Origin of the sequence: Aeromonas sp. sia0103 (assembly GCF_963895295.1) — a bacterium.
Classification (GTDB): Bacteria; Pseudomonadota; Gammaproteobacteria; order Enterobacterales; family Aeromonadaceae; genus Aeromonas; species Aeromonas encheleia.
Genome location: NZ_CAWQKG010000033.1, coordinates 518794 through 576464, shown reverse-complemented (window position 1 = coordinate 576464; position 57671 = coordinate 518794). Strand labels below are relative to the sequence as shown.

Below are 57671 nucleotides of genomic sequence, written 5' to 3'. Positions count from 1 at the left end.
CGGATCATCATGGGAGCGTGCGCCGGGGCGCCGCTCCCGCCGCCTTATTTTGTCACCGTGGTGACGGTGGTGGCATCCACCCCGCTTGGCAGGGCCAGGGCGCCCGCCGTGGTGTTGCTCACCACTATCTCCTTGCTCAGCTTGAAGGTGACGGGGGTGGTGGCGGAGACGTCCGATGAGGGGCTGATGTAGGCGCTGTAGCTGCCCGGCTCCAGGATCCACTGGTTGCTGGCCTCATCGAAGCTGGCGAGTATGCTGGCCGGAATGGTGAAGCTCAGCTGCTCGGTGGCGCCAGGGGCCAGTTGTTTGGTCTTGGCGAAGGCCTTGAGCTCTATGGTCGGTTTTTTCAGTTTGACCTCGGGGGCGGTGATGTAGACCTGGGCCGCCTCCTTGCCCGCCACGCCGCCGGTGTTGGTGATGGTCGCCGTCAGCACTATGCTGCCGGCCGCACCATCGGCCAGGGTATTGCTGGCGATGGCCGGGCTGGTGTAGCCGAAGCTGGTGTAGGAGAGGCCAAAGCCGAAGGGGTAGGAGACGGCCTTGTCGAAGGTGCTGTAGTAGCGATAGCCGACGTAGATCCCCTCGTTGTAATAGAGATCGTCCGGCTCGCCGTCGCCGTCGGTGTCCTCACCGGGGAAGCTGGTCGAGGAGGGGACGCTGGCGTAGCTTTGCGGGAAGCTCTGGGCCAGCTTGCCGCTCGGGTTGACCGCGCCTGAGAGCACATCCGCCACCGCGTGGCCGGTCTCCTGACCCGCCATGTAGGCCAGCAGGATCCCGTCCACCTTGTGACTCCACTGGGTGGTGTCGATCACCCCGTTGACGTTAAGCACCACCACCACCTTTTTACCCTGGGCGTGGAAGGCGTTGCTCACCGCATCGATGAGGGCGGTCTCGTCATCGCCGAGCAGGTAGTCGCCCTTGCTGTTGCTGCGATCCGCCCCCTCACCGGCCTGGCGGCCCAGGCTGATCACCGCCACGTCCTGCTCGCTGGCGGCCGTGGCGATCAAGCCGGTCAGCTCGGGGCTGACGGCGGCCTCTGCGCAGCTATAGAAGCCCTTGGAGCCGAATTGGCCCTCGTGATAGACCTTGTTGGCCTCATAAAAATCGCCGTAGTAACTCTGCAGCGCCCCGTTGACCGGGAAGCGGCTGGCCAGCCCCTGGGCTATGGTGGTGGTGCCGGTTGCGTTCACGTCCCCGCTGCCGGTGCCACCCTTGTAGGTGTTGATCTGGTTGATGCCAAAGCTGGCGACCTTGCTGGTCGCGGCAATCGGCAGGGCGGCGGCTTCGTTGCGCAGCAGCACCATGCTCTCGGCCCCGGCCTGCCGAGCCAGTTTGGCATGGGCGGTCAGATCCGGGCGGTTGCTGACGGCCAGCTGGCTGTAGGAGGGGCTCTTCATCACCTGGGTCAGGATATGGATGGCGGCCTCGGTCACCTTGGCCTCGCTCAGATCGCCGTGGTCGATGGATTGCTGCAGCTGCTCCTTGACGTTGCCAGGCTCGATCAGATCTTGCCCCGCCAGCACCTGCTTGTAGGCGTTGTTGGCCACGTCGCCGGCGAACCAGTCGGACATCACCAGGCCGTCAAACTGCCACTCGTCGCGCAGCACCTCGGTCACCGCATCCCTGCGCTCGTTCACATAGGTGCCATTGACCTTGTTGTAGGAGGTCATGATTGCCCAGGGCTGGGCCTCGTCCACGGCGATCTGGAAGCCGCGCAGATAGATCTCGCGGAAGGTTCTCGGCTCGCCGATGTCGTTGATCTGGTTGCGGTTGGTCTCGGAGTTGTTGCCAAAGAAGTGCTTGATGGTGGTACCCACCCCGTTACTCTCCACCCCGTTTACCATGGCGGCGCCCATCTTGCCGGTCAGCAGCGGATCTTCCGAGTAGTACTCGAAGTTGCGGCCATTGAGCGGGTTGCGCTGAATGTTCATGCCCGGCGCCAGCAGTATGTCCACCCCGTACTGCCTGACCTCATCCCCCATGGCTTCCCCCACGGACTCGACCAGCTCGACGTCCCAGCTGGAGGCCAGCAGCGAGCCGATGGGCCAGGCGGTGGCATGGTAGGTGGCGCTGTCGTCGTCGCGGTTGGCGCTGATCCTAAGGCCCGCCGGGCCGTCGGCCAGCTTCAGGGCCGGGATGTCGATGCCGTCGGCGCTGCGGCTCACCCCGTTGATGTAACCCGCCACCCCGGCGACATCCTGCTTGACGTTGACGGCGCCGTTGGCGCTGCCATAACCGGGGCCGGAGAGCAGATCCAGCTTCTCGGCCAGGGTCAGCCTGGCCACCATGGTTTCGGCCTGAGCACGGTAATAGGCGTCATCCTTGACGATGGGGGCGTCGGAGTCGTTCTGGTTGCAACCCACCAGGATCCCGGCCAGGGCCAGGCTGACGGAAAGTGAAACCGCTTTCATTCTTGTGGTGGTGATAGGCATGGAGGCCTCCTCGTAACTGTCTGAATAAAAAGGTAAGTGTGATACCGACTCCGGGAGCTGACCGGGCCGCTCTGCTGGCGGCTTGCCATGGATATCGATGAAGGCGTCGGGTGGGCCGTGCGTGGCCATGAGCCCGGGCCGCAGGCAGGTTAGCAAGTCGGCGTCGGCCCGCCTTGCCTCGGCGGGGCGCGAAATGTGCAGTTGGGGGCAAGGGTGCGAAGTTGTGACCGCGGTCGCATCGGGGCCTGGGTGGGCGGGCCGGTTTGTCTCCATCGGGGATGTGCAGGAGGAGAAAAGGGGCCTATGGCCCCCTCGATGGCATGAGTGTTCGGCTCGGGGAGCAGACAGATCACCTGGGCTGTTGCTCGGCGCCGGCCAGCTCGATCTGCACCTTCCCCCGCCGGGTAGCGATATTAGAGTTCGGTGACGTTATGTAAAGCACACAACGGACGAGCGTTATTTGCGCAATTATCAACATGCCAATGGATGCTCTGTATGCGCGTTCACACCCTATCGTCAAACTATCCTCACTGATAAAGCCATTGCTTAATCCAATGGCTTCCCGACTATCAAGTATTTCATCGGTCTGGCCGCCGCTATGGCCGTCATTGTTTTGTTATTTTATCGAGTCAAAGCTCTACCATTTCATTTAACAAAGGTAATAATTTTAGGTTTTAATATCGCAATGATATGATTGGCTGGTGATTTACTCCGACTCAATGGGGTCTTTGTTGGTGATTGATGCTACCTATGTAGTTGTTATTAATCATTTTTTATTTATTGTGAATAAATTATTTTATTATCATTAATTCACCTGTTAATTCTGTGAGAATAACGTTGTTCAGCCTGAAAATGGTAATTGGGTTGGTAATGACGGAACTCATCGAAGATGCAGAGTCGTCAGTTACTGGTTAACACGGAGGCTGGTCATGCTTGAACTGGAAGTAATAAGAAGGCACACAATGATAACGTATCTTGTCAATAAGGATGGTAGCGTTGTTATTGATTTAACTCATGGCACATTTACATTCCTTAATTTTGCTGGCACTGAACAGTTGCAAGTTATAAAGATGGGGACAAGGGAGGCCAGTGTTTTAAGATATTTGGTCCGCAATAGTGGCTATCTGGTGTCTAAAGATGAAATTCTTAATAGCGTTTGGAGTGGTCGAGTTGTCTGTGAAAACACAGTGTCGGTCGCATTGTCCAATATCAGGAAACTGCTAAGGAGGGTTGATCAAGATTGCCGCTGTCTGGTTACAGTAGCTCGCGCCGGATACATTTTTTATCCTTATCGTTCAGGATTGACTATCGAGAATAGCCATGACGATCAAGACATATGACAAAAATTCTAAATATATCAAGCATACGTTGGAACCTATTGTTGAGCTCAACACTGGAAATATAGTGTCATTTGAAGTGGTTTCACTGAGTGCCAACAAGACGGTATTGAGTGAACATTATCCAGGCGATGTAAGACAGCATACCCTGGTCTCTCTTTTTATGCGGCAACTGGAGTTTTTTCAGAAGCTGAACAGGCATGATGAACATCTTTACCACACTGTGTTCATCAATATCAATCCCATCATATTTAGCAAGATGGTCTCTTGGGAAGATTTCCTGCCTTTCGTATTCCAGTTTGGGATCAACATCGAGTTTGATAATTCAAGTGTTCTTGATGGCATCTCTGATGCAACACTGAAAAATATTCTTCAGCTTAGAAAACTCGGTGTGAAATTCTGGATAAACAATGCCGATGAAGCCGTCCATACTATTGCAGATGAGTTGCTGCAGGCTTTTGATGGTATCAAGATAAACAAGCACTTCTTTTGGCAATGTTTTAACAGAAATGATGCCAGCTTCATCGAAAATACATCTGCAATATGGGGAAGTGAGCGAGTCCTCGTCGAGGGAGTTGAAAACAGACATCATCTCTCTTTTGTGACGGCACAGGGTCTCGTCCAAGGGCAGGGGTTTCATTGGCGAGCGAGAGCGGCACGACATACGACCTGGCATTAATAGCATGAGCGGATCCTGGCTACCCGACATCAAGCTCCCTCACCTTTGCGATAGGCACCTATCAAGGATCGAGCTGGTTGAAGGTGGGGGTCATCTAATTTAGCCAATACGGCTAAAGACAAGGGGGCCAATGGCCCCCTTGATGGCATGAGGTGTTCGGCTCGGGGAGCAGATCACCTGGGTTGCTGCTCGGCGCCGGCCAGTTCGACCTGCACCTTCACTCCTTCCTGCTTGAGCCGGGTGGCGACGGCGTTCAGATCGGTGCCGGACTGTGCCTCCAGCAGGGCGATGCCGCCGCTGCTCTGCTTGAAGCGCAGGCCGTGGCGCGTGGCCAGTGCCCTGGCCTGATTGTCGTCGGCCTCCACCAGCAGGGTGCCGCTGACGGTGAGCTCGGGGCTGGCCGCTCCTTGCAGCAGGATGTCGCCGCTGCGCAGGCTGGGTTGGGTTGCCTGGCCGTCCAGGCTGCGGGCAACCCGCTTCTTGCTGCCGTTGTCCGGCGTCAGGTAGGTCTGGCCGTTCACCTCTATGGTGCTGTACTGCTTGCCGTCGATCAGCACCGATTCCCCGGCCATGGCCTGAGTGGAGAGCGAGGCCAGCAGGCCTGCCAGGGCAAGGCTGAGTAAGCTGTGTTTCATGTTGTGACTCCTGTGCAATTAGAGAGGGGCGGCGTCATGGCCGAGCACCCGCAGGGACCAGTTGAGCAACTGGCCAGGCTGGCTGTTGTTGCGCTCGGTCAGGGTGCTGCGGGCGTTGGTGCTGAGGTTGCGCAGTGCAACCTGGCGGTTGCCGCTGGCGACGTCGGTCACCTCCAGTCGCCACTCGCCCTGGGCCTGCTCGCCGTAGAACTTGTGGGAGAGCATGCGCATGTCGCGCAGTCCCCGGGTGCGCACATAACCCAGCTGCTGCCGGTCGAGGGATTGGCCCACCAGGCTGTTGTTGGGGTTGAGCAGCACGCTGCGGGTGCCGGAGGGGGAGACCAGCTCGATCAGCAGATCGGGTAGGCGCTGGTGATCCAGGCTGACCAGCACCTGCACCGCCTCCACGGTCAGGGGTTGATCGACCCGGGCGCCGGAGCGGGTCGGGGCGCTGCCGAGATCCGGGATGGCCCCGGCGGCGCGATCGCGCACCGTCACCTGCTGCCACGGCAGCTGCACCAGCGGCGGCAGGGGCTCATGGGTGGCGGCATCGACCAGGGCCCGGTTCACATCCACCAACCCGAAACCATAGGTCGGGCTGTACCAGATGCCGGCGGCGTTGCGCTCCCAGCCTTCCAGCCCCGTCACCTGACGGCGCTGGCCATCGGCGGCGGTGTAGCTCAGCTGCACCGGCGCCTGCTCGGCATCGAGGCGGGTGGCGCTGCGGGCCAGCAGATCGCGCAGATCCCGCACCGACAGGTCCGGATAGGCGGACATCAGCAGCGCCATGGCCCCGGCGGTATTGGGGGTGGCCGAGGAGGTGCCGTTCATCACGCCGTTGTAGTCGCAGCTGGCATCCAGTTGCGGATTGCCGTGCAGCCGGTTGGTGCTGGGATCGTCCAGCCGGTTGTAACCCATGTCGCAGCCGGGCAGATCCGTGGTCACCATGGCTGGCGCGTCCGTGCCGTATTCCCCGCCGGGGGCCGTCAGGAATACGTTGCTGCCGACGCTGGAGTAGGACGATCGCACCCCGTTCGCGTTGCTGGCGCTGACCACCAGGTTCCAGAAGTTGCTGTTGGAGGGATCTATGTTGCTGTTTTCAAACGGCAACCTGAGGTCGCCGCCGCTGCGGTTGAGGGCATAGTTGCCGGCGGCAATCCGGCTGAAGCCGTTGCCTGCCGCCTTGATGTAGGCCGCCCCTTGCGCCTGCTGGGTCATCCGCTCGAACAGGCGATCCAGCTGTAGCTGGTCCAGCCCGTCGGCTCTTTGCGGATCGACCAGGCTCATGCCGTAGCTCTGATTGAAGACCCGGTTATCGCCGCTGGCCGGGCTGTCGCCGAGGGCATAGAGCCAATCCTGCTGCAACTGCTGGCTGTCGTTGTCGAGCAGGTTGAACCCCTGCAGCTGGGCGCGGGGCGCCACGCCTCTGGTGCCGATGGCGTTATCCACCGCGGCTATGATGCCGGACACCGAGGTGCCGTGGGCACTGTCCGGATCGGTTGGCGTCGGGTCGTCGCCGCCGGTCACCACGTTGCGTGAGCCGGGGCGGACGTTGTCGACCAGATCCGGGTGGGCGATGGCCAGGCCATCGTCCACCACGGCCACGTTGATGCCCTGACCGAGCACCTCGGTGCGGTGGGCCCACCAGAGGTTGAGGTCATTGCCTGCCACGCCGGCGCGGGGGCTGAAGGCATCCTGGCCACTGTTGAGCAGGTGCCACTGTTGATCCTGTAGAGGGTTGATGCCGGGCAGGCAACGCGCTGCGCTGCCGCGACCGGTATCCATGCCTGCCTCTCTGCCGGTGAGGGGGGTACAACTCTCATTGGCCTGAACCGAGACGGCAGGCAGGGCCGAGAGCAGGGCCGTGATTGCCAACGCTAACGATGTCTTTCTCATTGATAAACTCCATCTTAAGGGCGCACCGTCCGAGGTGCGCTGGCATCTATACATGAGAAGACACGATTCAAAAGACTCTCAATTCAGAGTTGTGAAGGGGTTCATATAAACCCCATTTGAGCCCATATGGGGGTATCAATGTGACGACGCTCGTGTTTTATTGAGAGCTATTCGCATCTGTCATTAGTGATCTTTTTGTCTATAGATCGTTCTGTTGTTAGGTGTGCCTCTGCTCGCCCGCTGGGGGGAATCGCCATGGCTGTGGTCTGATGTGAACCCTGTTAAGGTAACGGCAGACAGACAATCAGGATGGATCCATGACCCTATTGCAGTGGCACTCGGCCAGGCTGGCCCTTCGCGGTGACCGTACCCTCTTCATCCCCGAACTCACTCTTGCCCAGGGAGAGTGCTGGGCCTTCGTCGGCAGCAACGGCAGCGGCAAGACGGCGCTGGCCTCGGCCCTGTGCGGCGAGCTGAGCCTGCGCTCGGGGCAGGCCCTGGGCCAGCTGAATGCCGTGCGCCTCTCCTTCGAGTCGCAGCAGCAGCTGGGGGAGCAGGACTGGCAGCGGCGCAACACCGACATGCTGGGGGAAGAAGAGGAGGCGGGGTATCGGGTATCGACCCTGATGTTGGAGGTGGGGGAGGCGCCGCAGGCACGGGCGCTGCTGGCGCGCTTTGGCATAGCGGCGCTGTGGGATCGTCCCTACCGTCATCTCTCGAGCGGTGAGGGACGCAAGCTGCTGCTGGCCCGCGCCCTGCTGGCGAGGCCCGAGCTGCTGGTGCTGGACGAGCCGTTCGATGGCCTGGATCAGGGCTCGCGCCTCGAGCTGATGGCGCTGCTGGCTGATCTGGTGGCGCAGGGGCAGCGCCTGGTGATCATCGTCAATCGATTCGACGAGATCCCCCCCTTCGCCAGCCACCTCGGCCTGCTCGGGGAGCTGTGTCTGCTGCTGGCGGGGCAGCGCGATGCCGTGCTGGGGAGCCAGGAGGTGGCCCAGCTGGCGCGGGTCGAGGGGCAGAGTCCGCGGCTGCCGCCGCCGCTCACGGCGCCCGCGCCCTTGCCCGCCGGCCCCCGGGTGCAGATGCGCAACCTGCGGGTCGCCTATGGCGAGCAGCTTGTGATCGACGGGCTCGACTGGACCATTGGGGAGAGGGAGCACTGGCAGCTGGTTGGCCCGAACGGCGCCGGCAAGTCGACCCTGCTCGCCCTCATCACCGGCGATCATCCGCAAGGCTACAGCAACGATCTCGTGCTGTTCGGGGTACGCCGTGGCAGCGGCGAGAGCATCTGGGAGATCAAGCGTCACATCGGTCTGGTCAGCCCGGCGCTGCACCTCGACTACAGAGTCAATGGCTCTGTGCTGACGGTGATCCTGTCGGGGTTTTATGACTCCATCGGCCTCTACAGCCGCCCCGGCGATCGCCAGCTGGCGCTGGCTAACCAGTGGCTGAGCCTGCTCGGGCTCGGTGCGCAGGGGGCCTTGCCATTTCACTCCCTCTCCTTCGGCCAGCAGCGGCTGGTGCTGATCGCCAGGGCGCTGGTCAAGCATCCGCCGCTGCTGATCCTGGACGAGCCGCTGCAGGGGCTGGATCCCCTCAACCGCCACCTGGTGCGAGAGATGGTGGTGCGTCTCATAGGCGAGGGCACCCAGCTGCTGTTCGTCTCCCACCACCCCGAGGATGCGCCCCCCGGCCTCACCCACAGGCTGAGCTTCGTGCCCGATGGCGCCGGCGGTTATCGTTATCTGCAGGAGAAGCTGGGGGAGGCAGTATCATCGTGATGGACCCGGGCCTCGGTGCTCTTTATTGGGATGGCGTTGGCCACCCCTCGGGAAGGAGTGGGGGGTAGCCCAGGAGCAGCCACCAGAGTGCGTAAAAGAGCATGGCACCAATCCATATCCAACCCAGATAGAGACGGGTTGCCGCCATGCCGATCATGGTCACTGCAAGTGCGACTTGGAAAGCGACCAGACCAAACATAAAGGGCGCCATGTTATCCATCATGGCGCTTATCTCACCAGGGCCAGGATCTGGCGAAATGCCGGATGGCGGCAATCCCCCAGCAGCTCATAGAGGCACATCTCCACCGAGCTGAGCCGTGCCCCCAGTGCCGCCAATTGATCGACGGCCACCGTCTTGTTGGCGGCGGTGCGCGATGACACCGCATCCACCACCAATGACACCTGGGCGCCCCCGTCCAACAGCCCCTGCACCGTCTGATAGACACAGATATGGGCCTCGATGCCGCATACCAGCCAGTGGCGGACGCCGCTCTGCCGGATCGCCGCCGCCACCTGCGGCTCCCCCAGGGCGCCGAAGCTGAACTTGGGCAGCACCTGTGCCCCGGCTTGCAGCTGCTGCAGCTCGGGCACCGTGGCCCCGAGCTTGTCCGGATTTTGCTCCAGCCAGATCACCGGCAAGCCCAGCGCCTGGGCGCCTTGCACCAGCCGGGCGGTATTGGCGATGAGGGGATCGCTCTTCTCGACGAGGCGGGCCAGCTTGCCCTGAATATCGACGACCAGCAGGCCTGTGGTGGAGGTGATCAACATGGTGACTCCTTAGCAAGGGATCGCGTGCTAGGCGGCCCGCGAACGGCATGGGGAGCGGCGAGCAGGCTCGGCGCGATACCCCTTTTTATATAGAGAGAAACAAATTGTTACCAGAGCGCCAGTGACGCACCGGGCGGACGGCGCTAGAGTCGGGCCATGAAAAAGCACCTGACAGTGCTAAGACCAGTGTCGCCAAATTTGGCAACGAGTCCGGCCGAACGAGTGGGAAGATCTTGTTATTAAAGCAGTTCCAGCCCTTGTTCAAGAGTGCGCCGCGATTAACTTAACGATGGGAATCACCATGAAGAAAATCATTCTGCTTATGTCCGTCGCTGGTCTGATGGCCGGTTGTTCCAGCCCTGCCCAGCGCATGGCGGACTGCCAGGCGCAGGGGATCAGCAAGGATACCTGCTACCTGGCAGAGCAAAATCGCCAGACTGCCATCCTCGGCGCCGCCGAGAAGCAGGCGATGGAGAATGCCAGCAAGGCGGTCAAGTAAGGCGTTGTCGGTTTAAACCGTCGGTGTATTCCCAAAGCCCTGGTGTCGATGACGCCGGGGCTTTTTGCTATGGAGGGCATGGCGCCCGCGCCGTTTGGGCTGGGCAACTCGTCACCCAGACGGAAGGGCACCGAATGACCATCCTATGCCGGATGAGGCCGGGATGGCGAGATCCTGCTCATCATTATTGTGTGGCTTATCAAAGATTTTCGCGCGAGGAGCGGTGACGGGCCGCGCCTCGGCATCGGCACTGGTGCTCGCCATCTTTGCGCAAGCTCAGCCTATTTTGTCGCTTGGCGAAGGGCGGAGGCTCTGTTATGGTGAGATTAATTAGCCATTTGGATGGCTAGATGGTTGTGGTGGTTCTGCTCGCAGGGCAGAAGTCGCAACCTGGCCACCGTTTCGACGATCATTTTGACAAGGAGTCCCCATGCAGCGCCGTTCCCTCTTCAAGCTATCCGCCCTCGCTCTGCTCGCCAGCAGCCTGCCATTGTCAGCCTTTGCCATTGATGAGGCGAAGAAAGAGATAGTGATCGGCACCACAGTGGGGGATTTTGCCGACATGGTGACCGACTCCATCAAGCCGCAGCTTGAGGCCAAGGGCTACCAGGTGAAGCTGGTGGAGTTCACCGACTATGTGACCCCCAATATCGCCCTGGCCGATGGCTCGCTCGATGTGAACTGCTTCCAGCACAAGCCCTATCTGGAGAGCTTCGCCAAGGATAGAGGGCTGTCACTGGCCCCCATCACCCAGGTGCCGACCGGTCCCATGGGGCTCTACTCGGGCAAGCTGAGCGATCTGAAGGCGCTGAAAGAGGGGAGTACGGTGGCCATCCCCAATGATCCCACCAACCAGGCGCGGGCGCTGCTGATGCTGCAGGATCTGGGCTGGCTGACCCTGAAGGAGGGCATCAACCCGCTCAAGGCTAGCGAGTTCGACGTGGTGAAGAATCCGCACGACATCAAGCTGGTGCTGTTGGAGGCGGCGCAACTGCCGCGCTCACGGGAGGACGTGGACTTCTCGGTCATCAATGGCAACTTCGCCGCCTCCAGCGGCATCCCGTTCAGCGAGGGGCTCTTCCTCGAGCGCAGCTACGACTTCATCAACTGGGTGGTGGTGAAGAGCGCCGATGCCGACAAGCCGTTCGCCAAGGATGTGATCGCCGCCTACAACTCCCCCGAGTTCAAGGCCTATGCCGCCAAGCGCTTCGCTGGCTACAAGTACCCGCAGGGCTGGCTGGGGCAGAGCAAGGGCTGAGGGCAGCACCTGCGATGAAAAAACGGGCACCTTGGTGCCCGTTTTTTCATCTCGGAGATCAGTAGTGGTGCAGCCACCCGCAGACGGTGCGGAAAACAGCACGATCAGGCTGCTGAGCAGGGCATGCGCCGCGCCCTGGTGCAGTATCTGGAGAGGGAGCTGTAGTGGTGCAGCCACCCGCAGACGGTGCGGCAAACAGCGCGATCAGGCTGCCGAGCAGAGTGCTCGTCAACCCATGCAGGGTGAGGTCTGTGACAGGGCATGCGCCGCGTATCTTGCTGACAAGTCAGTAGCGGTGCAGCCACCAGCGGGCGGCGAACAGCGCGGTCAGGCTGCCGAGCAGGGCGCTCGCCAGCACATCCAGCGGCCAGTGCATGCCGATCAGGGTGCGTGACAGGGCGATGCCGATGGCCCAGAGCGGCAGCAGCCAGACGCCGCGGGGGGCGCGGGCCAGCCAGATCAGGCCGAAGAACTGGGCGAGGCTCATGGCGGCGATGCTGTGGCCGGAGGGGAAGGCGTAGTTTACCTCCGCCTGCCAGTGGTTGCCGAGCCACCGGGGCAGCGCCAGCAGCTGGCTGGCCGCATGCACCTGCTCGCTGCGCTCCGCCACGCCGGCGGCGTAGAACTGCGGGATGGCGGGGATCAGATTCTGGCTCTCCAGCCAGATCAGATAGGGACGCGGCTCCTGGGTCAGCTGCTTGATGAGGCTCTTGATGGCCCAGTCCCCCGCCAGCACCGCCAACAGGGCGCCACCGAGGGCCAGCAGGGCGGGTTGACTCAGCGTCAGCTTGTGTCGGGTCAGCAGCAACAGGGCGGCGATGGTGACGGCGAGGCCGGGCAAGTCCACCATGCGGGTGAGGGCGTAGGGCCCCCACAGCCAGCCCGATTGCAGGGCGTTCGTCAGGAAGGGTTGCCAGGGCAGGCAGGTCAGCAGCAGCAGCGGCAGGATCAGGGCGGCGCTGAAACCCAGCACCTGGCGGCGCGGCAAGGAAGAAACATGAGTCGACATAACAGGGCTGGTCACGGGGGCGGTTCGGTGGCGGTGATGGAAGAGGCGCCATTGTGCCAGCCCAGGGTCGCCGGTCAAGCCGCGGGGCCGGGGGGCAACAGCTTGTTACATATCCGCCTCTGGGCTCGATGGCATGGGGCACCATTGCCTGAGCGCGGAGGGCGGCCCGGGCAGCGGCGGCTGAAAACGCCCGTCGTCTGGGCTGGGGCGGGGCGTCGGTGGCAACTGCCGGCCCGAGAAGATGCCTCTGAAAACTTGCGCCATATGGGCTAGAATGGCGCGCCTGTGGCCGGTTGCGCGCATTCAGTTACCAAGAAGAGAGCCCGATGAAGATCGTCGTTGATGAAAACATGCCCCACGCCTGCGAGTTGTTTGCCGAGTTTGGCGAGGTGGTACCCCTGCCGGGGCGGCAGATAGCGGCGGCGGATCTGCAGGATGCCGAGGTGCTGCTGGTGCGCTCGGTGACCCGGGTCGATGCCAGACTGCTCGCCAGCTGTCCGCGGCTGGCCTTCGTGGGCACCGCCACCATAGGCACGGATCACATCGACAAGGCGCTCTTGGCCGAGCGGGGCATCCCCTTCTTCAGCGCCCCCGGTTGTAACAAATATTCGGTGGGGGACTATGTGCTCTCCGCCCTGCTGGTGCTGGCGGAGCGCCACGAGCTCAACCTGAGCGAGATGAGCCTCGCCGTCATCGGCGCCGGCAACACCGGCGAATGTGTGGCGGGTAAGGCCGAGGCGCTCGGCATGAGGGTGCTGCGCTGCGATCCGCCGCGGGCCCGCCGCGAGGCGAATGCCATCACGAGTGCAAACAAGGGTGCCGAGGGGGCCGCGGGCTTCGTCGATTACCAGACGGCGCTCTCGGCCGATATCGTCAGCTTCCACGTGCCCCTCACCCGCGAAGGCGTCGATGCCACCTTCCACCTGCTGGGGGAGCGCGAGATAGCGGCAATGCCAAAGGGGCAGTTCCTCATCAATGCCTCCCGTGGCGAGGTGTGGGACAACCAGGCGCTGCTCGCCCGTCAGTTGGGTGGCGAGCCATTGCGGCTGGTGATGGACGTGTGGGAAGGGGAGCCGGAACCCCTGCGCGCCCTGGTACCCCATACCGAGCTGGCGACCCCGCACATCGCCGGCTACAGCCTGGAGGGCAAGGCGCGTGGCACCTGGATGCTCTATCAGGCGCTCTGCCAGCAGCAGGGGCGCGCCCCGCGTCAGGATCTGCAAGCGCTCTTGCCAGCCCCCGAGGTACGCGAGCTGACGCCGGGCCAGGCCACGGATCAGGCGTTGATAAAGCAGCTGGTCCACCTTATCTATGACGTGCGCCGGGACGATGCCCGTTTTCGCAATCGCATCGATCTGCCAGGCAGTTTCGACGAGCAGCGCAAGCACTACCCGGAGCGGCGGGAGCTCTCATCCTTGCAGGTCAGTGGCCCCTTCGCCAGCGACCTGCTGGCCCGACTGGGCTTTGTCATCCGCCCGATCTGAATCGGGTTCAATATCAACGAGGGGGCGGACTCAGGTCCGCCCCCTGTGTGGTTTGGCACCGCCAAACCCGCTATCAGGCAGGTTCGCCTGCCAGCGGTGATGCCCTAGGGCGTCATCGGCATCCATAAAGGAGAGAACATCAGTGAGTCAGCAATTCAACGTAGCGGTATTGGGCGCGAGCGGCGCCGTGGGTCAGGCCATGATCGAGATCCTGGAGGAGCGTGCCTTCCCGGTCGCCACCCTCTATCCGCTGGCCTCCAGCCGCAGCGCCGGTGATACCGTGCGCTTTGGTGGCAAGAACCGCGAGATCCTGGACGTGGAAGATTTTGACTGGAGCCAGGTGCAGATCGCGCTCTTCTCCGCCGGGGCCGAGATCTCTGCCAAGTGGGCACCGATCGCCGCCGAGCATGGCTGCATCGTCATCGACAACACCTCCTGCTTCCGTTACGACGAAGACATCCCCCTGGTGATCCCGGAAGTGAACCCGGACGCGTTGGCGGATTTTCGCAACCGCAACATCATCGCCAACCCGAATTGCTCCACCATCCAGATGCTGGTGGCGCTCAAGCCCCTGCACGACGAGGTGGGCATCGCCCGCATCAACGTGGCGACCTATCAGTCCGTCTCGGGCTCCGGCAAGGAAGGGGTGAGCGAGCTGGCCGGCCAGACCGCACACCTGCTCAATGGCCGTCCGGTGGAGCCGACCCTCTACTCGCAGCAGATCGCCTTCAACCTGATCCCGCAGATCGACGCCTTCACCGACAACGGTTACACCCGTGAGGAGATGAAGATGGTGTGGGAAACCCAGAAGATCCTGGGGGATGCCAACATCGCCGTGAACCCGACCTGCGTGCGGGTGCCGGTGTTCTACGGTCACGCCGAGGCGGTGCATGTCGAGCTGCATCAGCCGCTGGACGCGGATCAGGTCAAGGAGCTACTGCGTAACGCCCCGGGCGTCACTCTGTTCGATGACGACGCCGACTACCCGACCCCGGTGCGCGACGCCACCGGCAAGGACGAGGTGCTGGTCGGCCGGGTGCGCCAGGATATTTCTCACCCGAGCGGTATCAATATGTGGATCGTGGCCGATAACGTTCGTAAGGGCGCGGCGACCAACAGCGTGCAGATCGCCGAACTGCTGGTGCGTGACTACCTCTGAGGCTGATACCGGCCCTGGCGGGGAGGGAACCCCGCCCCTTGGCCGGTGCTGGTGGCGGTGCCCGGATGTGACCGGCACCGCACTCTCCGGTTTTAAAAATTTTGCGTGATATCAGTCGATTAAGTTTTTTCCTACACTCTTGCCAGCATTCTGGCAGGAGTGGGGTGCTAAATGTGTCGGATTGCTGGCTTGAGACGCTAGCCTGATTTATATTGAGCCGATTGTTTTGGGGTAACTATCCAGATTTTTCAATGTGATAGGGCCGTCATACGAAGGAACGAATATGGGACATTCCCGCATAACGCTGGCAACGCTACTCGCATTGGGTCTTCTGGGCACGGTTCAGGCCGATGAGTCGGGGAAAGAACCTTTCTTTGTCGAGCTGAAGGGGCCGGATGACGCCGCGCCGCCGCTGGTTCAACCTCAGCCACAGGCCCAGCCGGTGGCACAACCCAGCCTGCCCAAGGCGCAGCCCATAGTGCGTCAGACCGCCAGCACCCAGGCGGGCAGCTATGGCCCGGTCCGTCCCACCGATACCTTGTGGAGCCTGGCGAGCAAGCATCGCCCCTCCAGTCGGGTGAGCGTCTACCAGACCATGGTGGCGATCTACGACAAGAATCCCCGCAGTTTTGCCGATGGCAACATCAACCACATCCTGGTGGGCTCCCGCATTCTGCTGCCGACGGCCGCCGAGGCGAGCCGCATCACCGATGCGCAGGCGCGTCAGCGTTTCAACAGCGACAACGCCAGCTGGAAGGGGCTGAGCCCCAAATACCTGGCCAGCAAGCAGGCCCAGCCCGTCAGCCCGGCGGAGACCAAGGCCGCCGCCGTGCCGGCCAAGGCCGCCGCCGTGCCGGCCAAGGCCCCGGTTGCCAAGGCGGCGCCCATCCCGGCGGCAGCGCCCAAGGTGAGCCCGCCGCAAGCCGCCACCGAGGTGGCCGTCGCCAAGGCGGCAACGGCCAGCGCCGCCTTGGCGAGCGCCCCGGCACCCTTGCCGGCGGATCTGGGTACCCCGGTCGGCAAGCCCTCCACCGAGATGGCGCTGGCGCTGGAAGACGCCAATGCCCAGCTCGGTCAGGTCACCGAGATGAACCACAGGCTCAAGCTGCGCCTGCAGGCCCTGACCGAAGAGGTGGAGACCCTCAAGGCCCAGCTGCAGGATCAGACCGCGCTGCAAAAAGAGGTGGCCGAGCTCAAGGCCCAGCCGGTGCCGCCGGTGGTGGCCCCTGCGCCCAAGCAGAACTGGCTGATGGAGCTGCTCGCCTCACCGCTCAACCTCGCCATGATCATACTGCTGCCCGTGCTGCTGGTGCTGGCGCTGGTGACGCTTTGGCTGCGGGCTCGTGCCCGTCGTGAGCTGGAAGAGCAGGAGAAGAGCCTCTCCGAATCGACCTCCATGGTGATGGGTGAAGAGAGCAGCGAGTTCGATCAGCTGATGACGGTCGGCATCGCCGACGACGAACCCATGCACCCCATGCCAGATCTCAATGGGCCGGACGGTTATGTGGCGGTGGCCGAGCCCAAAGACTCGACGGATGTCATCTTCAGCGATGACGGCGATCTGGCCCTGTCGGCGTTCGACGAAGAACCCGCCGCAGTGCATCCCGGCCGGGATCCGGATCTGGTGCCCGAGCTCGATCTGGCCCACGAGGACGCCTTCGAGCTGCCCTCCGAGCCGGATCTCGATCTGGCAGGGGAGTTCAATCCCTCCACCCGCACCCGCGACGAGATCATGAGTGAGGAGGAGCTGCAGGCGGCGCTGTTTGCCGAGCTGGATGCCGATCTGGCGCGGGATCACGATCAGCAGGCGACTCGCTCCCGCCGCGACGAGGAGCTCGCCGACTTCGACCTGAGCGATTTCGAATCCGGCTTCGACGAGCCGGCGGCCGATCAGGCGGCGCGCAGCGATGCCAGCGGTTATGGCAAGGACGACATTGACGACATGCTGGCGGAGCTGGGACTCGAGCCCACCCAGGCCAAGGCGGCAACCGCGGCGCCGGCCTGGGATCCCAACGAGCTGGCGCTTGCCGATTTCGAGGATGCCTTCACCGAGGTGGACTCCCATCCGAGCGATCTGAAGCCACGGGCGCAGGCGCAGGCGAACGACTATGTCGAGATCGACAAGTTGCTGGCCGAGGCCAATGCCAGCAGTGCCGAGCAGGAACCCTATCAGGGCTTCTCCCTGGACGTGGGGCTGGATGGCTTCCCCGAGGTGTTGCCCCAGTCCACCGGTTTCGATGTGGATGCCGACGATGGCGGGGTGGGGGCCAAGCTGGATCTGGCCCGCGCCTACCTCGAGATCGACGACAAGGAGAGCGCTCGCGAGCTGCTGAGCGAGGCGGCGGCGCAGGGCAGCGAACACCAGCGTGCCGAGGCCGAGAAGCTGCTCAGACGGTTGGGGTAACGCCAAGCCGATCCCGATGATGACAAGGGCAGCCCGCGGGCTGCCCTTGCTGTTGATGGCTCTCGCCATGCCGGCCGCGCTGTGGTTTGGGACTTTTGGCTCTGAGCGCGTATAATCCGCCCCGTTTCTTTCATCGTTTCCTTATAAGACAAAAGTTATCCATGCGAATTGCCCTAGGTATTGAATATGACGGCAGCCGGTATTTCGGTTGGCAGCGTCAGCGCGAAGTGATCAGCGTGCAGGCCGAGCTGGAAAAGGCCATCAGCCGCATCGCCAACCATCCGGTGGCCATCCAGTGCGCCGGTCGCACCGATGCCGGGGTGCATGCCACCGGCCAGGTGATCCACTTCGATACCCACGCGGTGCGCGCGGAGTCCGCCTGGACCCTGGGCCTCAACTCCAACCTGCCGCCTGACATCGCCGTGCGCTGGGTCAAGGAGGTGGGGGAGGAGTTCCACGCCCGCTTCAGCGCCACCGCCCGTCGCTACCGTTATGTCATCTACAACCACAACTATCGCCCCGCCATCCTCGGCAGCGGTGTCAGCCACTACCACGAGACCATAGACGCGGCGCTGATGCACCAGGCGGGTCAGAGCCTGCTGGGGGAGCACGATTTCAGCACCTTCAGGGCCATCGCCTGCCAGTCCAACACCCCCTGGCGCAACGTGACCCACCTCTGTGTCAGCCGGGAGGGGCCCTATATAGTGCTGGATATCCGCGCCAACGCCTTCTTGCACCACATGGTGCGCAACATCACCGGCTCCCTGCTGCTGGTGGGGCAGGGGCTCAAACCGGTGGAATGGATCGCCGAGGTGCTGGCCGCCAGGGATCGCAATCTGGCCGGCCCGACCGCCAAGGCGGGGGGCCTCTATCTGGTGGACGTGGATTACCCGGCGGAGTTTGCCCTGCCGCAGTTGCCGCTCGGCCCGCTCTGGCTGCCTGACTCGGCACCGGGTACGACCAGTTTTTAGTAACTGGGCCCGAAAATTTGTGGTTTAATGACCCGTTATTTATTGCCATCGAGCCGTTAAGTCATTGAACAATCTAGGCCCGATGCGTTTTGTCAGGCACAAAAGCATTAAGGAATTCCATGAGCTGGCTTGAGAAGATCCTTCCCAAGAGCAAGATCACTACACCGCGTCGTCACAACATCCCGGAAGGGGTCTGGACCAAGTGCAGTGCTTGCGAACAGGTGCTCTACCGGGCAGAACTGGAGCGCAACCTCGAAGTGTGCCCCAAGTGTGATCATCATATGCGGATCAGCGCCCGCGCCCGCCTCGAGAGCTTCCTCGACGAGCCGGGCCGCACCGAGATCGGTGCCGAGCTGGAACCGCAAGATATCTTGAAATTCAAGGATTCCAAGCGCTACAAGGATCGTTTGTCTGCCGCTCAGAAAGAGACGGGAGAGAAAGATGCGCTGGTGGTGTTGAAGGGGACCCTCAAGGGGGTGCCGGTCGTCGCCTGTTCATTCGAGTTCTCCTTCATCGGGGGCTCCATGTCCTCCGTGGTCGGTGCCCGCTTCGTGCGCGCCGTCGAGGAGTGCATGAAGGAAGGCCGCGGCCTGGTCTGCTTCTCCACCTCCGGTGGGGCGCGGATGCAGGAGGCGCTGTTCTCCCTGATGCAGATGGCCAAGACCAGTGCGGCGCTGGATCGCCTCACCAAGGCGGGTCTGCCCTTCATCTCGGTGCTGACCGACCCCACCATGGGTGGCGTCTCCGCCAGCCTGGCCATGCTGGGTGACATCAACGTGGGCGAGCCCAAGGCGCTGATCGGCTTCGCCGGCCCGCGCGTCATCGAGCAGACGGTGCGCGAGAAGTTGCCGGAAGGCTTCCAGCGCTCCGAGTTCCTGCTGGAGAAGGGCGCCATCGATCTCATCATCGACAGGCGCGAGATGCGCAATCGCCTGGCCAGCCTGCTGGCCAAGCTGATGAACCAGCAAGTCATCGAAGACTGAACATGAGTTCGCACATGCAACAATCCCAAAGCCGGTCGCTGGTCGACTGGCTTTCTTATTTGGAGCAGATCCACCCGGTCAACATCGACATGGGGCTGGACAGGGTCGGGGCCGTCGCCCGTCGCATGGGTCTCACCCGGTTGCCGTTCAAGGTGATCACGGTGGCGGGCACCAACGGCAAGGGTTCCTCCTGCGTCATGGCCGCCAGCATACTGATGGCCGCCGGCTACCGGGTCGGGGTCTACTCCTCGCCCCATCTGCTGCGTTTCACCGAGCGGGTGCGCATCGACGGCGCCGAGCTGGCCGATAGCGAGCACTGCGCCGCCTTCGCCGCGGTGGAAGCCGCCCGCGCCGAGATAGCGCTCACCTTCTTCGAGTTTGCGACCCTGGCGGGTCTGTGGCTGTTCTGCCGCGCCGCGCCCGATGTGCTGCTGCTGGAAGTGGGGCTGGGGGGACGGCTCGACGCCACCAATGTGGTGGAATCCGATGTCGCCATGATCACCTCCATCGCGCTGGATCACTGCGACTGGCTCGGGGATACCCGTGAGGCGGTGGCGGTGGAGAAGGCCGGTGTTTATCGGGCCGGCAAGCCTGCCATCAGCGGCGAGCCCAACCCGCCGGCGACCATCGCCAGCGAGGCACAGCGTCTCGGCGCCTGCCTGCGTCAGGTCGGCCGCGACTTCCACGGCGATGAGCACGACACCAGCTGGGATTATCACGGCCTGCACCACTGGCTCGATCTGCCCAAGCCCGCGCTGCCGCTGATGAACGCGGTGACAGTGCTGGCGGCGCTGGAGTCCCTCGGGCTGCCATTGCCGGAGGCGGCCATCCGGCAGGGGCTGGCAGAGGCTCGTCTGGCGGGCCGGATGCAGCGACTGCAGACCAGCCCGCTGGTGATCGTCGATGTGGCCCACAATCCCCACTCGGCGGCCTACCTCGCCAGCCAGCTGCGGCAGATCCCCTGTCAGGGGCGGCGCCGCGCCGTGGTCGGCATGCTCAAGGACAAGGACATGACGGGGTCGCTGGCCGAGCTCAAGGGCCTCGTCGACGAGTGGTTCCTGGCCAGCCTCGACGGCCCCCGCGCCGCCTCGGCGGCCCAGCTGGCGACGGCGCTCGGGGAGCAGGGCCCGGCGGCGACCTTCGAATCGGTCAGCACGGCCTATAACGCCGCACTGGCTGCCTCGGAGCCGGAGGACATGGTCATCGTGTTCGGCTCGTTTTACACTGTCGCAGCCGTGCTGGCAGAGCCGACGGCTCAGGCCTAGGCCGGCAGGAATCGGTCAGACCAGGGTTGCACCGCTGGGGCTTGCCAGCCCGACTCCTGGTCTGGCCGTATCGAGTCCTGCTGATATGGTCATTGTGTGTTGTTCGCTTTACACTGTCGCCGACATTCCGGCGGGTACGACGGCCTGATCGGCGCCGATGCCGCCCCGACCGCGGGCGATGTCCCTGCTCGGCGCCATCGACCCGGCAATAATGGCTAAGCAATATGGGTAGGAGTTAACTTGGCTTCGAAGTTTCAAAACAGATTAGTGGGGACCGTCATCCTGGTCGCCCTGGTTGTCATTTTTCTGCCGGATCTGATGGACGGCCACAAGCTGGAGCAGAAGGACGAGGCGTTTGCCAAGATCCCGCTGCGCCCGGAACTGGAGCCGGCCAAGCCGGCGCTGCAGGTCTCGGCGGCCACTACCCTGCCGGCCGAGCACGTGGCCAGCCAGCAGCAGGCCGCCGCGGCCGAGCAGTGGCAGGTGGAGGAGATCGGGGGGGCTGTGACCCTGGCCGCCAATCAGCCGTCAGCCGCCCAGGCGCAGCAGCCGGTGACTCAGCCCAAGCCGCAGCCCAAACCCGAGGTGATCGCCAAGAAACCGGTCGAGCCGCCCAAGCCCAAGCCGGTACCGCCCAAGCCGGTCGAGGTGAAGAAGCCGGTGGAGACCAAGCAGCAGGCTGGCCAGATCAAGTCGATGGATGATCTCATCGCGAGCAAGATGGTGCAGCAGCCCACGACCCCGGCGCCCGCCGCGGCCGCGCCTGCCCAGGGCAGCTGGATCCTGCAACTCGGCGCCTTCAAGAACGTGGACAGCGTCAATGCGCTGGTGAGCAAGCTGCGGGCGGCGGGCTATTCGGCCCACACCTCGCCGAGAACGCCGGTACAGGGGCAGCTCAACCGGGTCTTCATCGGGCCGGATGTCTCCAAGGCCAAGCTGCAGGGCATGCAGAGCAAGATAGGTCAGATGACCGGGCTCAGCGGCTCTGTGGTGGCGTACAACCCCTGATGCGGGTTTGACGCACGCCGAACAAAAAAATACCGCGCCTCGGCGCGGTATTTTTTTAGAACCTGTTTATGGTCTCACAGCGAGAGACCGGGCCGGTTTTTAGATACATTTCACCGGCTTGGGCAGACCGGCTATCTTGGTGGCCTGCTTGGCGGGTCCCTCCGGGAACAGCTTGTAGAGGTAGCGGCTGTTGCCCTTCTCGGGGCCGTATTGCTTCTCCATCGCCTTGACCAGGGCGCGGATGGCGGGGGAGGTGTTGAACTCCAGATAAAACGCCCGCACGAAGCGCACCACTTCCCAGTGCGGCTCCTCCAGCACTATGCCTTCCTGCTCGGCCAGCACCAGTGCCAGCGCCTCGCTCCAGTCCTCGATATGACGCAGATAGCCCTTGGCATCGGTCTCTATGATGTGGCCATTGAATTCCAGCACGTGCGTTTCGGGCTGCTGCTCAGACATAAGGGGCTCCTCGGGGGCTATCAGGATTGGGCGGGCATGGTAGCGTCTTGATCCCAACTGAGCAACCGGCGGCGGTCATTCAGCCGCCGGCGCTGTAGGTCATTGTCCTTGCTGGGTGAGCAGCTGGCCATCGTTGGCCAGCATCAGCAGTTCATCCGCCAGCTGGCTGATGAGATTGAGCTGCTGGGTCAGCATCAGCTGCTCCTCGCTGCTGTCCGGGGCGATGAGCGGACACTGTCCCTCGAGCTGGGCCGGCATCTCCCCGGCCAGATGACCAGCGGCCCGCTCCAGGGTATGGCTGATGTGGCGGCTGATCTCGTCGAGCTCGGGGATGGGCTCTAGCTTGTCGCGATGCGCCCCCAGCGCCGAGATGTAGGAGAGCAGGGCGTGGTTGCGCCAGGTGAGGGTGAAACAGAGTTCGAGGAAGCGGCGACGCTTGCTCGGCTCCACCAGCATGCTCTGCCAGGCCATGGCCAGCTCGCTGTCGGCGAGGTGGGCGCACTTGCGGGCCACCCGGTAGTCGAGGGACTCATCCCGCTGGCGGTGCAGGCTGGCGAGCACCGCCGAGAGATAGCGGGCGTTGGCCGAGAGGGAGTTGGCGATCAGCGTCGGCAGCCGCTTGTATTGCCAGTCCGGCCACAGCCAGGCCACCAGCGCGTAGGAGAGCAGGCAGCCGAGGAAGGTGTCGAGCAGTCGCGGGCCCAGGATGGCGAAGCCGATGCCATCGAGCAGGTTGAACGCCATCAGCACATAGAGGGTGATGAAGCAGACCGCGGCGCTGTAGTTGCTGCGCACCTGGGTGAAGAACAGGAAGGCGGCCAGCCCCATGATCCCCAGTTGCAGGTGCAGTTGGGGGAAGAGCCAGAGCACGGGCACGCCGATCAGCAGGCCGGCGAAGGTGCCGAGCATGCGTTGCACCAGCCGGCGACGAGTGGCGCTGTAGCTGGGCTGGCAGACGAACAGCACGGTCAGCAGGATCCAGTAACCCTTGTCCAGGCTGAATGCCTGCAGTATGCCGTAGCCTACCACCAGCCCGAGGGAGAGGCGCAGGGCGTGGCGAAACACCATGGAGTTCGGGGTGAGGTGCTGCTTGAGCAGGGTCAGCAGCGGCAGCGGCGTCGGCCTTGCCAGGGTGGGCAGGTTGGCTGAGGGCAGCGCCGGGTTCTGCAGCTCCTCGGCGCTGGCCAGCAGCTGGTTGATACTGGCCAGGTTGCGGCGCAGGAACTTCATCGGCGTCAGCAGGGTCTTGGGATAGTGCTGCTTGAGGTGGGTGAACTCCAGCTGATCGCCGAGCGCCTCCAGGGTCCAGTGGATGCGCTTGTGGTGGGCATAGGGCTTGTGCACCAGGATGGCGTAGCCGAGCCGCTGGCAGGCCTCGGAGAGCTGCAGGAACACCTCCTGGAAGCCGTCAAGTACGATGCCTTGCTTGAGCTCGGCCTCCAGCTTGCTGTAGGGGTAGTGGCTGGAGGTGGCGCGCTCCTGGATCTCCAGCGCCAGTAGATAGAGCCGCAGCAGGCTCGCGAGCTCGGGCGCCGCCTGATGGCGGGTGCTGAGGCGGGCGTTGAGCGCCGTCTTGGTCAGGTTGAGGGCATTGACCAGGTTGATGTTGAGCTGGGCAAGGTTGTGGCGAATGGCTTGGGCGCCGTGCTCGTCGGCCGGGAAGAAACGGGATTTTTCCAGCAGGTAGCGGCCGAGGGCGAAGTAGCTCTGGGCGAGCTGCTCGTGCAGCGTCTTGTAGGGCAGCAGCCAGAGCCAGATGAGGGAGACCAGCCCGTACCAGAGCGCGCCGGCGCCGAGCGCCAGCGGTTGGTAGAAGAGATCCGGCGCCTTGGCGGCCCCCAGCATGGTGTAGATGGCGATGAGCAGGGAGCCGAAGCTGATGGTGGCGTAACGCTGGCCCAGCGCCCCCACCATCACGAAGATGAAGGTCGAGCCCGCGAGCCCAAGGGCGAACAGCCAGGGGGTAGGGAAGAGGTACTGCACGCAGAGGGAGGCAAACAGGAAGCAGACCAGCGTCATGGCGAGGTTCTTGACCCGGCCCCACAGGCTGTCATCGGTCTCGGCGATGGCACCCGCCACCACTCCGAGGGAGAGCAGCACGGTCAGCGAGATGTCGCCACTGATCAGCGCGAAGGCGAGCAGACCCACTATGGCCAGCAGCACCTTGAGGGCGAAGTAGATATGGCTGTCGGTCAGCAGACGGCGCAACAAACTGGAGAAGTCCATGGGCATGCTAGGCACCACCCTTGAGCGAAGTGAAATCGATGTGGCTGTCGGTCAGCAGACGGCGCAACAAAATGGAGAAGTCCATGGGCATGCCAGGCTCACCCTTGAGCGAAGTGGAAACGATGTGGCTGTCGGCTAGCAAACGGCGCAGCAGGCCGGAGAAATCCATGGGCATGGGATAGACGCAACCCTTGAGCGAAACGAAAGCGAAAGCATAACCCGTCGGCAACGAAGTGGCCCTGATTTGGATCAGGGCCACTTAGCTTCATATCCTTGATTTACAACTTATCCTGACAAAAAAAGGTGCCAATAAAAACCCCGCCGAAGCGGGGTTTTTCATCAGTTGCGGTTGCCGCCAAGCAGGCTGAGCAGGCTCAGGAAGATGTTGTAGATGGACACATAGAGCGTCACTGTGGCGGAGATGTAGTTGGTCTCGCCGCCGCGGATGATCTGCTGGGTGGTCAGCAGGATGGCGCCGGAGGAGAACAGCATGAACATGGCGGACAGGGCCAGGCTCAGGGCGCTCATCTGCAGGAAGATGTTGGCGACCATGGCCACCAGCAGCACCCAGAAACCGACGAACAGCATGCCGCCGATGAAGGAGAGGTCACGCTTGGTGGTCAGGGCATAGGCCGACAGCCCGAAGAAGGTCAGCGCGGTGCCGCCGAGTGCGGTCATCACTATCTCGCCACCACCATTATTCATATACATGTTGATGATGGGGCCCAGGCTATAGCCGAGCAGGCCGGTCAGGGCGAAGGTGAACACCAGCCCCATGCCGTTTTCGCGGTTCTTCTGGGTCAGGAACATCAGACCATAGACACCTATCAGGAACACGGCCCAGTGCAGGGGCGGCATGTTCATCACGGTGGCAACCCCGGCCACCACGGCAGAGAAGCCAAGAGTGAGGGAGAGCAGCATATAGGTGTTGCGCAGCACCTTGTTGGTGTCACGCGCGGCACTCTGGGTGCCAGTGTAGATAGAACGGGTATCCATCTTGGTGTCCTCTTGATTTCCGGGTTGAGGCGGCAGATTCCGCTTCGTTAACGCATTGTATGCACTGAATGTGTGGATGACGAGCGCTGATTTCAAGCGGCCCCCCAGCCTGTTGCGCCCTACTATCCCAGAGTAAATATGTATTGCATATGAACGAGGGCCTGACGTAGTATGCACGCCGTTCGGAGGGGTGGCAGAGCGGCTGAATGCACCGGTCTTGAAAACCGGCGATGGGCGACCATCCGTGGGTTCAAATCCCACCTCCTCCGCCATCTTCAGAGAAAGCCCAAGCGATTCATCGCTTGGGCTTTTTTGTGTATATGCATGCTTGGCATGCCACTGATGTATGCCAGTTGGTGTTGGCTGGCAGACTACCCTGCAGCACAGCTTTGGACTAAGGGCTATCCTGCCATTGGTTATCCAAATCGGGGAGCACGTCATCGCCATACACCACGCGATAGTCAGTCTCGATCAGCCAGCCCGGTGCATATTATTCCAACAAAGCATCAGTTATTATCTATTTCCCCTTCTCCTGTGGACAGCCAACAGATCCATGAGTCTGCCATCGCCAGGCCGTTCTATGCTGCACGCAATATGGTTAATTGATGATGGTGAGACTATATGGCCCCGGCTCAATCCAGCTGAGGGGAGGGGGCCGTAAAAAATAACGGCCACCTCCGACATGTACATTTCATGATGGGTCGTACAGCTGTGTGATAATAAATGAGAGCATCCCCACGTTATGGAAATAGTGAATGTGATAGCGAGATATTTTTCAGGTATCTGAATATTGAGAAATATTTATTATTGAGGTGCCTGTCACACCCGCCAATTCTATTTTACAGAGACCACTGATAACCTCCTCATCCCAATTTAAAGAAATAACGATCTGGTGTGATTGGGCCGTAATCCGTGCTGTAAAAGGGGTGTTTTATATGTCGACAATATTGATCCTGGTGGTGGTGGGGCTGGTTGCCTACGCCATGCTCAAGCGATTCAACCCGCAGGCAACTTTGCTGACGGCGGGCCTGGTGCTGCTGGCCTATGCCCAGTGGGCGGGGATCAGCAATATTCTGCCTGCCGAGAACAGCCAGGGATTCTGGTTCTTCGATCTGTGGGAGAAGTTTGCCATGGTGACCAACTCCCGTCTGGCCTCCACCGGTCTGACCTTGGTGGCGATCGCCGGTGTGGCAACTTACCTCAATCAGATTGGTGCCTCTGCCGCCCTGGTCAAGGCCACGTCCAAGCCGATCATGGCACTCAAGAACCCCTATGTGTTGCTGGCCATAATCCTGCTACTGGTCTCCATCCTCTATGTCTTCATCACGGGGGCGACGTCGCTCTCCCTGCTGTTGATGGGCACCCTCTATCCATTGCTGCGTAACGCCGGGATCAGCGCCAAGACGGCGGTGGCGACCATCGTCATTCCCACCGCCTGGGAGTTTGGCCCCGGCCAGATCAATGCGGTGATCGGTGCCAAGGCGATCCATATCGAGGTGATGCCATTTGTGGTGGATCACCAGTTGCTGTTCCAGATTGCGCTGCTGGTGACCATACCGTTCGTCAACATCATGTGGCAGCGTCACTGTGACCGCAAAGAGGGGCACGATGCTGCCGCCGAGCGGGGCAAGTATCTGCACGAGCTGGAGGCAAAACACGAGAACACACCTGGCTACTACGCCCTGCTGCCAGTGATCCCTTTCGTGTTTCTGTTCGGCTTCTCCGAGCTGTTTGTCAGCGCCATCAAGATGACCATCCCGGTGGCCATGATGTCGACCATGACCCTCTGCATCATCATTGAGGCGCTGCGTTACCGCTCTCTCAACAAGGCATTTGCCAACTTTGAAGCCTGGCTGACCGGTACCGGCATGATATTCGGCAGCGTCTTGACCCTGATGCTGGCGGCCGAGTTCTTCTCTGCCGGTCTCACCAATATCGGTGCCATCACCCAGCTGATCGATCTGGCCAAGTCCTTCGACCTCAACCCCCTCGGGCTATCGCTGGTATTCTCCCTCTTCATCCTGTTGACCGCTTTCATCACCGGCTCGGGCAATGCCCCCGTGATGGCGTTTATTCCCATAGTGCCGCTGGTATCGGGCCAGTTCGACATCAACCCGCTGCTGCTGCTGCTGCCCATCCTGTTTGCCGCTGGGATTGGCCGCACCATCTCGCCGGTCGCCGGGGTGATCATTACCGTCGCCGGCATCGCCAACCTGAGCCCGGTGGATGTGGTGAAACGCACCTTCGTGCCCATGATGGCGAGCATGGCTGTGGTGATGGTGCTGACAGCGATCCGCTATATCTGATTGATAAAATAAATACGCGAGCGCCTGCTTTTAGCAGGCGTTTTTCAGGGACAGTCCGAATTACATGTTAAAAGGCCAGACTTGGCGTAGGTCAGTTGCTCTCCATCATATCTAAGACGCTCGTTACAAACGGCCACCATGAGACGACCTCCTGCCTGTATCACCACACAGTATCTCTCATCGGCCCCCTCTGTAGAGGTGTGTGCTAATCGGATTTTTCCCTTCGGACAGGTATCATCATTTCATAAACCGTCTAGGGAAGCATAAAGATAGGTGATCGCCCTCTTTAGGTGGACCAGTGCCCTTATCTCACCCCACAGCTCGAGGTACCTGCTCGGTCACGCAGTCGCACCTTTCGGCAGTGTCATGCCTTCCTGTAATGGCATCTCCTGTTACTGCTTGAACATGAACCATGGGGTATCGACCCACCTGGTATACGAGGTAGTTCCTCGACAAGCTGTTGGCTGTTGGCTGTTGGCCGAGGTGCTGATGACATGAAAAAAACCGGTATGGCAACAAGGGCAAGTGAGATTTCGGCACGTCTAACAAAGGGCATTTCTTTATTTTTCTTCATACTAAAGTCTCAAATGTTACCGGTGTTTTTGGTGAGATATCTCGTGCATTAAGCTGCGCCTTTAGCATGAATTAATCAAAAAACTGGCCATTATAATTATAGGGTGGCGTCTGAACATCTTAATTTCGGCGGCATTAAGGTGGCATTCAGCTTTCCCTATAAAAAACGAGCAATGACCGAGCGGAAAAAAATTTTATACTATCAAACTACGATCGAATATGTCGAGGGAACGTTCCCGTAAATGAATGTTCCACTGTCGAAGGCCGCCATTGCAGGGTAAAGTCCTGTTTTTTATGTTATAGTAGTCGTTGATGTTGTAAAAATCATGATTAATAGTTTTTGTTTTGCTATTATTATGTTCAACAGGAATTCGCTCCTATGTGAGTTCCGGTTGACGTAGTTTTGCTTCAATTGAGTCGATTCATATTGTTACTTAATTGATGGTGACCAAGTTTCTATCGGCGAATATTTTAAGTTGTGCCCTCTGGGTTCAATTTTGGCGGAGCCTACCCGATAATTATCCATTTCCAGTGTGCGTCTGCAATCTACATGGGAATCAATCAATATGGGGCGATGGTACCTTGGCTGTCACAAGACAGGAAAACACAATGCATTCAAAGTTCAGATGTTCCTGACTCGTCTGAATGTGGAAGTATTTATCCCCGAGATCTGTTGTCGTCAGCCAAGATCGGATCGTCCTGGCCATTTCAGATCGGTTTTGGAGCCATTGTTTCCAGGCTATCTATTTATTTATTTTGATCCTGAAGTGCACCACACCTCAAAAATTGCTGCCTGCCCTGGCATGAGCCACCTTGTTCGGTTTGGCGGGATGATAAGTCCTCTGCATGAAGTAGTGGTCGATGAAATAATGCAACTGATGATGACTGTAAATCCTGATGTGGCTCTGCCAATGAGTACTGAAATGAGTCGAGAGAATCAGGCTAAAAAAAATAATATTCTCACCGAATCACAGCGTCAGCAAATACAGCGGGTCGTTGAGGAAAAGGATGGGATGGCACGCAGTGCCCTGCTCTATGCATTGGCAGAGGCAATTAAAAGCTGATTTCAAACTTACTTGTGGCCTATTTTAGATGCCTTCTATTATGACTGTTTAAGCTTTAATTAATAAAACTGTAATAAATGAAGAGTAGAATCAGGTGTGAGGTATGTCATGAAAAAAGCCGACATGAAAAAAGAGCGTGTATACCAGGCGTTATTGTCACTCTGTCCGACGATGGCGGGGAGTCTACCAGATTATAATGACTGGCCCAAGACACGAGAAATTGCAGACGCATGCGACAAGACCATTTATTCTGCACGCTTGTACTTGTTGGCACTTGCAGATGAAGGCAAAATCTTTTGTTCGTATCAAAATGTTAACAACTCCTTGCGCTGGTATCCACGCCTGCGTGAGGTTCATGGAGCAATCATACCCACTGACATTGACAAGTATGGGCTATCGATAACGGCAGGTTGAGTTATAAATCCATTAGTCTTTAATATTGGTATGTCTACCTTGCATCGGTAAAGCGCTGGGCGTCGCTAGCAATTTACAAAATATATTAATGAGTAGACTTGTAATTAAATTAAGTTTAATGGCATTAAAATTCATTGGCTTTAGTTATTTTATTATAATAATGTAAACCATCAGGGACGTGAACTATCAGGGCAGCCCGTGTCAGGGGTATATAATATCGGAATTATACATTGGCAATGCTTGCATTCTAATGTGCGCTTGTTTATTTGAAATGACCTTTATTTTCTTGTCATACATTAAGATTCAGAACGCAAAGTTCGTTCAGAAACCCTGGAGTAGATAAGTTTTATATTTATTGTTTACACATTCATTTGAGGTTTAAAAGTTTTTATGAAAAAGCCCCTGTTAGCCGTAGCTGTTGTTCTGTCCTCTGGTATGAGCCTGAATGCGTTCGCTATCGAAGCGCCGACTGTTGTTACCGGTGGCACCGTTTATTTCAACGGTGAAGTCGTGAATGCGGCATGTGCGGTGAGCTCTGACTCCATGGATCAAACCGTCTATCTGGATCAGGTACGTACTGCAGCGTTCAACTCAACGGCGGATGCACCTGCGAACCAACCGGAAAGCTTCGAAATCAAACTGGTTGACTGTGATTCTACCGTGCAGGCCACTGCCGCGGTGTCGTTCAGCGGTACGACCGTGGGCAGCAAGACCTCGGTGCTGGCCAACACGGCGGGCGCAGGCGCTGCCCAGGGTGTGGGCTTGATGCTGATGGGACCGGATGGTGCAGTACTGGAGCTCAACACCGGGCTCCCATCAAGCAGCGTGTCGGTCATGGATGGCACTACCATCATCCCCTTGACGGTCGATTATATCTCCACCAGCACAGTGGTGACGCCGGGTCCCGTCAGCAGCGTGGCCAACTTCAACGTGCATTACGAATAAATAGGGCGGCAGGTAACTTAGAGTGAAAGGGTGACTCGCCAAGCGAGTCACCCTTTATGACAATGTTCCAAATTTATATGGCATGGGGCCCTGATGTCCCGTGTCAGCAGTGTATGAATTTTATTCCCCGTTATCACTTCCGCCTCCAACCTCGATATTTCTCGTCAGTCAGGGCGCGCCCCAGCGGCGCAGTCTGACCAGATGCGCCTGTCTGAGATGATACAGCCTTGCTGCAAAGGCAACGTGAAAGATCATTGCCACCCACAGTGGAGTGAGCACGAGGTGAGCCGGTACCGGGGACTCGCGTGAGCGAGGCAAAAATCCCTTTTGATGGTCTGGGTCCAATACCTCATAGGGACATCATCCTGTTATCGGTCATTGCGAAGAGGTCAGTCGGTGCGAAGAGTATTGCAGGGGACGTTGTCGTCCATTCTGGGAGTGACGATGTCGCTCGGTGCCGCAGCAGATGAGGGCAGGAAAGTACGTACTGCCGGTGATATCAACCTTGAAGGTCGCGTCGTTTATTCATCCTGCGCCGTTGGTGCCCCTGAAGTTGCCCAACCGATATCGTGGCAGGAGGGGCGAGCCATGTCAGCAGAGTGGACGGATGCGAAGCTGTTTGATATTCGGCTGAGTGAATGTATCTCCTCGGTCAGTCAGCATGTGACGGCCAGTTTTATTAGCGTCGAGGAGAATGAGGGTTCGCGTTTCGTTGTCAGCCCGAGCGAGGACGAAGACGAAGCCTGGGATTGGTCCGATGGTCGTGTGGTCATCCGGGTTGCCAATGCACCGACACTCTTTCATTCAGTGAATGGCCCCGTCTTCCGCTTCCAATCCAAATTCAAGTTTTTGGTGCCCATGTCCAGTGAGTCACCCATCAGTGTTCCTATTTATTTTTTAGTCGCCTATCCCTGAGAGGTATTTATGATAGCGCACAAAAGCATCTATTCACTATTTGTAGGGGCTGCCCTTTTCTTTATTACTACAACCGTGCATGCGGGCGGGGTAGTGCTGGGTGCCACGCGCGTGATTTATCCTCAGGGTAATAAACAGGTGTCACTAGCGGTGACCAACACCGATGAGAAGGCCATCTTTTTGATCCAATCCTGGGTCGCGGATAGTGAGGGGAAGAAAATCAATGATTTTGTGATAACGCCACCTCTTTTCAAATTGATGCCAAAGAAAGAGAATACCCTCAGAATTATTTATGTGGGGACTGATGCTCTGCCACATGATCGTGAAAGAGTGTATTACCTCAACACCAAAGCCATTCCATCTGTGCCTGAAGAGGCTCAAAGCAGCAACACCCTGCAGATTGCTACTCAGAGTGTCATCAAATTATTCATGCGCCCTCAGGGATTATCAATGTCTGCGGCAGAAGCACCCACGGCCCTGCGTTGCAACATTGAAGGTGGCATGCTAAAGGTTCGCAATCTGTCGCCCTATTTTGTCACCATGGTTAATTTGAAGATAGGCGAGAGCAAAGTAGCTAACATGATGGTGCCACCACAAGAAACGAAGAGCGTCAATGTCGGTAACCTGACTGGTAATGTGGTGTTTCAATCAATCAATGATTACGGTGCTCAAACCAAACCGTCCATTTGCCCTAAATAACGATGGATGGAACTCATGTCGTATTCGAAGTCACTGGCCGTATTGTTGGTGGGGTGGGGCGTAATCTCTGATGTTCAGGCTGACGTCCAGTTTAACCCCGCATTTTTATCCGGTGATCCATCCTCTGTGGCGGATCTGGCAGCATTTGAAAATAATGATCAGTTACCGGGGAGCTATCGGGTCGATATATTTCTTAATGGCCAGTTTGTTGATACCAGGGACGTGGTCTTCGTCGCCAGCACATCCGAGAAGGATGGTGATGGTCTGAGCCCCATGCTCTCTGTCGCTGAACTGATTGCCCTGGGGATCGATGCACAGGCACTGGCTGAATCTCAGCCAGTCATGGCAGAGGGCTCTGCCGAGCCCGTCGATATTCGGACCCTGATCCCGGGGGCCGATTTTGTATTCTATTTTGAGCGTTTGCGGCTCGATCTGAGTATTCCACAGGCTGCCATGACGCGGCGCGTGCAGGGCGAGGTCTCAGAAGATCTTTGGGATGAGGGTATCAACGCGCTGATGTTGAACTATATGTTCAGTGGCAGCAACAGTGTCGGCAAGGAGGATATCGGCGACGATTATTTCATCTCGCTGAATACCGGTCTCAATATGGGGGCATGGCGTTTCAGGAATTATTCTACCTGGAACAAGGGGGATGAGACCAACGAGTTGCAGAGTGTGAGCAATTATCTCGCTCGGGCAATTATTCCATTGAAGAGTGATCTTGTGATTGGTGACAGCAGCACCGGCTCAGATATATTTGACAGTGTTGCTTTTCGTGGTGTCCAGTTGGCCTCCGATGAACAAATGTACCCCAGCAGCTTGCAGGGCTATGCACCAACGGTGCGCGGTATTGCCAAGAGCAATGCCAGCGTGACCGTCAAGCAAAATGGTTTCGTCATTTATCAGACCCATGTCCCACCGGGTCCATTTCTGATTGAGGATCTATTTGCTACCTCGACCAACGGTGACCTCGATGTTGAAGTAAAGGAGAACGATGGCAGCATCAGCCATTATGTAGTGCCTTTTGCATCCATCCCGAATTTACTCCGCGAAGGTCGAGTGAAATATGATGTTACCGTAGGGAAATACCGTTCTGGCAGCGATGCGCAGGAAGAGCCTGAATTCATTCAGGGTTCGCTTGCCATGGGTGTCCAGGAAACGGTGACGCTCTTTGGTGGCACACAACTGTCTTCAGACTATCAATCCTTTGCGGTAGGCATTGGTAAAAACATGGGAGACTATGGCGCTATCTCGGCCGAGTTATCTTATGCAAAAACGGTATTGCCGGATGACAGTGAGACAGACGGGCAATCAGTTAGCCTGCTCTATGCAAAGTCATTGGTAAATTTTGGCACAGACCTGCAGTTATTGGGTGCCCACTATTCGACACAGGGATATTACACCTTCGCCGATAGTACCTATAAATCCATGTCTGGCTCTCTTGAAGAAGACGACAACGGCTCGGATGGTTCTGACCTTGATGATGAGCCAGCAGGTCGCTACGACCTTCATTATGCAAAGCGCGGCAGAGTGGAAGGCAGCATATCCCAGCAAATTGGTGATGCTGAATCGCTCTATCTGAGCGCGCGAGTGCAGAACTATTGGGAAACCGATGAAGCGGATAAATATCTGCAACTTGGCTACTCCGGTGTCTGGAGTGACGTCACATATTCGATCGCATACAGCCATAACCAGAGTGCCTTTGAGGTGGAGGAGGACAAGGTCATCTCGCTGAACCTCTCCTTCCCCATAGGGAGATGGTTGTCGACGGCTGATGATTACTCCTCTGCCTATGCGGACTACGGTGTCAGTTACGATGCCAATGGCCAGGTCACGAATAGGGTGGGGCTGAGCGGGACCGCATTGGAAAATAAGAATCTGAATTACAGTGTGCAGCAGGGGTACACCAACCAGGGTGTGGGTGCCAATGGCACTGCGAATATTCAGTACCAAGGCTCCAAGGGCAATATTGAGCTCGGTTATAACTATAGTGAAGATAATCAACAAATTACCTATGGAGGGGGGGGAGGCTTGGTGGTGCACGCGGACGGCGTGACATTTAGCCAACCCTTGGGTAACACCAATATTCTGGTGGCAGCCCCAGGAGCCGAGGGTGCCGAGATTGAAAACACCATAGGCACGCTCACCGACTCTGATGGCTATGCCGTCATCCCTTATGCGACCAGCTACCGTTTGAACCGTGTCGCGCTGGATGTGAATTCATTGCAAGCAGATGTGGAGGTGGATGAGGCTGTGGCGCTCGTGGTGCCGACCAATGGTGCACTGGTGCGCGCCGAACTCGAAACCAAGACGGGGGGGAGAGGGCTGTTCACGCTGACATTCAATGGCAAGTTTGTTCCCTTTGGGGCCAGTGTGGTCAGTGAGACTGAAGGCGTATCGGGCATTGTGAGCGAGGATGGCCTCGTCTACCTGTCCGGACTGGCCAATGAAGGCGCGTTGGCTATCCAGTGGGGTGAAGGCCAGGATCAGCGTTGTGCGGCCAATTACCAACTGCCAGAGCCAGCGACGCAGGAGCCCATCACCCGCTTAGCCATCGAGTGCCGTTAGGATAAATATATTATTATCAGCAATTCATTTGGTTGCTGGTTATCTGTTCCTGTCTTTTAAATGCAAAGGTGTGGGTGATGAATGCTGTGCTTTATTTTTCAGCCGACCGGAATATTCTAATTGATATTGATGGTAAGTATGCTTTCACTAGAGTAATTCGGGTGGCAATCACTGGCAGTTTATGGTGCTCTCTTGTTTTGAGCGTGTTTCATTCGTCAGATATTGTGGCCAAGACTTATTTAGGGCCACCAGGCAGCCAGATAAATATCTCTGTGCCTGAAGGAAATAATGAGCCTTATTTGGTGGCGAATGCGGGATTGACGGCCTCCAATGTTTGCCACCCCAGTGATTCTACTATCAAAGATAGTGAGGGCAGTTTTTTCAGCTATACCGCGGCCACGGCGCATACCGTCGTATTTAATGGCAAAGTGCATACGCTCATGTCAACTGGTAATCCCTATTTTGGGGTCATAGTCCCGACCAGGGATACCTCAGCCCCAGACAGTGATGCCGTCCCCCTTGCCTGGACGTTCACGACTTGGTATCCGACTCCCAACGCCACGCGGGCACCTGGCACAGATGCGATTGATGCAAGATTTCGTTATGTCTTGTATGCCATGCCCGGTGAGCTGCCAGCAGGCAGTTATGTGATTCCGCAAATGGAGGCGTTTTTGGGTGTTGATTGCCGAGATAGTGAAGGGAAGACATATCAAGATCGCGTCGGGCAGCGGGCCTTCACTGTCAATGTCGCCGCCCGGGGGTGCGATGTGACTTCTCCGGCGAATACCTACATCGACTTTGGCGAGTTGAGTACCAGCGATTTTTCGGCGGTGGGCAGCACCACCAGTACCATTTCCAGCATGATCAACTTGCAGTGTGATCCCAATGTCGAGATTAACGTCACCCTCTCGGACCAGACCGACCCGAGCAATAGAACCGATATAGTCGGTTTGACTGCTGCCAGTACCGCCCGTGGGCTGGGCGTTCAAGTCGTGAACCCAGGGGCAGGCAAGTCTTATTGGTTGGGGCCCGATGACGCCAGCAATCATGGTATCAATCAAGTTTTATTGGGCTTGAGTGGCGCCAATGGTGGCGCATTCAACTTCCCCCTCGGTTTTCGGTTTGTCCGGACCGGGGAGATGACGGCCGGTACAGCGACTGCCCTCGTGGGTGTCACTATGTCCTATCAGTGAGGCGGGGATGATGAAAAGCAGAATAGCCACGACTGTCGGTCTCGTCCTTTGCGGTGCCGCCTTCTTCGCAGAAGCGGCAGATGTCACTGTGGAGGTGCGTGCCACCCTTGTTCAACCAGGCTGCGTCATCAACAACAACGCGGCAGAAATAGTGGACTTCGGGACCTTCCCGTCCAACAGCATCCGGCTGGGCGCACCGCCCTCCCAGCCCGGATTGATCCAGACGGTCTCTATGCCCATCGCCTGTGTGGACATGGGCACGCCGGTGACGCTGCGGGTGAACGCGGTGGCCTCGGCGGATAACCCTTTACTCATCGAGACGGGCAAGCCTGGCCTGGGGGTGGCGCTGTCGACCCAGAGCGACGTGGCCGACAGCGCCTACTGGATCCTGCCCAATACCGGCACCTTGTCGGTGACCTTGCAAGACGGGTATGGAACAGTGCTCTTCTATGCGGCACCCATCGGCACCGGACAGTTGCCTGAGCCCGGCACCTTCACCGCCCAGGCCGTCTTGAATGTGGAATACCCATAAGCCGCTCGGTGGCTGCCACGATCCGGCCAGAGACTCTGGTCATGCCGCGCCCTCTGCGGCATCTGTTTGACCCCATGCCTGCTCTGGCGCCCACAGCTCACCCTGCTCGATGCTTCGGTGAATTCGGTTCTCTCGTTTTCATTTGCATCCTGTGATGGCGGACCATGACGACCAGGTCCCTATGTGCACCTGACGGGCATCTGTTGCGTCGGAATGGGTGCTTGCCACCTGCTCTGTCGCACAGACGACCGGGCAAGGATAGCCAGAAGCACAAGATGAACAGCTTATTAGGATTTACGATGAAAAAATTATGCAGGTGGGTATGCGCGTCGATGGCGCTCTTGTTGTTGGCCGCATGCGGTGGCAGCGATGGCGACGATTCGTCATCTACGGACTCCGGGAGCGGTGCGACTACCATGGTCTCCTTGCAGATCACCCCGCCCCAGGGGCGTATCCCGGTGACGCTGACGCAGCAATATGTGGCGCAGGCGGTGCTGAGCGACGGCAAGGTGCAGGATGTGACGGCCCTCGGCGACGTCCAGTGGCGCAGCAGTGACAGCGCCATCGCGACCATCACGAGCGCGGGCCTGGCGACCGGGGTCGCACCGGGCCGCGTCACCATCACGGCGTCGGGGATGGGGGCCAATGGTGCCCCCGTCGAGGCGAAGGCACAGCTGGAGGTCAGCAATGCCCAGGCCACCGGGCTGCAGGTGACGCCGCCCCACGCCAGGGTGGCAGCCGGCCTGAACAAGCAGTTCACCGCCATCCTGCAGCTATCCGATGGCACCACCCTGGACGTGACCCACGACCTGAACTGGAGCAGCGATGATGCGGGCACCGCCACCGTCGCGCAAGGGTTGGCGAGCGGGGTAGGGGCGGGCATGGCCAGCCTGAGCGCGAGCGGCCTCTTCCAGGGCAAAACGGTCAGCGGCGCGGCAGAGCTCACCGTGAGCGATGCCACCGTCACCGCCTTGCAGGTGACCCCCGCCATGACCACGACGGCAATCGGGCTGGCGCAGCCCTTTGCCGCGACCGCGGTGCTGTCCGATGGCAGCAGCCAGGTGGTCACTGAGTTCGTCAGCTGGAGCAGCACCGACACCGCCATCGCGACCGTCAGCAATGAGCAGGACAGATGGGGGCAAGCCAGGGGACTGAGTGTTGGCAGCGTGGCCATCATGGCCTCGGGTTACTTCAATGGTCAGGATCTCTCCGGCACTGCGCAGCTGAAGGTGAGCAGCGCCACAGTGACCGGCCTGCAGCTGACCCCGCCCCGGCTCAGGGCGCCGGTCGGCTTGCCGCAACAGTACAGCGCGACCGCCATGCTGTCCGATGGCAGCAGCCAGCCGGTGCTGGATGCCAGCTGGCACAGCAGCGAGCCAGGTATGGCCACCATCAGTGCCGCCGGCCTGGCCACGGGGGCCCATGCCGGCACCGCCACCCTCAACGCCAGCACCAGCGTCAACGGCCAGCCCTTCAGCGGCAGCGCGCAGCTGACAGTGACAGACGCGACCGTGACCGCCTTGCAGGTGACTCCGGCCAGGGGCTCGGTCCCCATCGGCCTGGCCCAGCAATACGACGCCACCGCGCTGATGTCGGACGGCACCAGCTTGCCGATGACCGACAGTGCCAGTTGGGTGAGCGACCCGCTCGTTGCCACCGTGGATAAAGGGCTGGCCAGCGGGGTGGGGGTGGGCACCACCGACATCACTGCCACCGCCGTCGTCAATGGCGTGCAGGTCAGCAACCAGGCACCCCTGACGGTGACCGGCGCCGAGGTGACCAACCTGGAGGTGAGCCCGGGCATCGAGGCGGTGCCCGTTGGCCTTAGCAAGGCGTTCACGGTGCGCGCCTGGATGTCGGACGGCACCAGCCAGGAGGTGACCGGCAACAGCAATATCAGCTGGAGCAGTGACGACAGCGGCATCGCCACCGTCGATGGCAGCAGCGGGGTGGCGACCGGGGTGAATATTGGCCCGACCTACATCAGCGCGGCGGGCAGCATCAATGGCCTGTTTCTGAGCGACAGCGCCTCACTGGCGGTGGGTGATGCCGTCGTGATGGGGGTGGAGGTCACGCCGGATCCGGCCACGGTGCCGGTTGGGCTGAGTGTGCAGCTGACCGCCACCACCCAGCTGTCCGACAACAGCACCCAGGACATCACCAGCACCGCCAGCTGGGGCAGCGACGACATCGGGGTGGCCACCGTCATCGGCGGGCTGACGACCGGGGTGAGCGTGGGCGGCGCCAACATCACCGCCACCGATAGCGCCAGCGGCCAGTCCGGCAGCGCGACCCTGAATGTGACCGGCGCCGTCATGACAGAGCTGGCCGTGACCCCCAAGACAGCGACAGTCTCGGTGGGGCAAGATCAGCAGTTTGGCGCCACGGCGACCCTGTCCGATGGCAGCAGCCAGGATATGACCAGCTCGGTCAGCTGGAGCAGCGGCGATCTCGCCGTCGCCTCCATCGGCAGCAACACCGGGCTGGCGACCGGGGTGGCGCCGGGCAGCAGCACCATCACGGCGATGACGTTGGATGGCTCGGGGCTGAGCGACACGGCCGAGTTGACGGTTACGGCCGGTTGTAGCACCGAGACCCTGACCGATGGGGCAGGCAAGACCTGGAGCTGTCCGCTGACCCAATCGAAGGCCGATGCCGATGGTATCGCGTATGACGGCACGTTTACCGAGAATGGCATCAGCTATGCCCTGCTGACTTGGCCGCAGGCGAGTGCCTACTGCACCGGCCTGGGGGAGGGCTATTACCTGCCGCTTGTGGCGGAGATGGAGGCTTTGTATGACGAATTCGGTAACCTGGAAGATTACGCTGGCTGGCCGACCAACCAATCCTACTGGTCGGCCACCGAGGGGGTGAATGCGGGGACTCACCACCTCATCAATATGAGTCAAGGCAGCGATAAAGGTCCCTACGGTGACACCTACGTTCAGCATGTGACTTGTGCCAAGCTGCCTCCGCCCAGCGTGGTCTCCCTGGCCCTGACGCCAGCCACCGCCTCGATAATGGAGTGGACGAGCCAGCAGTATGTCGCCACCGCGACCCTGTCCAACGGGGAGACTCAGGTTCTGAGCAGCGGCGTCGCCTGGAGCAGCAGCAACACCGCCGTGGCCACCGTCAACAGCGGCGGTTTGGCCACGGGGGTTGCCATAGGGAACGCCGTCATCACCGCGACGATGCAAGATGATTCCTCTATCAGCGCCACGGCGCAGCTGGAAGTGGTCTGGGATGGCTTGCCGGATTGGACCGGTTGTGTGAAAGGCATGATCAATGCGGGAGGGCTGACGTTTACCTGCCCTATGACCAAGGAAGAGGCGGAGGCTCTTGGCATTCGGTGGTATTCGACCTATACCGAGCCCAATGCCATGGGGGAGAATGTGACCTATATCCTTTTGACTATTGAAAACCAAATGGCAAGTGGCTACTGCGCTAGCTTGGGGGAGGGTTTCTACCTGCCCTCCATAGATGAAGTGGAAAGCCTCTATGATACATATGGAAACATGGAAGTTTATGCTGACTGGCCGAGTTCAAAGCTGTACTGGTCGTCGACGCTGCAAAACGACAGCTCTACTGGCATAGACTCGTATAAGAGTACTGACATTGCATATACCGGGCAGACTTATACGAATTACGCAACCACCCCTCTACTTGTGACCTGTGCTCGACCCGCGCGTTGACTCTGGGCTGGCGGGGTCATGCCCCACCAGCCATTAATCACTGTCCTGTGCCGGCAGGCAGCAGAGTGATTTTGGCTGGTGACCAACGCTCACCCTCAAGCGCAGGGGCGCATGGCGAGGAGGGATAGCGAGTCTGGCGGCAGCCGGCGTGCGGACAGCCGGGGTATATGGGCTGTCCGCCTCGATGCCATAACGGTGTCAGCCGCAGATCCTGACAGGATGTGACAGGTAGCATCCTGCTTGTCTGCCTTTATGACGTAATGGAGTACAAAGCCCAAGTGACCCTATCACTTGGGCTTTTTTGTGTCTGGATCCGTCGGTGCGTCGCCGGGGGAGGCTATCGGTCGGCGGTGATCGGTGACTACACTGGCTGGGTTGCAAGGACGGAGGGCATGTGCGCGGATTGGCGCAGTAGCAGGATCACACAGAGGGAATGGCCGATGGTTGTCATATGGAAGAAAGCATTGCTGTCAGGGGGGCTGTTGCTGGTGGGCCTGGTGTCGGGTTGCGCCAACTTCGCCCCGACCCATATCGAGTATCTGAGCCAGGATCCCCCGCCAGGCACCATCCCCTATGGGAGGGTCGTCTATGTCGACGACGGCCAATGCCCGGATGGCCAGGTGAAGCGGCTGATCGGCGGCGATGCGAGCAAGAATATCCCTCGCCACGTGGAGTGCGTGCCGCGCCCCCAATAGCTGGCGGATAAGCAGGGGCCCTTGCCAGCGGGCAGGGGGATGTCAGGCCCCGATAGGATCATCACCATAAAAAGGCCCAAGCGATTGCTTGGGCCTTTTCATTTCGATGGCGGAAGGACTTGCCGGGGCTAGAAGGCATCCCCCGGCACCCGCACCCAGCCTTCCATCAGGATGCGGGCGGAGCGCGACATGATGGCCTTGGTCACCGTCCACTCTCCCTGCACCCGCAGCGCCTGTGCGCCGACCTTCAGGGTGCCTGAGGGGTGGCCGAAGCGCACGGCCTCGCGCTCGCCGCCACCGGCGGCCAGGTTCACCAGGGTGCCGGGAATGGCCGCCGCGGTGCCTATGGCCACGGCGCAGGTGCCCATCATGGCGTGGTGCAGCTTGCCCATGGAGAGGGCCCGTACCAGCAGATCGATCTCGCCAGCAATAATCTCTTTGCCGCTGGCGGCGCGATAGTCTTTGGGTGATGAAACGAAGGCAATCTTGGGGGTGTGCTGGCGGGTCGCCGCCTCGGCGGCCGTCTTGATGAGACCCATGCGCAGGGCGCCGGCAACCCGGATGGCCTCGAAGCGGGCCAGCGCCTCGGGGTCGCCGTTGATCGTCTCGCGCAGCTCGGTGCCGCTATAGCCGATCTCCTCCGCATTGACGAACACGGTGGGAATACCGGCGCTGATCATGGTCGCCTTGAGGGTACCGATGCCGGGCACCTCCAGCTCGTCGACCAGATTGCCGGTGGGGAAGAGGGCGCCGCCGTCCTCGCCATCGTCGGACGGGTCGAGAAACTCCAGCACGATTTCGGCGGCGGGGAAGGTGACCCCGTCCAGCTCGAAGTCACCGGTCTCCTGCACCTGACCGTTGCTGATCGGCACATGGGCGATGATGGTCTTGTGGATGTTGGCCTGCCAGATCCGCACCACGCAGGTGCCGTCGTGGGGAATGCGGGCCGGATCCACCAGCCCGGCATGGATGGCGAAGGTGCCGGCCGCGGTGGAGAGGTTGCCGCAGTTGCCGCTCCAGTCGACGAAGGGCTTGTCGATGGCGATCTGGCCGTAGAGGTAGTCCACGTCGTGATCCGGCTGGCTGCTCTTGGCCAGGATCACACACTTGGAGGTGGAGGAGGTGGCGCCGCCCATGCCGTCCATGTGGGCAGAGTAGGGGTCAGGGCTGCCGATCACGCGCATGAAGAGCGCATCGCGGGCCGGGCCCGGCACCTGGCAGCGCTCGGGCAGATCACCTAAGCGGAAGAACACCCCCTTGCTGGTGCCGCCGCGAATATAGGTGGCCGGGATTTTCACTTGGCCTGGGTGAGCCACAGATGGATGGGCCATAAGGATCGTCCTGAATGAATCGGGTTAGAAGGGTCGATTCCCCCGCCCCGCAAGGGGAGGGGGAATACCATATATCAACTGGCGGCCTTGTGGGTGGTCGCCTCCAGGAAGTCCTGGGCGAAGCGCTGCAGCACGCCGCCGGCCTCGTAGACCGAGACCTCCTCGGCGGTGTCGAGGCGGCAGGTCATGGGCACCTCGAGCGTCTCGCCGTTGCGCCGGTGAATGACTAGCACGAGATCGGTGCGCGGGGTGCGTGCACCCTTGACGTCATAGGTCTCGGTGCCGTCCAGCCCCAGGGTCAAGCGGGTGGTGCCCGGCTTGAACTCCAGCGGCAGCACCCCCATGCCGATCAGGTTGGTGCGGTGAATGCGCTCGAAGCCTTCCGCCGCAATCACCTCTACCCCCGCCAGCCGTACGCCCTTGGCCGCCCAGTCACGGGACGAGCCCTGGCCGTAGTCGGCGCCCGCCACTATGATCAGCGGCTGCTTGCGGGCCATGTAGGTTTCGATGGCTTCCCACATCCGCGTCACCTTGCCTTCCGGCTCGATGCGGGCGAGGGAACCTTTCTTCACCTGGCCATCGACCACCGCCATCTCGTTCACCAGCTGAGGGTTGGCGAAGGTGGCGCGCTGGGCGGTCAGGTGATCGCCGCGGTGGGTGGCGTAGGAGTTAAAGTCCTCCTCCGGCAGGCCCATCTTGTGCAGGTATTCACCGGCCGCGCTGTTCATCATGATGGCGTTGGACGGGGAGAGGTGATCGGTGGTGATGTTGTCCGGCAACACCGCCAGCGGCCTCATGCCCTTCATGGTACGTTCACCCGCCAGCGCCCCTTCCCAATAGGGCGGGCGACGGATGTAGGTGCTCATCTCGCGCCACTCATAGAGCGGGGCGACCTTGGGGCCATGGTCTTCCTCTATGGTGAACATGGGGATATAGACCTGACGGAACTGCTCCGGCTTCACCGACGCCTTGACCACGGCATCGATCTCATCATCCGACGGCCAGATGTCTTTCAGGCGGATCTCGCGCCCGTCCACCACCCCCAGCACATCCTTCTCGATGTCGAAGCGGATGGTGCCCGCGATGGCATAGGCCACCACCAGCGGCGGCGAGGCGAGGAAGGCCTGCTTGGCGTAGGGGTGGATGCGACCGTCGAAGTTGCGGTTGCCCGACAACACGGCGGTGGCGTAGAGATCGCGATCGATGATCTCCTGCTGGATGGCCGGATCCAGTGCGCCGGACATGCCGTTGCAGGTGGTGCAGGCGAAGGCCACTATGCCGAACCCGAGCTGCTCCAGCTCGTGGTCAAGCCCCGCCTCCTTCAGGTAGAGCGCTACCGTCTTGGAGCCCGGCGCCAGCGATGACTTGACCCAGGGTTTGCGGATCAGTCCAAGCTGGTTGGCGTTGCGCGCCAGCAGCCCGGCGGCAATCACGTTGCGCGGGTTGCTGGTGTTGGTGCAGCTGGTTATGGCGGCGATGATCACGGCGCCGTCCGGCAGCAGGCCGTCGGCCTCCTGGGCGCGGGCCTTGTCCAGATCCACCGCTATGCCGCGGGCGGCCAGGTCGGAAACCGGCAGGCGGCGGTGCGGGTTGGAGGGGCCCGCCAGGGTGCGCACCACGCTGGACAGATCGAAGTGCAGCACGCGCTCGTACTGGGCATTCGCCAGGCAGTCGGCCCAGAGGCCCGCCTCCTTGGCATAGGTCTCCACCAGCTTGACCTGCTCGCTGTCACGGCCGGTGAGGCGCAGGTAGTCGATGGTTTGGCTGTCGATGAAGAACATGGCCGCGGTGGCGCCGTATTCCGGTGCCATGTTGGAGATGGTGGCGCGATCCCCCAGGGTCAGGGCGCCTGCGCCCTCACCACGGAACTCCAGGTAGGCGCCGACCACTTTCTCCTTGCGGAGGAACTCGGTCAGGGAGAGCACCACGTCGGTGGCGGTGATGCCGGGTTGCGGCTTGCCACTGAGCTCGACGCCGACGATCTCCGGCAGGCGCATCCAGGAGGCACGCCCCAGCATCACGTTCTCGGCTTCCAGACCGCCCACGCCCACCGCGATCACCCCGAGAGCGTCGACGTGGGGGGTGTGGCTGTCGGTGCCGACACAGGTGTCCGGGTAGGCGATGCCCCTGTCGTTGTGAATGACCGGCGACATCTTCTCCAGGTTGATCTGGTGCATGATGCCGTTGCCCGGCTGGATCACCTCGATGTTGCGAAACGCCTGCTTGGTCCAGTTGATGAAGTGGAAGCGATCCTCGTTGCGGCGATCCTCGATGGCGCGGTTCTTGGCAAACGCATCGGGATCGAAGCCGCCACATTCCACGGCCAGCGAGTGATCGACGATGAGCTGCACCGGCACCACGGGGTTGACCTGGGCGGGGTCGCCGCCCTGATCGGCGATGGCATCGCGCAGACCGGCCAAGTCCACCAGAGCGGTCTGGCCCAGGATGTCGTGGCACACCACCCGGGCCGGGAACCAGGGGAAGTCGCGATCGCGTTTATTCAAGGCGATCTGGCCGAGGCACTCGCCGAGGATGGCCGGGTCGCACTTGCGCACCAGGTTCTCGGCATGGACGCGGGCGGTATAAGAGAGTTTGTCCCAGGCGCCGGCCTGGATGGCTTCGACCGCCGCACGGGCGTCGAAGTAGTCCAGCACCGTGCCGGGCAGGGGCTTGCGATAGTGGCTGTTCATCACTTGCGATCCTTGAGCGGGACGAACACCAGATCCTCCGGGCCCACGTAGTTGGCGCTCGGGCGGATGATCTTGCCGTCGATGCGCTGCTCGATGACGTGAGCCGACCAGCCTGAGGTGCGGGCGATCACGAACAGCGGGGTGAACATGGCGGTGGGCACGCCCATCATGTGGTAGCTGACGGCGCTGAACCAGTCGAGGTTCGGGAACATCTTCTTGGCGTCCCACATGGTCGACTCCAGACGCTCGGCAATGTCGAACATCTTGGAGTTGCGCTGCTCCTTGCTGAGCTCGCGGGCCACCTCCTTGATCACCTTGTTGCGCGGATCCGAGACGGTGTAGACAGGGTGGCCGAAGCCGATGACCACCTCCTTCTTCTCGATTCGGGCACGGATGTCGGCCTCCGCCTCGTCGGGATTGTCGTAACGCTTCTGGATCTCGAAGGCCACCTCGTTGGCGCCGCCGTGCTTGGGCCCGCGCAGGGCACCGATGGCGCCGGTGATGCAGGAGAACATGTCGGAGCCGGTGCCGGCGATCACCCGACCGGTGAAGGTGGAGGCGTTGAACTCGTGCTCGGCGTAGAGGATGAGGGAGGTGTGCATGGCGCGCACCCAGGAGTCACGCGGCGTCTGTCCGTGCAGCAGGTGCAGGAAGTGGCCGCCGATGGAGTCATCGTCTGTCTCCACCTCGATGCGCTTGCCGTTGTGGCTGAAGTGGTACCAGTAGAGCAGCACCGAGCCGAGGCAGGCCATCAGCTTGTCGGCGATGTCGCGGGCACCGGGGTGGTTGTGGTCGTCCTTCTCCGGCGACACGCAGCCCAGCACCGAGACGGCGCTGCGCATCACGTCCATCGGATGGGCGGAGGGGGGCAGTTGCTCCAGCGCGGTCTTGACACCGGAGGGCAGGCCGCGCAGGGCCTTGAGTTTGGCCTTGTAGGCGGCCAGCTCGGCGACATTGGGCAGATGGCCATGCACCAGCAGGTGGGCGATCTCCTCGAATTCACAGCTGGTGGCGACATCGAGGATGTCATAGCCACGGTAGTGCAGATCGTTGCCGCTGAGGCCCACGGTACAGAGGGCGGTGTTGCCGGCGGCGGTGCCGCTCAGGGCCACGGATTTCTTGGCCTTGAAGACGGGGGGGGTGGTCTCGGTGATTGCGCTCATTGCTTGTCTCTCCTTATACATTTGAGCCTGCCGGCCGCCAGCTACCTGTCACAGACAGGGAGCGGCCGGCGGGTCTGTCATTCCTTGGTGAACAGGCGATCCAGTGTCTGCTCGTAGTGGTGGTAACCGAGGAAGTCGTAGAGCGCTTCCCGGGTCTGCATGCTGTCGACCACGGCGCGCTGGTGGCCATCCTGGCGCAGTTGCTGATAGACGTTGAGGGCGGCCTGGTTGGCGGCGCGGGCGGCGCTCAGGGGGTAGAGCACCATGTCGACGCCGTGATCGGCGAGGTGGCCCTTGTCAAACAGCTCGGTCTGGCCGAATTCGGTCATGTTGGCGAGGATGGGGACCCCGGCCGCCTGCTTGAAGCGGTCGTACTGGTCGAGTTTGGTCACCGCCTCGGCGAAGATCATGTCGGCCCCGGCGGCCACGTAGGCGGCGGCGCGCTCCAGCGCGGATTCAATGCCTTCCACTGCCAGTGCGTCGGTGCGGGCCATGATGACGAAGTTCTCGTCGGTGCGGGCATCCACCGCCGCCTTGATGCGATCCACCATCTCGGCCATGCTCACCACCGCCTTGTTGGGTCTGTGGCCGCAGCGCTTCTGGGCGACCTGATCTTCCATGTGGACGGCGGCGACACCGCCCCGCTCGAAGGCGCGGATGGTGCGGGCTATGTTGAAGGCGCCGCCCCAGCCGGTGTCGATATCCACCAGCAACGGCACCTGGGTGGCGGCGGTGATCCGCTCGGCATCGATCAGCACGTCGTTCATGGAGGTCATGCCCAGATCCGGCAGGCCGAAGGAGGCGTTGGCCACCCCGGCACCGGACAGATAGAGCGCCTTGAAGCCGCTACGCTCGGCCATCAGCGCCATGTAGGCGTTGATGGTGCCGACGATTTGCAGGGGTTTCTCGTTGGCCAGCGCGGTGCGAAAACGCGCCCCGGCCGAATGGGATAAGTTAGACATAGTGACTCCTTTCATGCTGCGGATATACCCATCTCACACTACGTTGACGTTAACGTCAATTATGCTTAAGTCAAAGGCCCGCCAATCGGCAGGCTCAGGCGGCTGCCTCTTGGATAATTCCATTTAATTCAATCAAGTATCTCTCATTGCCAACAACATGGGCGGTCGCCGTCGCGGCGCCGTCATGGTGGGTCAGGGCCGATTCTGGCGCCTTCCCCGAGGGGGGGCAACGAATTCGAGCGGGGTTGTCATGAGATGAAAAGTGGCTGTCGCCCGATGAAAAGCGGCCGTTTACGTAACCCCCTAGATTCAATCCGGACGAAGAGTTTCACTCACGAACGGATTGGAGAACTGAGATGGCCAACGCCATACGCTTTTATGAAACCGGGGGCCCGGAAGTGCTGCGCTACGAAGAGGTGGCGGTCGGTGAACCCGGTCCGGGCCAGGTCCGCCTGCGCCATGCCGCGGTCGGCCTGAACTATGCCGACACCTATTTTCGCAACGGCACCTACCCCATCCCCATGCCCAACGGCATGGGCGTCGAGGGGGCCGGCGTGGTGGAGGCCATCGGCGAGGGCGTCACTCATGTGGCGGTGGGCGATCGCGTCACCTACACCGGTTTCCTCAACACCCTCGGCGCTTACTCGACCGAGCGCCTGATCCCCGCCGCCCCGCTCATCAAGCTGCCGGACAACATAGCGTTCGAGACGGCGGCCGCCATGACCATGCGGGGCCTGACGTCCGCCTACCTGATGCGCCGCATCCACGACTTCAAACCCGGTGACAGCATCTTGCTGCACGCCGCCGCGGGCGGGGTGGGGCTGATCGTCGCCCAGTGGGCCAAGCTGCTCGGCCTGACCGTGATTGGCACCGTCTCCAGCGAGGCCAAGGCCGAGGTGGCCAGGGCTCACGGTTGCGACTTCACCATCGACTACAGCCATGAAGACGTGGCCAAGCGGGTGCGTGCACTGACCGACGGCGCCGGCGTCGACGTGGTGTTCGACAGCGTCGGCAAGAGCACCTTCCTGGGCTCGCTCGATTCCCTCAAACGCCGCGGCCTCATGGTCTGCGTCGGCACCGCCTCCGGCCCGATCGAGGGGTTCAACCCGCAACTGCTGGCGATGAAGGGCTCCCTCTATCTGACCCGTCCGGCCCTGGCCGACTACATCGCCGACCCGGCCGAGAAGACGGCCCTGGCGAATGAGCTGTTCGACCACGTGGGCAGCGGCCGGATCAAGATCGAGATCAACCAGAAGTACGCACTGCAGGATGCTGTGCAGGCCCACCGCGACCTCGAGTCGCGCAAGACCACGGGCTCATCGGTTTTCGTTATCTAGCAAGCGCGCGAGGCGGCCCCTCATGGGAGGGGCCGGCCTGCGAGGCGCATGGCGCAACAGACTTGTCATCGAGGGAGTGCATGACATGCGTGTAGAACAACTGACCTGCCATATCGGAGCGGAACTGAGTGGCGTCAACCTGGCGGATGCCGTTCATGATGAAGGGCTGTTCGCCGAGATCCGCTCCCTGCTGCTCAAGCACAGGGTACTGTTCTTGCGGCAGCAGGATATCAGCCGCAGCGATCACGTGGCCTTCGCCCGCCGCTTCGGCGAGCTGGAGGATCACCCGGTGGCGGGCAGCGATCCCGAGCATCCCGGGCTGGTGCGCATCTACAAGTCGCCGGAGGTGCCCAACGATCGCTACGAGAACGCCTGGCACACCGACGCCACCTGGCGCGACAAGCCGCCCTTCGGTTGCGTGCTGCGCTGCGTGGAGTGCCCGCCGGTGGGCGGCGACACCCTCTGGGCCAACATGGTGGTGGCCTATGAGAAGCTGCCGGAGGAGATCAAGCAGAAGATCGCCGGCCTGCGCGCCCGCCACAGCATAGAGGCGAGCTTCGGGGCGGCCATGCCCATCGAGAAGCGGCTGGCGCTCAAGGCCCAGTTCCCGGATGCCGAGCACCCCGTGGTGCGCACCCATCCGGACACCGACGAGAAGATCCTGTTCGTCAACGCCTTCGCCACCCACTTCACCAACTACCACACCCCGGAGCACGTGCGCTACGGGCAGGACTACAGCATGGGCGGCAGCGATCTGCTGCGCTATCTGATAAGCCAGGCCTATGTCCCCGAGTATCAGGTGCGCTGGCGCTGGCAGCCCAACAGCATCGCCATCTGGGACAACCGCAGCACCCAGCATTATGCCGCCATGGACTATCCGCCCTGCCACCGCAAGATGGAGCGGGCCGGGATCATGGGCGACCAACCCTTCTGATATCACGCCGGGCAGGGTTGCCCGGCACACAGCCAGTCTTCATTCAAGGAGAGAACAGATGCAATTCTTTGACGATTCCCTGCACCCGGAAAACATGGAAAAAGTGGTGATCACCGTGGCCCCGTACGGTCCCGAGTGGGCGCCTGGTGACTTCCCGGAAGACATCCCGGTGACCATGGAGGAGCAAATCCAGAAGGCGGTCGACTGCTACGAGGCCGGCGCTACCGTGCTGCACCTGCATGTGCGCGAGCTGGATGGCTCAGGCTCCAAGCGCCTGTCCAAGTTCAATGAGCTGATCGCCGGAGTCCGCAAGGCGGTGCCTGACATGATCATCCAGGTCGGCGGCTCCATCTCCTTCGCGCCGGAAGGCGAGGGGGAGGCGGCCAAGTGGCTGTCGGACGACACCCGCCACATGCTGGCCGAGCTGACGCCGAAGCCGGATCAGGTCACGGTCGCCATCAACACCACCCAGATGAACATCATGGAGCTGCTCTACCCGGAATACCTGGCGGGCACCTCCCTGGAGCACCCGGCCCTGAAGGCGGCCTACAGCGAGATGACGGTCCCGGCCGGTCCGGCATGGGTGGCCGAGCACCTCAAGCGACTGATGGCCAACGGCATCCAGCCCCACTTCCAGCTGACCGGCATGCACGCCATGGAGACCCTGGAGCGGCTGGTGCGCAGGGGCGTCTACATGGGGCCGCTCAACCTGACCTGGATCGGCATCGGCGGCGGCTTCGACGGCCCGAACCCGTTCAACTTCATGAACTTCGTCCACCGCGCACCGGATGGCTGCACCCTGACCGCCGAATCCCTGCTCAAGAACGTGTTGCCCTTCAACATGATGGCCATGTCCATTGGGCTGCACCCGCGCTGCGGCATCGAGGACACCATCATAGGCCAGCACGGCCAGCGCATGAGCTCGGTCGAGCAGATCCGCCAGTGCGTACGGGTCGCCCATGAGCTGGGGCGTGAGGTGGCCAACGGCAAGGAGGCCCGCGCCATCTATCGCATCGGTGTCCAGTACGACAGCATCGAAGAGACGCTGCAGGCCAACGGCATGGCGCCCAATCGCCGTGCCGGGGAAAAAGGCGTGCCACGGGGCGTCTGAGCCAGATGGGTCGCAGCTCGACTAAAGAGAGGCTGCGACCCCTATAACTCTGTTTGCCAAATGACGTTTGCCCTTGCAACATGCGGGGGGCGGGCAATTGAGTCATCTATCACCAAAGGAAGGCGGTGGGTGACTCGCAGGCTCGCTGCTTGAGTACCCCACCCAATTTGTCGTAGCACGAGGGACTGTATGGCTACCTATCATATCAATGACGATGTCGACGCTGGCAAGGCTGCCGTACCGCGTCGCTATGCCTGGATTGTGTTTGCGCTGACCTTTGGTCTGCTCATCTCCGACTACATGTCGCGCCAGGTGCTCAACGCCGTCTTCCCCATGCTCAAGGGGGAGTGGACCCTCTCCGATACCCAGCTTGGCCTGCTCAGCGGCATAGTGGCGCTGATGGTCGGGCTGCTGACCTTCCCGCTCTCCCTGCTGGCGGACCGTTTCGGTCGGGTGAAGAGCCTGGCCATCATGGCCATGCTGTGGAGCCTGGCGACCCTGGGCTGCGCCCTGGCCCAGAGTTACGAGCAGATGTTCATCGCCCGCTTCCTGGTGGGCGTGGGGGAGGCCGCCTATGGCAGCGTCGGCATCGCCGTGGTGGTGTCGGTGTTCCCGCGGGAGATGCGGGCCACCCTGTCCGGCGCCTTCATCTCGGGCGGCATGTTCGGCTCGGTGCTGGGCATGGCCACCGGCGGCGTGCTGGCCCATCTGCTGGGCTGGCGCTGGGCCTTCGCCGGCATGGCGCTGTTCGGCCTGCTGCTGGCGGCCATCTACCCCCTCATCGTCAAGGAGAAGCGGATCGCCCCGGCGGGAGCCCGGGCGGCGGGCAAGGCGCACGGCAAGCCGCTGCGCACCCTCTACTCCACGCGCTCCGTGCTCTCGGCCTACGTCGGCAGCGGCTTGCAGCTGTTCGTCGGCGGCACCGTGATCGTCTGGATGCCGAGCTACCTGAACCGTTTCTACGGGATGGACACGGACAGGGCGGGGGTGGTGGCCGCCATCATAGTGCTGTGCAGCGGCGCCGGCATGATCCTGTGCGGCATGCTCAGTGACAAGCTGTGCCGGGATCGACCGGATCGCAAGATCAGCCTGGCCATTGGCTATTGCCTCGGGAGCTGCGCCCTGCTGTCGCTGGCCTTCGCCCTGCCATTCGGGTTGCCCCAGCTGGCCCTCATCTGCCTTGGCATGTTCATCGCCACCGGCACCTCGGGCCCGGCGGGCGCCATGGTGGCCAACCTCACCCACTACAGCGTGCACGGCACCGCCTTCGCCACCCTGACCCTGGCCAACAACCTGCTCGGGCTGGCCCCCGGCCCCTTCATCACCGGCCGCGTCTCCGACCATATCGGCCTGGACAACGCCTTCCAGCTGGTGCCGCTCATCAGCATCGCGGCGGCGGCCGTCTTCTTCTACGGCAAGCGCCACTACCACAAGGATGTCGCCAGACTGGAGGGGGATTCCGAGCCACTCGTTGCCTGTGCCCCCGTCACCGGCGCCGCCCATACCACAGAGGCAAGGGCCTGAGTCGTACCTGAAGTGAGCTGTACCCCGAACACAGGGGGCTATTTCGATTTGATGGATATGAGCTGTCCCGCGGCAGAGCGCCGGACAGGGACCGAGAACCCGGAGGAAAGGGCATGAGTCGTACCCTGAACATTGCAGTCTATTTCGATTTTATCTGTCCCTGGTGCCTCATCGGCAAGCGCCAGCTGGAGCAGGCCCTGGCCCGGTTGCGGGTCGAGCGGCCCGAGGTGCGGGTCGCCGTGAGCTGGCGCGGGGTGCAGTTGCTGCCCTATCTGCCGGTGCAGGGGGAGGACTTCAACAGCTTCTATCAGCATCGCCTCGGCTCTGCGCAGGCGGTGCGGCTGCGCCAGGCCCAGGTGCAGCAGGCCGCGGCCAGCGTCGGGCTCAGCCTGGACTTTGGCAACATCCCCCGCATGCCGAACACGGCCGACGCCCATCGGCTGTGGCAGCGTGCCAGCCAGCTGGGCACGGCGGCGCAGCGGGAGGCGCTGCTGGAGCAACTCTTTGTGGCGCACTTCCAGCGGGGCGCCGATCTGGGGGATGGCGCCACCCTGCTGACGTTGGCCGAGGCGGCCGGTTTCTCGTCCACCGCGCTGGTGAGCAGCCTGCAGGGGGATGGGGCCCCCTTCCTGTGCGACGTCGCCGGGGCGGCCAGCCAGGGGGTGCCGAGCTTCGTCATCGACGAGGCCCTGACCCTGTCCGGGGCACAGCCCGCCGAGCAACTGCTGGCCGCGCTGCACCAGGCGCTGGCTCGGCAAGCGCCGGCCTGCGGGCGGCGCATCGCCGTGCCGGCCGAGCGGGTGCCCGCGCCGGGCAAGCGGGCGCTGATCGAGGCGCAAGGCAAGAGCCTGGCGCTGTTCAACATCGACGGCCAGTTCCACGCCATCGATGACAGCTGTCCCCACCAGGGCGCCTCCCTGTGCGGGGGCCGGCTGGAGGGAGCGGTGATCCAGTGCTGCGCCCACGGCCTGCGCTTCAACCTGCACACCGGCTATCTGCTCAACTCGGATCAGCTCAGGGTCGGCCGTTATCCGGTCGAGCAGGAGGGTGAGAGCCTGTTTATCGTCATCGAACCGCAGGAGTCTATCCCATGCACACCCTAGCCATGACAGATCGCTATCAGCGGGTGCGCGAACTGGTGCCCGGCATGGCGGTCAGCATCACGGTCGCGGCCGCCGCGACCTTCCTGTCCGAACACTACGGCGCCCCCGTGCTGCTGTTTGCCCTGCTGCTCGGCATGGGGCTCAACTTCCTCTCCGCCGAAGGGACCTGCAAGGCGGGCATCGAGTTCACGGCGCGCAGCGTGCTGCGCATCGGGGTCGCCCTGCTCGGCATGCGCATCACCCTCGGCCAGATAGCCGAGCTGGGCTGGATGCCGGTGCTGCTGGTGGTCACCCTGGTGGTGGTCACCATAGGACTCTCGGTGGTAGCGGCCAAGCTGATGGGGTTCCAGCGCCTGTTCGGCATGCTGACCGGGGGGGCCACCGCCATCTGCGGCGCCTCCGCCGCCCTGGCCCTGGCCGCGTCCCTGCCCAACCATCCACAGAAGGAGCGGGCCACCCTGTTCACCGTGATCGGGGTCTCGGTGCTCTCGACCCTGGCGATGATCCTCTACCCGATGATCGCTCGCTTCTTCGAGCTGACGCCGGTGGAGTCCGGGGTCTTCCTCGGCGCCACCATCCACGACGTCGCCCAGGTGGTGGGGGCCGGCTACAGCATGTCCACCGAGACCGGGGACGTGGCGACCGTGGTCAAGCTGATGCGGGTCGCCATGCTGCTGCCGGTGATAGTGGTGGCCGCCATGATCACCCGCATGCAGGGGGCGGATCCCGCCTCCGGCAAGCGTCCGCCGCTGCTGCCCCTGTTCGCCGTCGGCTTCCTGGTGCTGGCCTGCATCAACAGCACCGGCTGGGTGCCCGCCGTGGTGCAGGGGGGGACCAACGATCTGTCGCGCTGGTGCCTGGTCATCGCCATCAGCGCCATCGGCATGAAGACGCAGCTCAAGGAGCTGGCCAGGGTGGGCATCAAGCCGATCCTGCTGATGGTGGGGGAGACCACCTTCCTCGCCGCCCTGGTCCTGCTGCTGATGCATTGGGGCATGAAGCCTTGATAACAAACGTCCGATTACGCCGCTGCGCGACTAATCGAACCTACACCACCAACTGAATTCATGGGTTCGAAGCGTGAGCGTAATCGGACGCTCGCGACACCACCTCAAATCAAGAAAATGCAGTAAACACGACAGCGCCCCCGTGGCCAATGGACTAGCCAGAGAGCAGAGAGGTATTTATGAACAAGGTTTATCCCAGCGCCCAGGCCGCTCTTAGCGGTCTGGTGCAGGACGGCATCACCATCGCATCGGGTGGCTTCGGCCTGTGCGGCATCCCCGAGCGGCTCATCGAGGCGCTGGGCGAGAGCGGCAAGCGCGACTTCACCATCATCAGCAACAACTGCGGGGTGGATGAGTTCGGGCTGGGGCCGCTGCTCTACAGCCGCCAGATCAAGAAGATGATCTCCTCCTACGTCGGGGGCAACAAGGAGTTCGAGCGCCAGTACCTGGCGGGCGAGCTGGAGCTGGAGTTCACCCCCCAGGGCACCCTGGCGGAGAAGCTGCGGGCCGGCGGCGCCGGCATCCCGGCCTTCTTCACCCGCACCGGTTACGGGACGCTTATCGCCGAGGGCAAGGAGACCCGCCAGTTCGACGGTGAGTGGTTCGTCATGGAGCGCGCCCTGACCGCCGATCTGGCGCTGATCAAGGGCGCCAGGGCCGACAAGGCGGGCAACCTGATGTTCAACAAGACGGCGCGCAACTTCAATCCGCTCTGTGCCAAGGCGGGGCGCGTCTGCGTGGCCGAGGTGGAGGAGATAGTCGAGGTGGGCGAGCTGGCCCCCGACGAGATCCACCTGCCCGGCATCTACGTGCAGCGACTGGTGCTCAACCCCCATCCCGAGAAGCGCATCGAGGTGCGCACCCTGAGGAGCTGACCGAGCGAGAGATCATGCCGGTATTGAGCTGTCGCGACGGGCACTCGATTCCCCCATTTTGAACAGCGCAGCGACCTGCGCACAGTGAGAAAGGATTTATCACATGGCCTGGACCCGTGAAGAGATGGCGCAACGCGCCGCCCTGGAGCTGCAAGACGGCTTCTACGTCAACCTGGGGATCGGCCTGCCGACCCTGGTCGCGAACTACATCCCGAGCGGCATGGAGGTCTGGCTGCAGAGCGAGAACGGCCTGCTCGGCATAGGTCCCTTCCCGGGGGAGGAGGAGCTGGATCCGGATCTCATCAACGCCGGCAAGCAGACCATCACCACCTTGCCCGGCAGCAGCTTCTTCGACAGCGCCGAGAGCTTCGCCATGATCCGCGGCGGTCACATCAACCTGGCCTTATTGGGCGCCATGCAGGTGTCCGAGCGCGGCGATCTGGCGAACTGGATGATCCCGGGCAAGATGGTCAAGGGCATGGGCGGCGCCATGGATCTGGTGGCGGGGGTCAAGCGGGTGGTAGTGCTGATGGAGCACTGCGCCAAGGGCGGCGCGCACAAGATACTTCCGTGGTGCAACCTGCCGCTGACCGGGGTCGGGGTGGTGGATCGCATCATCAGCGATCTGGCGGTGCTGGATGTCACCCCCGCCGGCCTGCGCCTGGTGGAGATGGCCCCCGGCATCGAGTTTGAGGCGCTGCAAGCCGCCACCGGCTGCACCATACTGCGCTGACGGTTAGCCATCCACGGGGAGGGCGCTCGCGCACTCCCCGTTGTTTTTTGCCCGCCATGCCCGCCTCTTTCCCTTGGCTATCCTGCACCGACCCGTCGCTTCCCGCTGGTTTTCCTCCCCGGTTTCCTTCGCACCTTTTCTGTCGCCCAGATCACTGTTTTCAGCTGAACAGGGGCTGTATGGGGCCGGTCGACGACGAGCGAATCCCACGCCAGCCGCGGGATGCAGCCGCTGTCACCAAATGAAAAGTGACTGACGTTCAATGGCAAGCGCGCCCCCTGAGCGAGGCCTTACAGTCGGCACTAAGAACACAGAGCGCACTCGGACAAGCGATACCCAGGGGAGGCAACCGGCCAACGGCCAGCTTGCCAAACCCGGCGAAACGCCCCGGCCAGCGCCATAAAAAAGCCAACGGAAACGGCAACAAAAATAACAAAACGACGACAACACTCGGAGAGACTGTAATGGATTACAAGCAATCGAGTCATGGCTGCGGCGCCCTTCGCCTCAGCCTGCTGGCCACCACCATCATGGCCGCCCTCATGCCAGCCGCCCAGGCTGTAGAGATCGACACGGACAGCGAGGATTGGTCTGTCCGCTTCGACAACACCGGCAAGTTCAACTACGGCATGCGTACCGAGAGTGCCGATGACCGCATGCTCGCCACCCCGAACAACAACGATGGCGACTACAACTTCAAGGATTCCGGTGACACCGTCGCCACCCGCTTCGACCTGCTGACCGAGCTGGACGTGGTCAATCAGGGCAACAAGGGTTTTCGCATCAGCGCCGCCAGCTGGTATGACTACGCCTACAACGACGTCGGCGCCGATGACAACCCCTTCATCAACGGCAACAGCGCGAGTTCCGGCATCGTCGGGCTGCCCCCGGTGGCAGGCAACCGTCACCTGAGTGACTACGCCGATCGCTACTATCACGGTCCCTCCGGCGAGCTGCTCGACGCCTTCGTGTTCTTCAGCTCCGAGGTGGGCGACGAATCCCTGGTCAGCGTCAAGGTCGGCCAGCACAACCTCTACTGGGGCGAGACCCTGCTCAACCCGGTGCACTCGATGAGCTACGGCCAGTCCGGCCTGGATCTCGCCAAGCTGGCGGCCTCCCCGGGCACCGAGGCCAAGGAGCTGTTCGTGCCGCGCAACCAGATCTCGGCCTCCTTCACCCTCAACCCGGAGTTGACCTTCGCCGCCCAGTACTTCCTCGAGTGGGATGCCGCGCGTCTGCCGGAGGCGGGCACCTATTACGGCAGCTCGGATCTGGTGGGCTTCGGCGCCCAGTCCTTCCTGCTGGGTCATACCGGGGGCCCTGGCCTGGCCGGACCGAGCGGCACCCTGAGCAACATTCGCCGCGGTGAAGACATAGAGCCGGGCAAGCACGGCGACTGGGGCATCATGGCCAAGTGGTCACCGGAGGCACTGGACGGCACCCTGGGCGCCTTCTACCGCCGTACCGCCGACATCCTGCCCCAGGCGGTGCTGGATGCCCGTGGCCTGAGTGTCCGCGGCGCCACCGCCAACCCGATCCTCAACCTGCGCAACTCCATCTCGACCACCAGCTACTCCCTGGCCTATGGCGAAGACATCGACATCTTCGGCCTCAGCCTCTCCAAGGACGTGGCCGGGGTCAGCGTCGGCAGCGACCTGAACTACCGCCACAACATGCCGCTCTCCAGCATCCCGGCGCTGCTCAGCGCCTCGGGCCCGGGTGGACTGGCCGCCGGCCTGGGGGCCCTGCCTCCGCGCCATGACAGTACCGGGGTGATCACCGATGACTCCGATGGCTACAGCGCCACCGGCGAGACCCTGCACTGGACCCTCAACGGCCTGATGACCATAGCCGACACCCCGCTGTTCGATGCGGCCGCCCTGCTCGGCGAGCTCTACTACAGCAACCTGCTGGATCTGAACGATCACAACAAGGCGCTCTACAAGGGCGAGGACAGCTACACCGGCATCGACAAGCCGACCACGGACAACTGGGGGCTGGCGGTCAACTTCACGCCTATCTGGTATCAGGTGCTCCCGGGTGTCGACATGAGCATGCC

Annotated in this window: 45 protein-coding genes and 1 tRNA gene (1 of these 46 running past the window's edge); 33 read left to right on the top strand and 13 right to left on the bottom strand. The window is 61.3% G+C overall.

From position 1 onward, the window contains the following. Positions 1-44: 44 nt before the first annotated feature. The gene (locus tag AACW18_RS13865) at positions 45-2432 is read right to left on the bottom strand and encodes a beta-glucosidase (RefSeq protein WP_218388991.1); all 2388 of its coding nucleotides are present in this window, start codon (positions 2430-2432) and stop codon (positions 45-47) included. 929 nt (positions 2433-3361) lie between these two features. Here AACW18_RS13865 and AACW18_RS13860 point away from each other — a divergent pair. Both AACW18_RS13860 and AACW18_RS13855 read left to right on the top strand, forming a co-directional pair. Beyond that, positions 3362-3772 carry a winged helix-turn-helix domain-containing protein gene (locus tag AACW18_RS13860; RefSeq protein WP_218290835.1) on the top strand — a complete coding sequence of 137 codons (411 nt, stop codon included), beginning with the start codon at positions 3362-3364 and terminating at the stop codon, positions 3770-3772. Continuing rightward, a complete protein-coding gene (locus tag AACW18_RS13855) occupies positions 3753-4448 on the top strand; it encodes an EAL domain-containing protein (protein WP_218290836.1) in 696 nt (231 codons plus the stop codon). The genes AACW18_RS13860 and AACW18_RS13855 overlap by 20 nt, the downstream gene beginning before the upstream one ends. A 173-nt stretch (positions 4449-4621) precedes the next feature. Here AACW18_RS13855 and AACW18_RS13850 read toward each other — a convergent pair whose 3' ends face one another. Further along, a complete protein-coding gene (locus tag AACW18_RS13850; RefSeq protein ID WP_218290837.1) occupies positions 4622-5083 on the bottom strand; it encodes a serine protease chaperone in 462 nt (153 codons plus the stop codon). 18 nt (positions 5084-5101) lie between these two features. Next, positions 5102-6979 (bottom strand): serine protease Asp, encoded by a 1878-nt coding sequence (asp, locus tag AACW18_RS13845; protein WP_218290838.1) that lies wholly within the window; start codon positions 6977-6979, stop codon positions 5102-5104. A gap of 317 nt (positions 6980-7296) precedes the next feature. On the opposite strand from asp, the gene modF reads away from it, so the two are divergent. Next, complete coding sequence (gene modF / locus AACW18_RS13840; RefSeq protein WP_218388990.1) at positions 7297-8760, top strand: molybdate ABC transporter ATP-binding protein ModF; 1464 nt, start codon at positions 7297-7299, stop codon at positions 8758-8760. Positions 8761-8988: 228 nt separating this feature from the next. Here the strand turns inward: modF and AACW18_RS13835 are convergent, their stop codons facing one another. Next, positions 8989-9528: an isochorismatase family protein gene (locus AACW18_RS13835; protein ID WP_218388989.1), complete on the bottom strand. Its 540-nt coding sequence runs from the start codon at positions 9526-9528 to the stop codon at positions 8989-8991. Between the two features lie 301 nt (positions 9529-9829). Here AACW18_RS13835 and AACW18_RS13830 point away from each other — a divergent pair, with 301 nt between their 5' ends. Both AACW18_RS13830 and AACW18_RS13825 read left to right on the top strand, forming a co-directional pair. Further along, a complete protein-coding gene (locus tag AACW18_RS13830) occupies positions 9830-10027 on the top strand; it encodes a hypothetical protein (protein WP_042652500.1) in 198 nt (65 codons plus the stop codon). 430 nt (positions 10028-10457) lie between these two features. Next, a complete protein-coding gene (locus AACW18_RS13825; RefSeq protein WP_218290841.1) occupies positions 10458-11285 on the top strand; it encodes a MetQ/NlpA family ABC transporter substrate-binding protein in 828 nt (275 codons plus the stop codon). A gap of 286 nt (positions 11286-11571) precedes the next feature. On the opposite strand, the gene AACW18_RS13820 is transcribed toward AACW18_RS13825, so the two are convergent. Next, positions 11572-12294: a phosphatase PAP2 family protein gene (locus tag AACW18_RS13820; RefSeq protein WP_218290842.1), complete on the bottom strand. Its 723-nt coding sequence runs from the start codon at positions 12292-12294 to the stop codon at positions 11572-11574. 326 nt (positions 12295-12620) lie between these two features. Here AACW18_RS13820 and AACW18_RS13815 point away from each other — a divergent pair, with 326 nt between their 5' ends. The 7 genes from AACW18_RS13815 to dedD all read left to right on the top strand — a co-directional run bounded on the left by AACW18_RS13815 (position 12621) and on the right by dedD (position 21568). Further along, positions 12621-13778, top strand: coding sequence for a 4-phosphoerythronate dehydrogenase (locus tag AACW18_RS13815; RefSeq protein ID WP_218388988.1), 1158 nt, complete (start codon positions 12621-12623; stop codon positions 13776-13778). Positions 13779-13920: 142 nt separating this feature from the next. After that, on the top strand, positions 13921-14937 hold the full coding sequence (locus tag AACW18_RS13810; RefSeq protein ID WP_218388987.1) for an aspartate-semialdehyde dehydrogenase: 1017 nt from the start codon (positions 13921-13923) through the stop codon (positions 14935-14937). 283 nt (positions 14938-15220) lie between these two features. Then, on the top strand, positions 15221-17341 hold the full coding sequence (locus tag AACW18_RS13805) for a FimV/HubP family polar landmark protein (protein ID WP_218388986.1): 2121 nt from the start codon (positions 15221-15223) through the stop codon (positions 17339-17341). 161 nt (positions 17342-17502) lie between these two features. Continuing rightward, the gene (gene truA, locus AACW18_RS13800) at positions 17503-18312 is read left to right on the top strand and encodes a tRNA pseudouridine(38-40) synthase TruA (protein WP_042652493.1); all 810 of its coding nucleotides are present in this window, start codon (positions 17503-17505) and stop codon (positions 18310-18312) included. 119 nt (positions 18313-18431) lie between these two features. After that, a complete protein-coding gene (accD, locus tag AACW18_RS13795; protein ID WP_042652492.1) occupies positions 18432-19295 on the top strand; it encodes an acetyl-CoA carboxylase, carboxyltransferase subunit beta in 864 nt (287 codons plus the stop codon). Positions 19296-19297: 2 nt separating this feature from the next. Further along, the gene (folC, locus tag AACW18_RS13790; protein WP_218388985.1) at positions 19298-20560 is read left to right on the top strand and encodes a bifunctional tetrahydrofolate synthase/dihydrofolate synthase; all 1263 of its coding nucleotides are present in this window, start codon (positions 19298-19300) and stop codon (positions 20558-20560) included. Positions 20561-20800: 240 nt separating this feature from the next. Beyond that, a complete protein-coding gene (gene dedD / locus AACW18_RS13785) occupies positions 20801-21568 on the top strand; it encodes a cell division protein DedD (RefSeq protein WP_218388984.1) in 768 nt (255 codons plus the stop codon). Between the two features lie 99 nt (positions 21569-21667). Here dedD and AACW18_RS13780 read toward each other — a convergent pair whose 3' ends face one another. The 4 genes from AACW18_RS13780 to AACW18_RS13765 all read right to left on the bottom strand — a co-directional run bounded on the left by AACW18_RS13780 (position 21668) and on the right by AACW18_RS13765 (position 25246). Then, positions 21668-22024: a TusE/DsrC/DsvC family sulfur relay protein gene (locus AACW18_RS13780; protein ID WP_218290847.1), complete on the bottom strand. Its 357-nt coding sequence runs from the start codon at positions 22022-22024 to the stop codon at positions 21668-21670. 99 nt (positions 22025-22123) lie between these two features. Beyond that, positions 22124-24256, bottom strand: coding sequence for a YccS family putative transporter (gene yccS, locus AACW18_RS13775; protein WP_218388983.1), 2133 nt, complete (start codon positions 24254-24256; stop codon positions 22124-22126). A 1-nt stretch (position 24257) separates the two neighbouring features. Next, positions 24258-24509 carry a hypothetical protein gene (locus AACW18_RS13770; protein WP_218388982.1) on the bottom strand — a complete coding sequence of 84 codons (252 nt, stop codon included), beginning with the start codon at positions 24507-24509 and terminating at the stop codon, positions 24258-24260. Positions 24510-24589: 80 nt separating this feature from the next. Continuing rightward, positions 24590-25246 carry a Bax inhibitor-1/YccA family protein gene (locus tag AACW18_RS13765; RefSeq protein WP_042652487.1) on the bottom strand — a complete coding sequence of 219 codons (657 nt, stop codon included), beginning with the start codon at positions 25244-25246 and terminating at the stop codon, positions 24590-24592. Between the two features lie 184 nt (positions 25247-25430). Here AACW18_RS13765 and AACW18_RS13760 point away from each other — a divergent pair. From AACW18_RS13760 to AACW18_RS13705, 12 genes are all read left to right on the top strand, one after another. Next, positions 25431-25518, top strand: a tRNA-Ser gene (locus AACW18_RS13760). Between the two features lie 663 nt (positions 25519-26181). Continuing rightward, positions 26182-27552, top strand: coding sequence for a C4-dicarboxylate transporter DcuC (gene dcuC, locus AACW18_RS13755; RefSeq protein ID WP_218388981.1), 1371 nt, complete (start codon positions 26182-26184; stop codon positions 27550-27552). 1139 nt (positions 27553-28691) lie between these two features. Continuing rightward, positions 28692-29189 (top strand): transcription termination/antitermination NusG family protein, encoded by a 498-nt coding sequence (locus AACW18_RS13750; RefSeq protein WP_256351892.1) that lies wholly within the window; start codon positions 28692-28694, stop codon positions 29187-29189. A 108-nt stretch (positions 29190-29297) separates the two neighbouring features. After that, entirely contained in the window at positions 29298-29603 is a 306-nt protein-coding gene (locus tag AACW18_RS13745; protein WP_218388979.1) for a FaeA/PapI family transcriptional regulator, read from the top strand. 390 nt (positions 29604-29993) lie between these two features. Continuing rightward, positions 29994-30548, top strand: coding sequence for a fimbrial protein (locus AACW18_RS13740; RefSeq protein WP_218388978.1), 555 nt, complete (start codon positions 29994-29996; stop codon positions 30546-30548). A 444-nt stretch (positions 30549-30992) separates the two neighbouring features. Beyond that, positions 30993-31463: a hypothetical protein gene (locus AACW18_RS13735; protein ID WP_218329141.1), complete on the top strand. Its 471-nt coding sequence runs from the start codon at positions 30993-30995 to the stop codon at positions 31461-31463. Between the two features lie 9 nt (positions 31464-31472). Next, on the top strand, positions 31473-32162 hold the full coding sequence (locus AACW18_RS13730; RefSeq protein WP_218388977.1) for a fimbria/pilus periplasmic chaperone: 690 nt from the start codon (positions 31473-31475) through the stop codon (positions 32160-32162). A gap of 15 nt (positions 32163-32177) precedes the next feature. After that, positions 32178-34730 (top strand): fimbrial biogenesis usher protein, encoded by a 2553-nt coding sequence (locus tag AACW18_RS13725; protein ID WP_218388976.1) that lies wholly within the window; start codon positions 32178-32180, stop codon positions 34728-34730. Positions 34731-34807: 77 nt separating this feature from the next. Then, the gene (locus tag AACW18_RS13720) at positions 34808-35923 is read left to right on the top strand and encodes a fimbrial protein (protein ID WP_218388975.1); all 1116 of its coding nucleotides are present in this window, start codon (positions 34808-34810) and stop codon (positions 35921-35923) included. Positions 35924-36017: 94 nt separating this feature from the next. After that, positions 36018-36455, top strand: a complete 438-nt coding sequence (locus tag AACW18_RS13715; protein ID WP_218388974.1) for a fimbrial protein — start codon at positions 36018-36020, stop codon at positions 36453-36455. A gap of 416 nt (positions 36456-36871) precedes the next feature. After that, complete coding sequence (locus tag AACW18_RS13710) at positions 36872-40147, top strand: Ig-like domain-containing protein (RefSeq protein WP_218388973.1); 3276 nt, start codon at positions 36872-36874, stop codon at positions 40145-40147. Between the two features lie 440 nt (positions 40148-40587). Then, positions 40588-40842: a DUF6719 family protein gene (locus AACW18_RS13705; protein WP_218388972.1), complete on the top strand. Its 255-nt coding sequence runs from the start codon at positions 40588-40590 to the stop codon at positions 40840-40842. A gap of 128 nt (positions 40843-40970) precedes the next feature. Here the strand turns inward: AACW18_RS13705 and prpF are convergent, their stop codons facing one another. From prpF to prpB, 4 genes are all read right to left on the bottom strand, one after another. After that, positions 40971-42173 carry a 2-methylaconitate cis-trans isomerase PrpF gene (gene prpF / locus AACW18_RS13700; RefSeq protein WP_218388971.1) on the bottom strand — a complete coding sequence of 401 codons (1203 nt, stop codon included), beginning with the start codon at positions 42171-42173 and terminating at the stop codon, positions 40971-40973. A 74-nt stretch (positions 42174-42247) separates the two neighbouring features. Then, entirely contained in the window at positions 42248-44863 is a 2616-nt protein-coding gene (gene acnD, locus AACW18_RS13695) for a Fe/S-dependent 2-methylisocitrate dehydratase AcnD (RefSeq protein WP_218388970.1), read from the bottom strand. Further along, on the bottom strand, positions 44863-46026 hold the full coding sequence (prpC, locus tag AACW18_RS13690; RefSeq protein WP_218388969.1) for a bifunctional 2-methylcitrate synthase/citrate synthase: 1164 nt from the start codon (positions 46024-46026) through the stop codon (positions 44863-44865). Before prpC ends, acnD begins: the two co-directional genes overlap by 1 nt. A 77-nt stretch (positions 46027-46103) precedes the next feature. Next, positions 46104-46988, bottom strand: a complete 885-nt coding sequence (prpB, locus tag AACW18_RS13685; protein ID WP_042652483.1) for a methylisocitrate lyase — start codon at positions 46986-46988, stop codon at positions 46104-46106. A 356-nt stretch (positions 46989-47344) separates the two neighbouring features. On the opposite strand from prpB, the gene AACW18_RS13680 reads away from it, so the two are divergent. The 9 genes from AACW18_RS13680 to AACW18_RS13640 form a co-directional block, all read left to right on the top strand. Beyond that, the gene (locus tag AACW18_RS13680; protein WP_218388968.1) at positions 47345-48325 is read left to right on the top strand and encodes a quinone oxidoreductase family protein; all 981 of its coding nucleotides are present in this window, start codon (positions 47345-47347) and stop codon (positions 48323-48325) included. 85 nt (positions 48326-48410) lie between these two features. After that, positions 48411-49259, top strand: a complete 849-nt coding sequence (locus AACW18_RS13675) for a TauD/TfdA dioxygenase family protein (protein WP_218329128.1) — start codon at positions 48411-48413, stop codon at positions 49257-49259. A gap of 58 nt (positions 49260-49317) precedes the next feature. Further along, entirely contained in the window at positions 49318-50370 is a 1053-nt protein-coding gene (locus AACW18_RS13670; protein WP_218290865.1) for a 3-keto-5-aminohexanoate cleavage protein, read from the top strand. Between the two features lie 189 nt (positions 50371-50559). Continuing rightward, entirely contained in the window at positions 50560-51894 is a 1335-nt protein-coding gene (locus AACW18_RS13665; RefSeq protein WP_218388967.1) for an MFS transporter, read from the top strand. Positions 51895-52007: 113 nt separating this feature from the next. Continuing rightward, positions 52008-52997: a DsbA family protein gene (locus AACW18_RS13660; protein WP_218388966.1), complete on the top strand. Its 990-nt coding sequence runs from the start codon at positions 52008-52010 to the stop codon at positions 52995-52997. Next, on the top strand, positions 52985-54004 hold the full coding sequence (locus AACW18_RS13655; RefSeq protein WP_218388965.1) for a YeiH family protein: 1020 nt from the start codon (positions 52985-52987) through the stop codon (positions 54002-54004). The genes AACW18_RS13660 and AACW18_RS13655 overlap by 13 nt, the downstream gene beginning before the upstream one ends. Before the next feature lie 179 nt (positions 54005-54183). Further along, the gene (locus AACW18_RS13650; protein WP_218388964.1) at positions 54184-54879 is read left to right on the top strand and encodes a CoA transferase subunit A; all 696 of its coding nucleotides are present in this window, start codon (positions 54184-54186) and stop codon (positions 54877-54879) included. A 103-nt stretch (positions 54880-54982) separates the two neighbouring features. Next, positions 54983-55612: a CoA transferase subunit B gene (locus AACW18_RS13645; RefSeq protein ID WP_218329125.1), complete on the top strand. Its 630-nt coding sequence runs from the start codon at positions 54983-54985 to the stop codon at positions 55610-55612. Positions 55613-56076: 464 nt separating this feature from the next. After that, positions 56077-57671, top strand: partial view of a DUF1302 domain-containing protein gene (locus AACW18_RS13640; RefSeq protein WP_042652475.1) — the 5' portion only. The gene runs 310 nt beyond the window's last position; the window shows 1595 of its 1905 coding nt (coding positions 1-1595); it begins with the start codon at positions 56077-56079; its stop codon lies beyond the right edge, outside the window.

What these genes read in the sequence shown, in the direction of transcription:
- AACW18_RS13735 (WP_218329141.1), top strand. Translation starts at nt 30,993, where the DNA reads ATGTCGCTCGGTGCCGCAGCAGATGAGGGCAGGAAAGTACGTACTGCC.
- yccS (WP_218388983.1), bottom strand. Translation starts at nt 24,256, where the DNA reads ATGCCCATGGACTTCTCCAGTTTGTTGCGCCGTCTGCTGACCGACAGC.
- AACW18_RS13725 (WP_218388976.1), top strand. Translation starts at nt 32,178, where the DNA reads ATGTCGTATTCGAAGTCACTGGCCGTATTGTTGGTGGGGTGGGGCGTA.
- AACW18_RS13740 (WP_218388978.1), top strand. Translation starts at nt 29,994, where the DNA reads ATGAAAAAGCCCCTGTTAGCCGTAGCTGTTGTTCTGTCCTCTGGTATG.
- AACW18_RS13665 (WP_218388967.1), top strand. Translation starts at nt 50,560, where the DNA reads ATGGCTACCTATCATATCAATGACGATGTCGACGCTGGCAAGGCTGCC.
- AACW18_RS13855 (WP_218290836.1), top strand. Translation starts at nt 3,753, where the DNA reads ATGACGATCAAGACATATGACAAAAATTCTAAATATATCAAGCATACG.
- AACW18_RS13830 (WP_042652500.1), top strand. Translation starts at nt 9,830, where the DNA reads ATGAAGAAAATCATTCTGCTTATGTCCGTCGCTGGTCTGATGGCCGGT.
- AACW18_RS13660 (WP_218388966.1), top strand. Translation starts at nt 52,008, where the DNA reads ATGAGTCGTACCCTGAACATTGCAGTCTATTTCGATTTTATCTGTCCC.
- AACW18_RS13860 (WP_218290835.1), top strand. Translation starts at nt 3,362, where the DNA reads ATGCTTGAACTGGAAGTAATAAGAAGGCACACAATGATAACGTATCTT.
- AACW18_RS13720 (WP_218388975.1), top strand. Translation starts at nt 34,808, where the DNA reads ATGAATGCTGTGCTTTATTTTTCAGCCGACCGGAATATTCTAATTGAT.
- AACW18_RS13655 (WP_218388965.1), top strand. Translation starts at nt 52,985, where the DNA reads ATGCACACCCTAGCCATGACAGATCGCTATCAGCGGGTGCGCGAACTG.
- AACW18_RS13805 (WP_218388986.1), top strand. Translation starts at nt 15,221, where the DNA reads ATGGGACATTCCCGCATAACGCTGGCAACGCTACTCGCATTGGGTCTT.
- AACW18_RS13865 (WP_218388991.1), bottom strand. Translation starts at nt 2,432, where the DNA reads ATGCCTATCACCACCACAAGAATGAAAGCGGTTTCACTTTCCGTCAGC.
- accD (WP_042652492.1), top strand. Translation starts at nt 18,432, where the DNA reads ATGAGCTGGCTTGAGAAGATCCTTCCCAAGAGCAAGATCACTACACCG.
- prpC (WP_218388969.1), bottom strand. Translation starts at nt 46,026, where the DNA reads ATGAGCGCAATCACCGAGACCACCCCCCCCGTCTTCAAGGCCAAGAAA.
- acnD (WP_218388970.1), bottom strand. Translation starts at nt 44,863, where the DNA reads ATGAACAGCCACTATCGCAAGCCCCTGCCCGGCACGGTGCTGGACTAC.
- AACW18_RS13670 (WP_218290865.1), top strand. Translation starts at nt 49,318, where the DNA reads ATGCAATTCTTTGACGATTCCCTGCACCCGGAAAACATGGAAAAAGTG.
- AACW18_RS13645 (WP_218329125.1), top strand. Translation starts at nt 54,983, where the DNA reads ATGGCCTGGACCCGTGAAGAGATGGCGCAACGCGCCGCCCTGGAGCTG.
- dcuC (WP_218388981.1), top strand. Translation starts at nt 26,182, where the DNA reads ATGTCGACAATATTGATCCTGGTGGTGGTGGGGCTGGTTGCCTACGCC.
- AACW18_RS13820 (WP_218290842.1), bottom strand. Translation starts at nt 12,294, where the DNA reads ATGTCGACTCATGTTTCTTCCTTGCCGCGCCGCCAGGTGCTGGGTTTC.
- AACW18_RS13825 (WP_218290841.1), top strand. Translation starts at nt 10,458, where the DNA reads ATGCAGCGCCGTTCCCTCTTCAAGCTATCCGCCCTCGCTCTGCTCGCC.
- truA (WP_042652493.1), top strand. Translation starts at nt 17,503, where the DNA reads ATGCGAATTGCCCTAGGTATTGAATATGACGGCAGCCGGTATTTCGGT.
- AACW18_RS13850 (WP_218290837.1), bottom strand. Translation starts at nt 5,083, where the DNA reads ATGAAACACAGCTTACTCAGCCTTGCCCTGGCAGGCCTGCTGGCCTCG.
- AACW18_RS13745 (WP_218388979.1), top strand. Translation starts at nt 29,298, where the DNA reads ATGAAAAAAGCCGACATGAAAAAAGAGCGTGTATACCAGGCGTTATTG.
- asp (WP_218290838.1), bottom strand. Translation starts at nt 6,979, where the DNA reads ATGAGAAAGACATCGTTAGCGTTGGCAATCACGGCCCTGCTCTCGGCC.
- AACW18_RS13705 (WP_218388972.1), top strand. Translation starts at nt 40,588, where the DNA reads ATGGTTGTCATATGGAAGAAAGCATTGCTGTCAGGGGGGCTGTTGCTG.
- prpB (WP_042652483.1), bottom strand. Translation starts at nt 46,988, where the DNA reads ATGTCTAACTTATCCCATTCGGCCGGGGCGCGTTTTCGCACCGCGCTG.
- AACW18_RS13835 (WP_218388989.1), bottom strand. Translation starts at nt 9,528, where the DNA reads ATGTTGATCACCTCCACCACAGGCCTGCTGGTCGTCGATATTCAGGGC.
- modF (WP_218388990.1), top strand. Translation starts at nt 7,297, where the DNA reads ATGACCCTATTGCAGTGGCACTCGGCCAGGCTGGCCCTTCGCGGTGAC.
- AACW18_RS13710 (WP_218388973.1), top strand. Translation starts at nt 36,872, where the DNA reads ATGGTCTCCTTGCAGATCACCCCGCCCCAGGGGCGTATCCCGGTGACG.
- folC (WP_218388985.1), top strand. Translation starts at nt 19,298, where the DNA reads ATGAGTTCGCACATGCAACAATCCCAAAGCCGGTCGCTGGTCGACTGG.
- AACW18_RS13680 (WP_218388968.1), top strand. Translation starts at nt 47,345, where the DNA reads ATGGCCAACGCCATACGCTTTTATGAAACCGGGGGCCCGGAAGTGCTG.
- AACW18_RS13675 (WP_218329128.1), top strand. Translation starts at nt 48,411, where the DNA reads ATGCGTGTAGAACAACTGACCTGCCATATCGGAGCGGAACTGAGTGGC.
- prpF (WP_218388971.1), bottom strand. Translation starts at nt 42,173, where the DNA reads ATGGCCCATCCATCTGTGGCTCACCCAGGCCAAGTGAAAATCCCGGCC.
- AACW18_RS13780 (WP_218290847.1), bottom strand. Translation starts at nt 22,024, where the DNA reads ATGTCTGAGCAGCAGCCCGAAACGCACGTGCTGGAATTCAATGGCCAC.
- AACW18_RS13730 (WP_218388977.1), top strand. Translation starts at nt 31,473, where the DNA reads ATGATAGCGCACAAAAGCATCTATTCACTATTTGTAGGGGCTGCCCTT.
- AACW18_RS13815 (WP_218388988.1), top strand. Translation starts at nt 12,621, where the DNA reads ATGAAGATCGTCGTTGATGAAAACATGCCCCACGCCTGCGAGTTGTTT.
- AACW18_RS13650 (WP_218388964.1), top strand. Translation starts at nt 54,184, where the DNA reads ATGAACAAGGTTTATCCCAGCGCCCAGGCCGCTCTTAGCGGTCTGGTG.
- AACW18_RS13750 (WP_256351892.1), top strand. Translation starts at nt 28,692, where the DNA reads ATGGGGCGATGGTACCTTGGCTGTCACAAGACAGGAAAACACAATGCA.
- AACW18_RS13765 (WP_042652487.1), bottom strand. Translation starts at nt 25,246, where the DNA reads ATGGATACCCGTTCTATCTACACTGGCACCCAGAGTGCCGCGCGTGAC.